This is a genomic window from Tolypothrix campylonemoides VB511288_2 (assembly GCF_045999855.1).
Lineage (GTDB): Bacteria > Cyanobacteriota > Cyanobacteriia > Cyanobacteriales > Nostocaceae > Scytonema > Scytonema bouteillei_A.
Window position 1 is genome coordinate 57,672 of the sequence record NZ_JBFPMW010000019.1, and the last position, 57,671, is coordinate 115,342.

Below are 57,671 nucleotides of genomic sequence, written 5' to 3' on the forward strand. Positions count from 1 at the left end.
AGAGCCTTCAGTTAAAGCATCTAGCAGTACTTGCAAAAGCTGATCGCGATCGCCTAAAAGACTTTTTTCCTCAATCAACCTAAATTTGAGATGTATTTCACACTCATAAACACCTACGTCGATGCTATTGACTTGGCGTGGTAATGCTTTGGAGTTCATAGATTTTAGGAGTCCTTCGCTAGATGGTTATTTGGTTGAAGAGTGCTTAAAAGCAAGCAAGTGTTCTTTATAATTTTTTCGACATCCAAAATGTTTGAATTAAGAGTTTTTGTGTTTCAACAAACTTGGTCTTGCATTTTTCTCTCCTGTGTATTTTCCGGCTTGACTTTTTTGTCTGGTTTTTTGGTTTCTGTCCTAGCTATGGTTCAAGGAGACCATAAACTATTATTCAGTTTTTATGATTCTATACAATAAAGTTTCTGTAAGAAGTAGTTCTATCTTTTTAAAGGTTTTTACATCAACTTTATCTAAACGTCAATAACAGTTTGAGTTTTTACTGAATCACTGGTGGTAATACGTAAGTAAATTCGCTGGTTATTTTCTATCTAAAGAAAGCCAGACATTGCTGTGACAGAATTCCGTAGAAATAACTAAACGTACATTTTTTCATTTGACAAAAACAAGAGACATAGAAGGAACAAAGCAGTTGGGGAAAAATTTTTTTCTAAGGAAAAATATTGACACAGATCGAATTATTCCAGTTAAATATTTAACCCCAGTTCTTTCCTAGCATATGGAGCAAGGTCATGCTTGGTAGCTAAACTTGAGAAAGTGACCAGTAAAAGAGTACTACTCCTTTTTATGAAATGACAACAAAACCGGAAAATTCTATTGGGCTGGGGGTTAGACGCTAGCGGATGCGAAAAGAATTATTCTCATATTGAGCGAGCGCAAATGTTTGCCGTGGAACTGCCTTCACCATAGCTAGCTGTCCTCTATTCTTCAAATGCCAGACCGCTACAACTCCTTTACGGTTCCAGTGGAGACGAAAACACTCAACCTTCAGAAGACAGCGTGGGAGCTAGTGTTGAGTTTTGCGTTCAGCAATTCTAGGTTCTCCTCAGATCCTAGTTTAAAATGAGTGAGAGCGAGATCACCCAATTCATCACTGAACAGATCCATGGACAATCCAATGTTAGTCAAGTCCACAACTCGGCATATCAGAATTTTTGCAGCTGAGATAGATCCGGATGGAGAACTGGTTCCTAGCAGTCAGGTTTTAACCCTAGATGTTGACCCAGACAATGAATTTAATTGGAATGAAGATGCTCTCCAAAGAGTGTATCGGAAATTTGATGAATTGGTGGAAACATATAGTGGTGCAGATCTGACAGATTATAACCTACGTCGCATTGGTTCGGATTTGGAACATTTTGTGCGAGGTCTCCTGCATAAAGGCGAAATCAGCTACAGTCTCACCGGACGTGTGGTTAACTACAGTATGGGGCTTCCTCAAGTCGCAGCAGACGACCAGAAAGAAGCATACGGGCTGTAGTCGCGCTCGGGGATTGGGGACTGGGGATTGGGGGTTATCGAAGAGACGAGGGGCGTAGAGACACAGGAAAGCCGAGAGTCTCTAGCCCTGCGTCCGGGGCGACAACCCCAAGGGGTCACGCTCACCCCGTCTTCTATAAGTCGCTCATCTTAGCTGGGGTTCAATCCCCATCTGAGATGTCCCCGCGTCCCACATTCTCCGCGTCTCTTCCTTGATTCTCCCTTGTCCCCCCTGTCTTCCCTGTCATCCTTATCCCCTCTCACCCGTCACCTGTCATCAGTTCCCAATCCCTATTCCAATGCTCAAATTTGTCAGTGTCCTGTTAGGATTGCAGCCTGCATGGATATTGGTTGTTTTGCTTAACTCCTCAGTGAATGCGGCTAAACTTATCGGACGTGCTATTTTAAATGCTGATACCTTTGCCCCAGGATTAACTACAGGTTTGTTTAAGAAAACCAATCGCACAACTCCTTTTGTCAATGCACAACCAGTACAGGGTTTTTCGGGTGCGATCGCTGCTTCTAGAAAAGGTACATATCTGGTCATTTCGGATAACGGTTTTGGAGCAAAAGCGAATTCCCCCGATTATGTGTTGCGGCTTTACGCAGTAGAACCCGATTTCACAACAGGTCGAGTTTTTCCTATAAATATACAAACTGGTGAAAGACTTCAAAGCTTTAATCGTCAGAGTTTTATAGAATTAAATGATAGAAACAGAAAAGTTAATTTCCCTATTGTTGCCGATTTAACTTTTTATCCAAATAGTACAAATTCAGTCAGCAAGGTTATTAAAGAGAATCGCTTGCTGACTGGGGGAGATTTTGATATTGAATCTTTCCGTCAAATCAACGATGGTACTTACTGGATGGGGGACGAATTCGGTCCGTTTTTGCTACATCTTGGAAAAGATGGGGAACTTTTAGATGCGCCAGTTCCTTTGCCCTTGTTCTTGAAAAATGATAAGTTAAATTTTATAAAATCTCCCGACCATCCCGATCTGGCTAATTTAGCAGATGATGAAGCACGAGTAACAGCTGCTATTCTTCCCGGTTCTAAAGGGTTTGAAGGGTTGGCACTCAATAGTAGCGGTACAAAACTTTATGCGATGCTAGAAGGGGCATTAGTGCAAGAGCCGCAAAAAAAGCGCCTGTTAATATATGAATTCGACTTAACTAGCAAACAGTATTCCGGAAAAACTTTTTCCTATCTTATGGAAGATTCCAGTCACGCCATAGGAGAACTGACAGCGATAAACGATCGAGAGTTTATTGTCATAGAACGGGATAACACCCAAGGAGATCCGAACAAACCAGCATTTAAAACCCCCGCTCAATTCAAACGCCTATACAAAATCAATATTACGAAGATGAACAAAGAAGGTTTTTTAGAAAAAGAATTATTGGTAGATTTATTAAAAATTCGAGACCCTAAAGGTATCGGAGGTCAAGACACTGTCAATGGTGTGTTTGCGTTTCCTTTTGTAACTATCGAGACTGTACTACCTGTAGATGACAGAACGTTACTAGTTGTGAACGACAATAATTACGCCGATACCAGAGGTCGGAATCCCAAACAGATTGATAATACAGAATTCATTTTAATCAAGCTTGACCGATGACTTGTTAATTTTTGATGAAGCTTGTTCAATCTGTATCATTTGCTGAAGAAAAGTTAGATAAACTTTCATTAAGATAACCTACCACAGAAATGCTAAGGTTTTAATAATCTGGTAACAATAGTTTAATATCTTTATGTTTTTCAACTTACAATCATTAATAGAGAGGTGTCGAAATTAACTTTATGCCTCAGACAATAGGGGTTATGCAAGTAAATTCAGTTCATATTGTTGCATACAGTCATGCAGACAGGGTACTTATTCCCTTAGTTGGGCAAATTTTTCAGAACACTTTGCACCCTAGTTTTGTCCGCAAGTTAAAATCGCGATCCAAAATTGGATATATCAAGAGTGGTAAAAAGTACCGCTAAGTATATGCTGTTGAGAAAATGCCAATAGAGCCGATCGGTGCGAAGACTATGGAAAATGACGCGGCAATGCTCTGCCCCAATGAATCCTGTCAGACTCCAAACTCCCTGACATCAAAGTTCTGCCAAAAATGCTGTACGCTACTGCCCAAGCGGTATCTTTGGGCAGTAGCAGATGGTATAAGCGTGGCTCAACCAAAAGAGTTATTAGCCGATCGCTATTTAGTCATCAGCAAATCTGTTCTTTTAGACACAAAACCTGGTTTACCGCCTCAAACACCAGATGTAGAAAGCGTACCAGCGGTTAGACCGTACTTAAGGTTATTTCCCTACCGATTGTATGTACCGCAAGTGTATGGAGTATTACAACTAGAAGGAACGACATCCAGAGAAATCTTACTGCTAGAAAAGCCACCGCTGTGTATCAAAGAGACAGCGGAGTTAGATGTGCAATTAGAAAGCGAGCTAACGACGGCTTGGCAAACAGCAACATCAATGCGCCAACTGAATTGGTTGTGGCAAATAGCTCATTTATGGCAGCCCTTAGCAGGTGAGGGGGTAGCTTCAAGTTTACTGACCCCAGAAGTCCTGAGGGCAGAAGGTCCGTTGGTACGCCTGCTAGAACTGCGTTATGACAAACAAACCCCCAATTTGGCAGAATTGGGGGAATTTTGGCAGCAGCAATTATGCCACAAGGTAAGACCAGCAATCGCGGAATTTGTCAAGGAAATATGCCGTTCTTTAATCAGCCAAGAGATGAGATCGGCAGAGCAACTCATAGCCGTTTTGGACAAAGGGCTAGCAGAAGTAGGCAAGTGGCAAAAACCCACAATCAAAATTTCTACGAAAAGCGACATTGGCCCCAATCGCCCGCGCAATGAAGATTCCTGCTACCCACCTAGTGGAACTGTGGTCAGCAAACCACCACACCAAACAGCAATAGCGATCGTTTGCGATGGAATTGGCGGACACGAGGGAGGAAGTGTAGCATCCAATTTGGCAATCGAGACCATCTACCAGCAGATGCACGATCTGGTAACCATTCCTCCCGACCATATCAGCCCTGCAAACCTGCTAGAAGATTTAGAACGAGCAGCTGCAGTTGCCAACGACAAAATTAGCCAACGTAACGACAGCGAACACCGACAGGGGCGTCAGCGCATGGGTACAACCCTAGTGATGGCATTGCCTGTTGCTCACGAAATGTACATCGCTCACGTTGGTGACAGCCGCGCTTATTGGATTACGCGAGCAGGTTGTTATCAGGTAACGCTAGACGATGATGTGGCTTCGCGAGAAGTGCGCCTGGGCTACGCTACATACCGAGATGCCGTGCAACAGGGAGCATCAGGCTCATTGGTACAAGCTTTAGGCATGAGTGCTAGCAGTTCGTTACACCCAACTTCCCAACGGTTTATCGTTGACGAAGATAGCGTTTTCTTATTATGTTCGGACGGGTTGAGTGATTTTGACCGTGTAGAACAGTACTGGGAAACAGAAATTTTACCAATTTTAGATAAGAATTTGGATATAGCCAGTGCTACGGATAAGTTGGTGGAAATTGCTAACAATCAAAACGGACATGATAATGTCACGATCGCTCTAGTCCACTGTCAAGTTCAATACTCAGAGCCGCAATCAGTCATCAAACCGCCGAGCGTAGATCTTTCCACCATAGCAGTCAACAGTCGCCCAACTGTATTGCCACAAGAGCACGCTCGCAATCAAAAAACTGAAGTCGTTACTGCCGAGCAGCATCCAACATTCAATATTTCACCACATCTGGTAGTTCTTCCAATCCTACTGTCAGTAGCTGCTTTATTGGGATTACTGGCATGGCAGCAAGATTGGTTTTCGCTTCTAGCGGGAAAAGTTAACATCCCCAATCTTGGTGGCGTTCCATCATCCCCTGATAATTCCAACAGCCCCATTGGTGAGGATGGAAGAATTATTGTGACCGATCGTCAAGAATCTTTTAAGACACATCCATCGCCAGAAAGTAATATTGATGTCCCAGCACGCAGTATTTTGCTAGAAATTCCACCGGCATCAGCAACAGCTAACAATCCCACAGATCGAGATTTGTCTTGGGTTTATTTTAAAGTTTGTTCTGTAGGCGGAATACAAAATCAGCCGACTTCTTTATCCACACCAGGAGATGGCGATTTAGTGTCGAATTCCCCCTCCCCACGTCCTAAAAGCCAACTTTTCAAAGGGCAAATAGTCAAAATTGCTCCTTCCCAACGCAAAAACTTAACCCTTAATCCAGCTACACAGACTCAAAGGAAACAATGTCAGTCTCACTCACGCCAACCAAATACCTCTAGTTCAGGAGATTTATCGGGTGAAACGGAACCTCCAGTACCTACGGCTTCCACTCAACCAAAACCAACTAAAGGTACTAAGAATTCATCAGAACAGTAGCGCTGAGTCAAAAAATCGATAAACTGGTAGAAGCCTGAAAAATAAGGGTAATAACTTTAGATAAAAAACTTGAAAGGCAAAGAAAGTTGCCATTTCAAATGGTTATTTGAAATTATTGGACTTGACCTGTTTAGATTAACGAAGATAAACGAATCCATGCCATCTTTAAACCTGGCGATCGCCCGCCTTAGTACCGGCACCGACAGTTTTGCCATTTGGGTGGTGAATGCTCCCAACCCCAGTGGCTATGTTTTGCGTGACTGTCTGTGGCCTCCTCTTCTCTCCCAAGCGTGGCAAGAGTGGCAGGCGATGTTTTCCGGTCATAGTCGCTTGGATATTTCCCCAGGAACAACACCTCCACCAAAAACTCCACTTCCCCTAGATGGAATGACACCATCTACCGGTCAAAGCACCAGTTACAGCAGTCGTTTGATGCAATTCTTGGGCATTAGCTTGTGGAGTTGGGTGTTTGATGGAGCTATTCTCAATAGCTTTGAACACAGCCGTGGTTTGGCAGCAGGTCAACATATGCGGTTGCACGTCCGGTTAGAAATTCGCGACCCGGATTTGATTGCCTTGCCTTGGGAAATTATGCAGCGCGAAGCAGGTCAATCAGCAATTTCACTTTCGCAACAGATACTCTTCAGTCGCACCACCAGTCAAGTTGAATCCCTACCATATTTACGCGCCGATCAAGCTCTAAACATACTTTTGGTATTAGGTCAAGATGAAAAGCTGGAATTGGAAAAAGAAGCAGCTATTCTAGAACAAACGCTTTCTAACGGTTCTCTTATAGGGAGTCATTACAGCGGCTACGCGCCTTGTATGGTGACAACACTCCTGCAACCCACTCCACAAGAGTTGATTCAACAACTAGAAACAAAAGCGTACAACATCTTGTTTTATGCAGGACACGGTTTACCCGGACCGGATGGGGGCTTGCTATTTTTACAACGACAACCAGATTTAACTCTTAATGGTATGGAGTTGGCACAGGTTCTCAACCGTACAGGTGTAAAATTAGCAGTATTTAATTCCTGCTGGGGAGCGCAACCCGCCCAAAGCAATCACCAAGCCATTCCTTACAGCAGTTTGTCAGAAGTCCTGATACGTCAAGGGGTACCTGCTGTATTGGCAATGCGCGATGAAATAGCAGATCGCGAAAGCCACACTTTTATTCAAGCCTTTGCCCACGCACTGCGATCGCGAAAACCCATTGATGAAGCAGTCGCAGAAGCAAGACAACAACTACTGACCATTTACAAATTCAATCAACCCGCTTGGACTTTGCCAGTCCTTTACTTGCATCCAGACTACAATGGCGAATTAATCAGAAGTTTTGACGAAAGTATTACAGAACTCCCAGAAACTTCTATCCCCGGTATAGCTTCCATGCTTCCCAATGCTTCGTTGCGATCGCTTTCTTCCGGAGGAAAAACTTGGTCGCTGCGACCGGGAGTCACTCGTATCGGTCGTACTACAGAAAATGATATTGTCATACCAGAACCTTCGGTTTCCAAACGGCATGCCGAAATTTTGTGTCGCAATACTTTTACAGGTGCTACCCCAGTGCGAAATTACTATCTGCAAGATTTATCCACTTACGGTACAACTTGGATTTTACGCGGTAACAGTTGGCAACAAATCCACCGTCAGGAAGTCCCTTTACAATCTGGAATGCAGTTAAAGTTTGGAAGTACAAAAAGTCAACCCTGGGAATTTACAATCGACAATACTTGAAAACTTGAAGTACGCATTCTCAGGCTGCATCTGTTGCTAGAAAAAAATTCATTTTTTCGGTAAATCTAATTTTTTTGCGGAAAACAGACTGAGGCAGCTGTAGCTCTCATTACCACAATAAAACAACAAGGAAGGCGACAAATGGTTAACAATATCAACGGTTCTAACACTTTTAAAACTTCTCAAGTAGAATTAGAACTCCTACATACACTCCTAGAAGACGAAGATGCTACATATCCTTGGAACCCCACGGAAGAACACTCTGATGACTACTATTTGCAAATAGAGCAGCAGTTCCAAATGGAGGATGTGCTTAATGAAGAACTCGCGATGCGTTCAAGCAGTTTCTACAACACATTAGACACACTCTGGTCTGGGTTATTTAATTCCGAACACTACAAGCATAATACAAAATCTGCTTTTCTGTCCGAGCTTCAACAAAATTTACAAGCAAGTTTTGCCAATCGCATACCTCAAGACTGGCTCAAGAGCATTGCTCAAAAAGCAACCGAGATGTTGAATTCCCAACAATCCGTCGGCGAACAACTCGTACAGTGCGTTCAAAGTGTATTACCCCAATGGGATGCAGATGACTTATTTGTGATGGCACGACCCCTAGCATTTGCTATGAGAAGCGGCGAAACTCAAACCGAAAATTCTGTAATTGATATGGTTGGGAACCGCGAATGGACAAATATTTCAGAAATTGAAAAAGCTAAAGTTAGTATGGCGATCGCTTATCACGCGCTCAAGCAACTTAAGAGCATTCAGGAGGAAGCTTAAAAAGTACAATTGTACTTTGGTCGGCGCTTTCTTTGACAGGGGGCAAGTTGCTCTATATTACAGGCGACACAAACAGGATTGTTCTTTCTCAACGCAGCAATTGCCTATTATCTGCAGACATAAAACCCCCTTTTAATTCAAAAACAGCGATCGGCGATGGGTAAATTAACAGAAGAGTATTACTTTCCGAGAAAACGTGTAGCAAAGTTTTGCGATCGAGTTGGTGAAAGTGCGCGAGCTTTAAGAATTGCTGCCATCAAGAATGCATAAGACAGCACCCCAACAACCACTAATAAAAAGCCATTAAGCACGCCCGTTGCGTTCCATAATGCGTGCAATCCAGATGCGGTCAAATAACCAACGAGTAGTATTTGCCAACTTTTAGAGGGTTTGAGAACTGCCAAACCAATAAAGTATCCAAAATAACCGCTATAAGCCATGTGTCCGGCGACAGAACCCAAGATTCGGGGAATCAGCAGTTGTAACCCTACGAGTTGACCTGCATCTTGTCCTGATTCTTCTAGGAAGGTTTGAGTAATTTGAGGCACGTATTGCCTGAGGGTTTCTGTCATTGTGAAACCGACGGCTGAAGCTGTTCCCAGTAAAATTCCATCAAGAGGTTCCGAAACACCTACACGTTCGCGCCATGGCGATGGTAAAAATTTGCCGATAAAATACGCTCCAAAAATAGGGATTGCTTTCAGCAATTCTTCCATCAAGCCAGCACCAAAAAACATTCGTACTAGCAATTCCGTAAAGGTGACAGATTCTTGTTCTGTTGGCAGATTACCGGGTAAAATATTGCGAAATACAAATATAAATAAATCTAATACGGGAGTTCCCAAACTCTTCAAGGGATACCCCAAAATTTGTGCGGTCGTTAATGCTGAAATCATCAGCACCCACCAAGGCTTTTGCTTACCACACAACTGGTAAATAAAGTAGTAGGCAACAAAAGCTATGTAAGTTGCCACAACTTTTTGGTTCATATTGTTTGGCTGACCTACAGTCGCAAACATCAATACCACAAATACCACCGTGATGATTCCCGGTATGAGGTAAGCTTTACGAGTGAGATCTTTACCAGTAGAAATAATGGGAAACAGTTGCGTGAAACTCAGATAATCTTGGCCCGGTGGGGGACCGGGATTGTAATGAGTTGTCGGTGATTGGTGCTGATTGGCAGGAGGAAGCGGGCTTGCACTTGTTTGAAAAACGACTGTAGTTTGGTAGTTAAGCTCGTACTCAAAAAAGAATTCTGGACCATCTGGACCCAGAGTGATGCGGTCTCCTGACATCAATTGCTGGCAACCTTGTAACCGTTGTCCGTTGAGATAAGTCCCATTAGCACTATTTAAATCACAGATTACCCAGCTAGATTCTGCGTCTGGCGATGAAGGGAGAGGACGAACAACTGCATGGCGACGAGATACCATGCGATACATCATGGCGTCTAGAACAAGCTGGCAACTTGGGTCTCGTCCAATGACTACTTCTTGGGTAGGAAGTAGCGCGTGTTGAACTTCTGACACAAAAGCAGCTCCTTTGCCAGTCACTTGCCGCAGAATTGCTTTCTGTCTTGCGTTTTTTCCTGTCATCGAGTTACAGGGTAGTTTAATCTATTATCTAAAATAATTTGGCAGTAATACGAAACCATAACCACCCGATAGCAAAATTTCTAAATAGAATTTGGCTTACTTCATACAAAGATACTTGCCATATTGTGCAAGCTTCATAATAGGGCCAGATCGATTGTGAATATAAAGTGGAAACCCTAATCGACAGATACCAGTTCTAGATGCTCTACTTTAGTGCCCAAAACCTTGAGAAATGCGGCTAACCAACGAGGATGAGCCGGCCAAGCTGGCGCTGTGACTAAATTACCATCAACAACCACTTCATCAACTGGAACATTTACATAAGTCCCACCAGCAAGACGTACATCCGGGCTACAAGCTGGGTAAGCAGTACAACTCTTACCTTGTAGAACATCAGCAGCAGCCAATAACTGCAGACCGTGACAGATGGCAGCAATCGGCTTATTTGCTTCAGCAAAGTGACGGGTGATGGCGATCGCTCTGGAATTCAGGCGAATATACTCTGGTGCTCGCCCTCCAGGAACGAGTAGGGCATCATAACTGTTGGGGTCTACTTCTGCAAAAGTGGCATTTAAGGTAAAGTTATGACCGGGCTTTTCACTGTATGTCTGGTCCCCTTCAAAATCGTGGACAGCTGTCCTGACTGTCTCACCAGCTTTTTTGTCAGGGCAAACCGCATGAACCGTATGTCCCACCATTTGCAACGCTTGGAAGGGAACCATTACCTCGTAGTCTTCTACATAGTCTCCCACTAGCATCAGAAGTTTTTTGGCTGCCATTGTCAGTTTCCCCTGTGTTATGTTATTTGACAATACTATGCTAAAGTCCATTTAAGTTGCAACTTGAGCAATTGCTCAATCTCTTATAGAGTGGGCATCCTGTCCGCTCAAATTCTGTGGTTTTAATTTTTCTGCTTGTTGCTAGAACGAATTATCAAATAACTGATAGATAAAGCTAGAACGGCAATTCCCAAACCTATAATATCGATACCCGTAACTTTTTCTAAATCGAGAATGATAATCTTACGAGAAACAGCAATTAAAGAAGTTACAATAACTAATTCAACCTGAAAAACGTGCTTCCGAAGATAAGCAGTGATATTTTCTAAGATTTCTAAAGCAATTAAAATATTTAAAAATAAACCAAATATTTTAAATAATGTAGTATTAAACTTTCCGTAAGGAGTATCAAATAGTTCTTTGACAAGAAAGACTACCAGGTCTCCAATTGCTACCAGAATAACTAACACCATCAAAAGAGATAGAACTTTGGAAACTAGCACTTCTATATCTTCAATGAAGTGCATAAAGCTCTCATCTCTTAAGGCTTCTTTGATTCGTTTAATCGCTCTCTTCATGTGCAGCACCTATTTCTACGTAGGGTGGGGGTTGCCAGCGGACCTTGTATGGACAGTATTGCCTACTCCACACTCAGGAAAATTTTTATGAAAAATTTAGGATTACTATAAGATTTTACGTTGCGTTTTGTCATCGCGATCGCAAGAATAATAACCAATAAGTAATGTTACTCATAGAAATCATTGATGGCAACACTGCCCTCGCACGTGAAATTTGCCCCTACACACATTGATTTTCAGAGGTTCCAAGATACCCGACTTCTCAAAGGCATTCCCAGACAGAGCAACCGGATTGAGGTGAGGGGTCAGACTTATGATTCGCCAGCAGCATCCCCAAGGAGGTTGGGGGATCTGAGCAAACTTACAAAACTATTTTTCGATCTGCTGTCGTAATTCTGGATTTGTTAAAGGAGCTAAATAATCAAAAATTTCTCGATCTCCAAAGTACGCGGCTATTGCCAAAGAGAAGTTTCCACCATCTCTGATTTCATTCACATCTGCACCCGCTTCTACCAGGAGTTTGACAGCGTCAAAATTTCGACTGCTAACAGCGCACATGAGTGGCGTCCAAGATTCAGGGTCTTTTAAGGGAATATTTACAACTGCACCTGCATTAAGAAGTAATTTAAGTATCTCCAAATTTCCTTGAGAAGCTGCTACGGCTAAAGGCGTCTCACAATCATAAATTACCCGATCTTCATCATTGACTTCAGCCCCTAACTCAATTAATAAGCGAACAATTTTTATATTATTCTCGCGGACAGCTTCACTTAAAAGTATTGTTCCGCTTGCTTCTTTGATGCTAGTTCTATCACTGGCTATGAGTTGACGTAATTTAGTGACATCACCGGATTTTATAGCTGCTACAAACTTACGCATAATTATGCCGACTCCGCCTTAATAATATCTATCCTATTCAGGACTCAAATTCCAGATTTTTGGAAGATTTGTATTGCAGACAGCACACAAGAATAGATTATTTTTGACTATATTTACCTGACGACATACAGGACAGCGGCGAAAAATGAACTCAGTACTAAAATGACCAGGATGAGGAATTGGAATTTGTTCCAGTGCTTTTTCAACTTGAGACCATGATTCTGGCTCCGGACAATATCCAGTAGATTGGTTTGTAATTTCAAGTACTTCAAAATTCTGCTTGTTGTAGGCAAAAAATATCTCTCCAGCTGATAGTACAGATTTGCCGCCTGCACAAGCTACATGCTCGGAGTGGCGGTCTGCAACACAAATGTAGCCTTCAGAGTCAACCATGAAAGTGGCTGCGATCGCTCCTCCAATGTTCGGCTTCTGCTGAGTTTGATTTATCCAACGTTTTAAATCATCTACTGATTTAATCCTGGTTCCAACAGGATAACCAGCAACAGAAAGTCTGATATTCTCGGGACCTCTATATTTATATAATTTTGCCATTTTCAGACATATCAAAATCTTTTAGTCATAAATACTGCGAAACTCTGTCTTCCAAGGCAAGTGATGGCAATGCGAGGGGATTTACTGTGTTTAGTGTAATTGCATTCATGCCACTTCCACAATGGAAACAACTTTATCATTGCCATTATCGGGTACATACTCCAACAGTTCTCCGGGCTGGCAGTTTAATACTCTACAAATTCCATTCAGCCTTTCAGGAGCCAATCTTGGCATTTCATCAACCTTACGCAATCTGTAAACAGAATTTTCAGTGATACCTAACGCTTCAGCTAAATCTTTGTTCCTGACACGCTTTCGCGCCATCACCTCATTTAATTTCCAACGAATCACTTTATTTGCGGACATACACTACATCCCCAGTTTAAAAGTTCTTAGGCGTAGATTTATCTACCTCTCAATATTATCATAAGAAGTTGTTTTATAATAATTAGAAATAGAATATACTACGTTTAATGTAGAATATTCATAGTGCGGATGAGATTAAAAAGACTAAAAAATCTGCCAAAAAACAAAGGCGATCGCTCTGACACCAGTCAAAATGCGCTCGCCCTCTAGAAAAACTAAATCAAACCCTATGATGCCACAACTTCAGGCTTTTACACCAAACGAACAAATTCTTGCTCAACGAGAATTCAATCAATACATCTTCGCCCAAGCCAATGCCATAGCACCAGAAACCCCTGGTGATTCCTTTGATACACTCGCTCAGGCAACCCAAAACATCCTGACTCACGCCATGATGCTTGCCCAACAAAAAGAGCATTTATCCAAAAGAGAGTATAAAAAGCGGCTTTTGCAATACGGTTGGAAAAATGAAGACCGTCCATACTTAAAAGTGGCTGAAGTATTTAAGCACTTCTCAAGTCAAGATTTAGCGCAAATCGAGCCAGCAACTCTCTTCCGCTTGGCAAATAATCCCAAAAAGTACCAAAGCGTTATTAACCAGCTGCTCTCTTCACCAGAAATTACCCAACAAACAGTTCGAGACCTCATTGCCCAGCAGCAACCACCCAAGGAATCAAAACAGGAATTACCCAGTATTTGGCGGCGGACGAAGAATGGACGGCGTTACTGCCAAATCCCACCGATTCATGAGAGTGACGAGCGAACTGGCACTACCTTGCAAAAGATGATAGATGAGGAAGGGTTAACGGCACAGCGCGTTGTGGCTGAGGCTATAGCATTGCGGCAGGCGTACATGGAAGGGCGGCTAGTGTTGGTGGAAAATTCTAAGCCATCTGGTGAAGAAGTTTGGGTTGAGGACTTTAACACGAATGCTAACACTGAGGTGTCTAAGGAAAACACGGTGGGTGAATGGACTTTCGAGCCAGAACTGGAAAAAGATAATTTTACGAAGGATTGTGATGCTATTGTTGAACTCCAACCAGATCGCTGCACCCAGTCTCCCGTTGAGTTGTTGATTGAGACGTTGCAGAATGCTAACACTTGGGAGCAAATAAGAGTTGCTGTGGCTGTTCTTAAGGATTACAAGCAAGAGGCATGGATGGCTCTGACACCCGTGGAGAAGAAGCGGGTGAGAGGGTTGATGCCAATTGAGGTGAAAAAATTGTCACGGGCGAAGAAAGCCGGCTTAATTGTTGACTTTCAAGAACTCAGAGAGGGTGTTTATCAGGTACGGCGAATGGGGAATGTATTGGCGGAAGTCGTGAGTTCCTCAAGGTTGGATACTTTTGTGGCACAGTTGAGAGGCAACGGGTAAAACTTTGCTTGAGGTGCCATTAGAAGTTTGCAGATTGACGCGATGGCTGCAGTTGATAATTAGCGACTGTTAGATCGACAGTTACAGGAACAATCTGTACTGCACAAGCTTTTAATTCTGGTTGTAAGGAGTCGGGACAGGATTCTGGGTGAGTTAGAGCATTGGCTTCAGCATTATCTGCCCACAAAGCCCCCCAGTGCATGGGAACAAACACTGTACCGGGTGCGATCGCACGAGTGACTTTGACTGGAAACTTCGCTTTGCCACGACGCGATCGCACTTCCACACATTGATTATCGTCCACGTTGAGAGTTGCTGCATCACGGGGATGGATTTCAATGAACGGTTCGGGATGCATTTGACGGGTTTTTTCAATCCGACCTGTACGCGTTTGGGTATGCCAGTGTCCGTAAAGCCTTCCAGTTGTCAGCACGAAAGGATAATTGGGATCTGGGGGTTCAGCCAATCCTCGCGAGTGGTATGCTGCAAATCGGGCACGTCCATCTGGGGTAGGAAAACGTAAATCGGTGTAGAGCCTTTTAGAGGGAGTAGGGTTAGTACTGGTACATGGCCATTGAAGTGGACCCTGTGCTCGAAGCCGTTCGTGACTGATAGCTGTCATATCACAAGGGCGATTGCGAGTCAATTTGACAAACTCAGAGTAAACTTCACTTGAGTTAGCAAAAGCAAACTCTTTCACATAGCCCAGCCTGCGTCCAACTTCGGCAAAAATTTCCCAATCTGCTTTGGCTTCTCCCGGTGGCTGACGAAATGCCGGACATAAAGTGACTCTTCTTTCGGAATTGGTCATGACACCAGTTTTCTCGCTCCACTGAGCAGCTGGTAACAAGACATGAGCATAAGCTGCTGTTTCTGTTGGATAATAAGCGTCCTGGTAAACAGTAAAAGGCGATCGCAACAACGCCGCTTTAGTACGCTCTAAATCTGGCATACTCACAGCAGGATTGGTAGCAGCAATCCACAAAAGCCCTACAACACCATTTTCCAGTCCGGTTATCATATCCCAAGCCGTTAAACCAGGTGTGGGAGAAATTCGTCCTGATGGGAGTCCCCACAGTTCCTCGACTTCTGCTCGGTGCTGGGGATTTTTCACCAATCGGTAACCAGGTAATAAGTGCGCTAAACCTCCCGCCTCGCGCCCCCCCATTGCATTGGGTTGACCTGTCAGAGAAAATGGTCCCGCTCCAGGCTTACCAATTTGCCCGGTCATCAAGTGGAGGTTAATAATTGTTCTAACCTTAGCCGTTCCTTCAGAGGATTGGTTTACACCCATTGACCACAAAGACAGAACTCGCTGAGAGTCACCCCAGTAACGCGCTGCTGTTTCTAAATCTTCAACACTAATCCCGCATTGATGAGCAACGATTTCTGGGGAATAATGGCGAATCACTTCTGCATATAAAGGAAAGTTACTGGTACAATCCTCAATAAATCCAGGATCGATATAGCCCCAACGCATCAACAAATGAGCAATCCCGTTTAACAAGTCAATATCTGTTCCGGGGCGAATCGCTAAATGTAAGTCTGCAGCTTCTGCGGTTGGTGTACGGCGCGGATCGACCACAATCATTTTGACTTTGCGATTCTTTTTACGGTACTTCTCCAGTCTATTGAAAATAATGGGGTGGCATTCAGCTGTGTTGGTGCCAATTAAAAACGCACAGTCAGTTAATTCTAAATCTTCATAACAACAGGGAGGACCATCCGAACCAAAGCTTTGAATGTAGCCAGCTACTGCACTCGACATACACAAGCGAGAGTTAGCATCAAAATTATTGCTTCCCAAACATCCTTTCAAAAGTTTCTGGGCGATGTAGTAGTCCTCAGTTTGAAACTGACCGGAACCATACATGCAAATAGCTTCCGGTCCTTGAGTGTAGCGTACTGTTTGAATGCGTTTAACGATGATATCAAAAGCTTCATCCCAAGTAGCACGACGAAACTTTTGATCTAAAGAGTCTCGTACCATGGGATAGTGGAGTCTATTCTTATCCAAAGATTCTGCTATAGTGGCACCTTTGACACAAACCATTCCCTGGCTTGATGGGTGTGCTTTATCTCCTCGCACTCGCCAAGTAGGATTTCCCTGACTATCTCTGTGAGTTGCTTTCCCAAGTTGTGCTGGGGGTGATACTTCCAATCCACAGCCAACACCACAATAAGGACAAAGAGTTTTGGTAAATTCAGTCATGATAAAAATTTATGATTGCCGAAGAATTGTAGAGAAATAATTGTATTTCTTTATACCTATTTATCGATCGACTGATAAGGTAACGTGAGTTCGATAAACTTTACCCTTACTCCCTCCCCTCTTCTACAAAAGGGAGAGAGCAACTTTACGATGGGGGTTTGGGATGAAGTCTGCTTTGACTTCGTCAAACTCACGTTAAGGTACGAGAACCCTTGTTCGTGAAGGGATTTTATTCTTCTGCTAAAATTCCGGAATTACGGGCAATATTTTGAGTTTCTTGTGCTGGAGATTCTCCTTCATAAGCACCAGCAAAAGAGCCTTTTGGTTCTTTTAAGAAGAAAGCACACAGACAAGCACAAATCATAGCTGCTATACCCATTGTGGCAAATAGTGTTGTTGGGTTGGTCAAGCTGTAAATTGTGAGATAAACTACGCCACCAAAATTACCGTATGCTCCTACATTGCCTGCAATTTGTCCCGTGGCTTCTTTTTTAATCAAAGGTACAATACCGTAAGTTGCACCGCAGCCAGCTTGGGCAAAATATGCAGCAAACATAGTAGCTGCGATCGCAAGTGGTAAAGGCCAACTGCTGTTGATAGAGTGCGCCATCAAATATCCTATAGCAATCCCAACACTGATAACAGTCATCGTCCATTTGCGAGAGCCTAACTTATCAGAAATTAATCCTCCACTAGGACGAGAAATTAGGTTTAAGAAGGGATAGCTAGCAGCTATCATTCCAGCAATCACATGCTCTAAACCAAAGGTTTTCTCAAAAAATGCAGGGAGCATGGAGACAGCAGCAAGTTCCGAACCAAAGTTAGTGACGTAAGTAAATTCCAGTAAAGCGACTTGACCAAAATGATACCTTTCTGAAGGAGCGTAAGTTTTCTTACCAGCAAGCAGTTCTTTATTCACTTGCCAAGCTTTGTATGTTTGGTACGCAAACAAGCCACCTAACAGTACCCAAATTAAGTACATTTGGCTTGGATTGAAAAAGTGAATATTTTTTTGTGTCAAACGCCAAGCAAGTAAACCTAGGGCAAAAATTAAACCAAAATTCGAGAGAATCATCGCCCAGAAGCTTTTAACACTAGTTACTTCTAGAGCACCATTTTTCTTAGGAGTCTTATAGACTTTACCGGGAGGCGTATCTTGGACGCTGTTGTAGTAGATTGCGCCATAAATAGCAGCGACGATACCTGTTAGGGCGATCGCAAACCGCCAGTTAGAAGCTCCACCAGTCATAAAGCTAGCAGCAACAGCAATCAGAGGTAAGCTAAACTCCGCTCCAAAAGCCCCAAAGTTACCCCAACCACCATAAATACCTTGAGCAATTCCAATCTCTTTAGGAGGGAACCATTCCGATACCATCCGAATACCAACCACAAAGCCCGCACCGACAATACCCATCAGCAGGCGGCTGATAACGAGATGGTGAAAATTCTGTGACAGTGCTGTTGCAAGACAAGGAACAGCCGCAAACATTAGCAGCAATGTGTAGGTAATTTTAGGACCAAAACGATCCAGAAGCATACCAATAATAATGCGTGCTGGAATCGTCAGAGCAAGGTTGCAAATACCCAACGTTTTAATTTGCTCTGGTGCAAGATGAAGTTCCTTCCCAATAGTTGTAGCAAAGGGAGCAAAGTTAAACCAGCAAACAAAAGTTAGAAAGAACGCAAACCAAGTTTGATGCAGAATGCGGTAGCGACCTTGAAACGAAAATAATCCTTTTAGCATGATAAAAAAATTGTTGTTAGTGGTTGGTTGTTAGTGGTTGGTTGTAAATAACCGCTAACTATTAGACCGTTACTGCTTCTCGCAAGCGTGCGTCAAAGTGTTCGATAATGAGTTCGCGTAAAACTGGTAACAAGTCTTCGCAGGGAATTCCTTTGGCTACACACGAGCCCAGGTGAGCATCTTTGCCAACTTTGCCACCCATATATATGTCAACACCTTCCACTGCTTTACCATTTTTACGAGCTTTGGTTCCCATCAAACCAATATCTGCCACTTGAGGCTGTCCGCAGGAGTTAGGACAACCTGTCCAATGAATTCGCACCGGATGAGTCACTTCTAACTCCTTTTCGAGTTCTTTAATCATGGCTAATGCACGATTTTTAGTTTCGATGAGAGCAAAGTTACAAAACTGTGCGCCGGTGCAAGAGACCAATGCTCTTGTTAGAGGAGCTGGGTTAACACTAAACTTCTCTAGAAGGGGCTCCGTTAGTAGAGTTTCCAACCGCGAATCAGAAACGTCTGGGATAATGAAGTTCTCTTCCACAGTCAGGCGAATTTCCCCACTGCCATAAACTTCTGCCAAACGGGCCATTTCAAACAGATCTTCGGCATATAATCGACCCACAGGAACGTGCAAGCCTACATAATTTAATCCCGGTTGTTTCTGCTTGTAGACTCCAATGTGGTCGCGTTTTTCCCAGTCAATTTCATCTTTTGCTGCTGCACCAAGCAATGGTTTGCCTAACTTACTTTCAACTTCATTACGGAATTTTTCTATACCCCACTCATCAATTAACCACATCAAGCGGGATTTCAGACGATTTGCACGCGAGCCATTATCACGAAAAACTTCCAAAACGGCTCTACAAACAGCGACAACATCCTCAGGCGGAACCCAAGCATTTAGCGGAATTGCTGCTTCACAACGTTTGGCAGAGAAAAAGCCGCCAACGAGGATGTTAAAGCCAAATTGTCGGGATTGGGAACCGGAAGTTGGAGACTGAGCGGTCTGTTGCTCTCCTTCTCCCTTATCCCCACTTCCCTTCTCTTCCCAGAAAGCGGGGACAAAAGCCAAATCGTTGATTTCAGCGTGAACTGAGTTATCACGTCCACCCGTAATGGCAATATTAAACTTGCGTGGAAGGTTGGTAAATTCAGGGTTTCCTTCGCCCTTGTTGGTGACCATATCTTGAATTTGTTGCACCAACTCTCGTGTATCGAACAATTCCTCTGCATCTAGCCCTGCAACGGGATCGCCAGTGATATTGCGAACGTTGTCCATCCCTGACTGTATGCTGGTTAAGCCGACTGCATGGAATTTCTCGAATATGTCTGGAAGGTCTTCAATACGAATACCCCGCAGTTGAATATTCTGTCTGGTTGTAATATCTGCGCTACCGTCGTCGCCGTAACGCTGTATGACTTCCGCTAAGACACGCATTTGGTCGGTGGTGATAATACCGTTAGGCATTCGCAACCGCATCATAAACTTCCCAGGAGTGACAGGGCGAAAAAATACGCCCATCCACTTAAGTCTGTGGTCGCGGTCGGTTTCATCCATTGCTTCCCAACCTAGAGATGCAAATTTCTCTATTTCTGCCTTAACAGCAAGTCCGTCTTTTTCAGCTTTGAATTTTTCAAACTTATTTAAGCTGGCTGTGGAGGTAGATACTTTGTCAGTCATAGTCTCACTTTAGATTATGGTTTGTTGGTTTTGGCTGACTTTTTGTGTGTTCGCAAAGCGCAAGCCTCATCCGGCTTATCGCAGTTCTCTTCAAATGAGATACAATTTCAGTTTGGGAAAATGCCTACAATAAATATCTGCTCTGAATTATCAATTGCTTTTTTCTTCAAAAATTTTGCAGATTGTACTACTTTACGAGCGGTCATTAAATCATGACAAATTTGTCATTATACGCACCTTATAAATTTCCTTATTGACTTCAACTATTTCTTTCGTTAACCATTTATACCCCCTAATTTAAGCGCGTCCAATCATACAAATCGTATATTTTGTTACGGAATTAGAAAATAGATGAACAAAGTGTATCAGCATGATGCAATATTTACATCATGCAATATTTGCATAATTAAAGCAGTAAGGAACAAAAATTATGCATCCCTATTAAAGTCATCGTGAGAAACCCGGTAGTTGCAAAATACCGGGTTCCTTTATCCACCAATAATTTAGGAATGCTATAGAACTGATAAGTTTTTTCTATTACAAATTATTTTCCAATGCGAAATCTAAAATGTACTGTTCATTCGGCTGCATTATCGCGAGCAAATTTGTTATACAAAAAGTCCAGAGCGTAGTTTCTCAGTTCGTAGAATTTAGGATTTTCCATGATTCGGGTACGATTTCGGGGTCGAGCAAAGGGAATATCTAAAATTTCACCAATTCTCGCTGATGGACCGTTTGTCATCATTACCAGACGATCTGCCATAAATAAAGCTTCATCAATGTCATGAGTAATCATCAAAATAGTGACCCGATGGTCGCGCCAAATTTTCAGCAGTTCTTCTTGCAGTTCTTCCCTGGTAATAGCATCCAATGCACCAAAAGGTTCATCCAAAATCAAAACTTTAGGACGGATCGAGAGAGCACGAGCGATCGCCACCCTTTGTTTCATTCCGCCTGAGATTTGACCGGGTTTCTTTTGTGCAGCTTCTGAAAGTCCCACCATTGCCAAATGTTCTTTGACAATTGCTCTTTTTTCTGCATCAGTTTTTTTAGGATAAACTGAATCAACCGCTAGATAGACGTTATCAAAAACATTCAACCAAGGTAGAAGACAGTAATTTTGGAAAACCATCATCCGATCCGGTCCTGGTTCTGTAATGGGCTGATTTTGTAGTAACACGACTCCATCAGTAGGTTGATTAAAACCAGAAATCATATTCAGCAGTGTTGATTTACCACAACCAGAATGACCGATAATACAGATAAATTCCCCTTCATTGACAGTGAAGTCAATTCCATCTAATACAGTGTAAGGACCATTGGCGGTGGGGTAAATTTTAGTGACACCCTCAATAACCAGAAAAGGTTCTGGTTTTTGTGTTTTGAGTGTATGACTTTCAGTTTGAATTCTGTTTAGAGATTGCATATGGCTAATGGCTAATGGCTAATTGCTAATGGCTAATGGCTAATGGTGAGACCAGCCCTGTAGGCGGGTTTCCCGCCGTAGGGAACTGGCGAACCCGAAGGGCTAATTGCTAATGGCTAATGGCTAATGGCTAATGGCTAATGGCTAATGGCTAATGGCTAATGGCTGATGGATCGTGGCTGATGGTTAGTGGCTGATGACTGATTGCTAATGCAAGACTGACAACTAACTATTAGCTATTAGCCATTAGCTATTAGCTAAATAAACACTTCTTCAATACGCAGTTGTCGTTTGATGTCGAGACTGTCAAGATACTCTATTGGTTCTGAAGAGTTGAAAACCCTACCGTCAAATAGCTCGAGTGGAGTATCTCGACCGATATCGAGGAAACCAAGTTCGCGTGCTGCTATACCAAATACATCTGTACGACAAACTCTTTCAACAATCTGCACCCAATTTTTAGGAAATGGAATTAAGTTCCAACGCGCTAACTGGGTCATAATCCATAGCATCTCGCTGCGTTCGGGATAATTGCTTTTATTAAACTTGAATTGGTTGTAAGTTGTAAGTTGTTGGGGTTGTTGACCATCACCACGAATGTAAGGATCGATGAAACCAAGACGGGTATATGCAGGATCTGTACCCAAATATTCAGAACGACAAAGTAGTTTCAATATTTCTTCGCGGTTGCGGAAGTCGTCGCAATAATCGCATGCTTCTAGAAGAGCCTTGACAAGCGCTATATGTGTTTGTGGATGGTTGTTTGCCCAATCTTCCCTGACTCCCAAAACCTTTTCTGCATGTCCCGACCAGATTTCTAGATCGGTGGCTATGACATAGCCAAGACCTTCGCTCACAGCACAAGCATTCCAGGGTTCTCCAACACAGAAACCATCAATTGTTCCATTTTTTAGATTAGAAACCATTTCTAATGGTGGTACGATCGCTAAGCTAACATCTTTGTCTGGATCGATACCATCAGCCGCCAGCCAATAACGCAGGATTAGGTTCTGCATTGATACTGGATGCACGACTCCTAAAGTGTAAGCCCGGTCTAGGTTGGCGTTGAATGCAGTTTTTAAATCGGCTAGCGTTTTCACGCCTTGCTGGTAAAATTCTTTACTTAGAGTAATTGAGTTTCCATTGCGAGAGAGGGTGAGAGCAGTGACTACAGGAACTGGAGTTTTGCCACCAGCACCTAAAGTCAGCCCAAGTGGCATACCAGCAACCATTTGAGCCGCATCAAGCCTACCAGTACCTACACCCCTAGCAATTTCTGTCCAGTTGAATTCGCGATTGAGATGAACTTCTTCCAATCCGTATTTTTGGAAGAAGCCTTTTTCCTTTGCAACTATTAAGGGTGCAGCATCGGTTAAAGGAAGAAAACCTATTTCCAAATTAGTTTTTTCTAAACCATTGTAAGAAACAATTGCAGGTGCTTCAACTTTTCCTTGGCGCTTCTTAGCCAGTTTTTGTTGGTTGAGGAAGTAAATGATTTCGTTGCGGAGGTTGTAATATGTGGGGTGATTGACGACTTCAAGACGTTGGCGGGGACGAGGAATGGGTACTTCCAGAATTTGTCCGATATGTGCTTCAGGACCGTTAGTAAGCATGACAATGCGATCGCTCAACAAAAGCGCTTCATCCACATCGTGGGTTACCATCACACAGGTTAAATTGTGTTCGTTGCAAATTTTCATCAATTGTTCTTGCAAACTACCCCGTGTGAGAGCATCCAAAGCGCCAAAAGGTTCATCTAGCAGTAACAATTTAGGACGAATAGCCAAAGCCCTAGCGATAGAGACTCTTTGTTTCATCCCACCAGACAACTCGCTTGGACGTTTGTGTGCTGCATGGCGCAACCCCACCATATCGATATGATGTTCGACAATCGCTTTGCGATCGCCCTTAGGCTTGTCTTGATAAACTTCATCCACTGCGAGTGCAATGTTTTCCCGCACTGTTAGCCAAGGTAGCAGAGAGTAATTTTGGAACACAACCATGCGATCGGGACCCGGTTCTCGGACTTCTTTGCCTTCCAATATCACACCGCCAATACTAGCTCTATCTAAGCCGGCGATAATATTTAGTAAAGTTGATTTACCACACCCGGAATGTCCGATTAAGGAAATGAATTCGCCTTGCTGAATTTTCAGTTCAATATTTTTCAGGGCAATATATTGGTTACCATTTGGTAAATCGAATACACGTTCAACGTGGTCAATTTCTACAAAATTCATTGGTTAAATGTTAGTAGTTAGTAGGGTTACTAGTCCGCCGCATTCGTACATATTTAGTAGTTTTGATAACTATTTATTGCTAATTCTTTTGTTCTTCTGGAACAACTTTTCTAGCAACAAAAGCAACCAATTTATCTAGTATTAAACCGACTAAACCAACATAAATCAGTGCCAAGATAATCTCGCTGAGATTAGTTTCAGTTGTCGTGTTATATGCATCCCAAATAAATGAACCAATACCCACACCACCAACCAACATTTCTGCTGCTACAATTGCCAACCAGGACAAGCCAATACCAATTCTCAACCCAGTAAAGATATAGGGAACGGTTGCGGGAAACAAGATTTTGAAAAAATACTTACTCCCTCTTAATTTCAAGACTCTCGCAACATTCCTATAATCTTGAGGAAGTTGCTGAACTCCTACTGTAGTATTGATAAGAATAGGCCAAATTGAGGTGATAAAAATCACAAAAATTGCAGAAGGATTGGCTTGCTGAAAAGCAGCTAGAGAAATAGGCAACCAAGCTAAAGGTGGAACAGTTCGCAGGACTTGGAAAAGAGGATCGACAGCATTATAAAAAAATTGGTTAGATCCTATGAACATACCCAGAAAAATACCGAAAAAAGCTGATAGAGAAAATCCCAAGCCAACTCGTCCCAAACTATTAAGAAGTTGCCAGCCCAATCCTTTATCATTTCCTCCATTATCAAAGAATGGTTGAATAATAAAAGGGTCCCAAGTTTCTGAAAAAGTTTCTATTGGACCGGGTAAATTCGAGTTTAAGGTAGAACACAGTAATTGCCAAACAGCCAAAAAAAGTACAAGCGCTACGATTGGCGGAACAACTTTTTTAGATATCAATTGAGCGAGCTCTTTCTGAGCCTTTCTTTTCCGGGTACGATTCCCAAGGGTTGCAGTCATTATTTTTTATCTCCAAAATTTATTTTAATGCTAATGGCTAATAGCTAATAGCTAATTGCTAATTGCTAATTGCTAATTGCTATAGCAGTCCTAAATGATTTACAAACACATCTTGTCTCGCTTGTCTGGCTTGTCCCCCTTGTTTAGATCTCAAATTAGGATTGCTATATTAGTCATTAGCTCTTGGGGTATCTCCAAAGGAGATGGAGACCTCTCGTTGGTGGCGCGACATGTTAAGTGCTAAGCACATACCTTCGCAATGTCGCAGGCTATGACTGCAAGAGCAAGACGCCACTCACCAGAGCGCCGGAAACCTGTCACAGAACTGGTCTCACCATTAGCCATTAGCCATTAGCCATTAGCCATTAGCCCTTCGGGTTCGCCAGTCCCCTACGGCGGGAAACCCGCCTACAGGGCTGGTCTCACCATTAGCCATTAGCCATTAGCTATAAACTCTTAACCTTTAAACTTTGCAAATACTCTTCTGGCTTCTCTGGGTCAAATTTGACACCATCAAAGAAAGTTTCCACTCCACGAGAAGAGCTAGTGGGGATTTCTGAGTCAGGGACGCCCAAAGCTTTTGCTGCTTTCTTCCACAAATCTTCTTTATTCACTTGGTCTACAATTTCCTTAATTTTGGTCTCTTTTGGCAAATAGCCCCAGCGAATATTTTCTGTAAGGAACCATAGATCGTGGCTCTTGTATGGATAAGAGGCGTTATCTTTCCAGAACTTCATTCTCAGTGGAGAATCGCTGACTTTACGTCCATCACCGTAATCAATATTGCCTTTAGACCGCTCTAAAATATCTGCTACAGCGACGTTAAAATACTTGCGCCCAGAGCAAATTTTGCACATTTCTTCTTTATTTTCGGGTTTATCGCACCATTGCTGGGCTTCCATAATTGCCATTAACAGTGCTTGTGCTGCATTGGGATTTTTGTCAACCCAGTCTTTTCGCATGGCAAAAGCTTTTTCTGGATGGTTTTTCCACAACTCACCCGTGACAAGTGCTGTATAGCCTAATTTTTGGCTGACCAATTGGGCGTTCCAAGGTTCTCCTACACAGAATGCATCGACTGTTCCAACTTTCATGTTTGCCACCATTTGTGGTGGTGGTACTGGTTCGAGTACTAAATCCTGATTGGGTTCAAGACCACCTGCGGCTAACCAATAACGCATCCACAAATCGTGCGTTCCACCGGGGAAGGTCATCGCAACCTTCATAGATTTTTGCTCTGATTTGGCTTGACTAACAGCTTGTTTGAGGGCTTTACTCTCCAAACCAACCTTGAAATCTTTTAATTTGTTAGCAACAGAAATAGCCTGACCGTTAATATTTAATCGTGCCAAAAGATACATTGGCACTTTATCATTGATAGTGAGCAAATAGGGCATTGGGCTGAGAATATGTGCTCCATCAATACCATCACCAGCTGAGCCTATTTTTAAATTATCACGGGTTACAGGCCATGATTTTTGCTTGATGACTTCTACATCTGTCATGCCATATTTGGCAAAAAAGCCTTTCTCTTTGGCAATAATTAGAGGCGCTGCATCAGTCAAAGGAATAAATCCCAGCTTTGCCTTGGTTGTTTCTACTTTCGGTAAATTGGCTGCTGTAGTTACATTGGCAACAGTGTTTACCGCATTATTAGGAGCATCAGAGGTATCTGAAGTTACTTTATTAGAGGAACAACCGTGCGCCAAGATCGATCCAACTGTGGTCGCACTTGCAGTCAAAATAAATTGTCTTCTGGAAAACTTTGTCATTGTCTTTTTGAAAAGAGAGTTCAGAGATTAGGGGTTAGGGCTTAGAGACTAGTAGAACGATTAACTACTCATCTCTAAATGATGAGAACAAATTTTAAAGTTTTTACCCACGTCAAAGATCGCGAGCGCATTGCCTTAAAAAGAAGGGTCGATCGCAAACTTTTTTGAGAAAAGTTTAATATCTAGTACTTGACCGCATGAATTCTGATGGGCGGCTAGGTACCCGACTTCATGTGAGAAATCGGGTATTCAAATATCTACTGAATTGCAGATTGTGTAATTGCGTAACAGTCTATAAATTAAACTTGAAAAATCATTAAAATCGTATACTTAGTTACCAAATTTGTTATATTTTGCAAAAAAAGTATAAAATTAATGCGTTTTTTACATAACAGGAATTCAAAAGCCAGGTAAAACAATTAATTTAAACAAAGCACGTTTATATTGATAGAGTTTCCAATCCGCCCGATTTCCTATAAGAAATCGGGTTTTGTGATTCTCAATACAAATGATTAGAATGAATTTGTTAAGTGTGTTTGGAAAGTATGGCAATTGTGAAGAACATCCATCAACTCTTGTTACAAGCAGAGGAGGCGTATGAAGCAGCCAATTGGTCTTTACTAATTCAAAGTTTGCAACAGTTGACTCTGATAGAAAATTCAGAATATCCTAAAGAAGAGAAAAATCAAGAATATTTGTTGGAACTTGCACTTTCAGCCCTAGAAAGTGGGGATTTTCAGCAGCGTTGGGAAATTGCTAAAGTGTTTCCCCGCTTGGGAAAAATTGTTCTTCCCGAACTCATTGCTATTTTAGAAGATGAAGGCGCGGAGGAAGAATTGCGCTGGTATGCAGCAAGAATTTTAGGTGATTTGAAAAGCCGGGATGCGATCGCGCCTTTGATGCACTTGCTGAAAAGGAGTGAAAATGAGGAAATAAAGGAAGTCGCAGCGACAGCTCTGGGACAAATGGGTACGATTGCGATCGCTACCCTAACAGAATTTTTATTGCAAGAGGACATTGGCGAGCACAGTCGTTACAACAATTCCATTCATAGTGAAGAAACGCGTCTTTTAGCGGTGAAAGCACTTGCTTGTATTCGACACAGGGAAATTATCACACCTTTGTTAGGTGTAGCACGAGATCCACAGATGACAATACGAGTAGCAGCAATTGAAGCGCTTAGCAGCTTTCACGATCCTCGCGTCCCTCCAGTGCTTTTAAATGCTTTGGATGATATAGCCGCCCCAGTGAGAAAAGAGGCTGTGCTGGGTTTGGGTTTTCTTCGCGATTTGCTTTCAGAATTGGACTTGGTAGCTAAACTCCAACAAAAGCTTTACGATTTTGACTTAGACGTGTGTTGTGCGGCGGCGATCGCTCTTTCTAAAATAGGGAGTGACACTGCAACACAGCCCTTATTTCAGGTATTAGTCTCGCCTCATACACCAACCCGGTTGCAATTAGAAGCCATCCGAGCTTTAAGTTGGATCGGAACACTATCAGGTATAGAGTATTTGCAGCAAGCATTCTATCAGTTAGAAGTACCAACTGTGTGGCAAGAAATCGTTACTGTTTTGGGGAGAGTCAGCCATTTAGTACTTCAGAATAAAGCCACAGAAGTTTTACTAGAGATTGTTCAAAAAAACCATCCATCACTTGAAATTTCGAGTATTAAAAGTGCGATCGCCTTATCTTTAGGTCAATTAGGGAACAAGCAAGCAGTCAGCACGTTAACACAGATGGCAGTAGATCGAGACGTACAAGTAAGATTGCATGCAGTTGCTGCACTGAAAAATTTATCTCCCGAGCGTTATGGAGAAGGTAAGGGATAATACTAAGCTGTGCTGCCTTTAATTTTCTCATATTGACCGAGAGAGAGATTGGGGGAGGGTTTGACTCATTTTTATCAACTCAGAATGTTGCAAATTATATACACGATAGCTTAAGTGTCGCGTGTAAATGAGAGGCTTCCTGCGAAATTACCCAAAAATTCCTTGTTAAAGAATTCTTGTAACACAGTCTACCAATTTGTACCGGAAAGTACGTTAATTTAATGAGAGCCATAAGTGTAATTCAGGCTACATAAAAATGCGACTAGAGCAGTTGCAAGCCTTTTTGGCAATCGCAGAAACTGGCAGTTTCCAAGCAGCAGCACGAAAATGTGGTGTGACCCAATCGACAATCAGCCGTCAAATCCAGGCGCTTGAAGAAGATGTGGGATTGGAACTGTTCCACAGAACAAGTCAAGCAAAGTTGACACTCGCAGGTGAGTGCTTACTTCCCCGCGCTCGTAAAATTTGTCAGGAGTGGCAAAGTGCTACACAAGAGATAGGTGATTTGCTGGCTGGAAAACAGCCAGAACTTTGTATTGCAGCAATTCACTCCTTGTGTGCCTATTACCTACCACCAGTTTTGCAAAAATTCTGTCATGATTATCCAGAAGTGCAATTGCGGGTAACCTCGCTAGGTAGTGACCGAGCATTAAAAGTCCTGAAAGATGGATTGGTGGATTTAGCAATTGTAATGAACAATCGCTTTTTGACCGCCGGGAAAGAAATGGTGGTTGAAGTCCTTTATGATGAACCCATAGAAGTTTTAACAGCAACAAATCATCCCCTAGCACAATATGACAGCATACCCTGGTCGGAACTAGTTCGTTACCCGCAAGTCGTCTTTAAGGACGGTTATGGGATGCAACGTTTAGTACAAGATCGATTTGAGCGATTGGATGCTCGGCTACAAGCAGCTTTAGAAGTCAACACCCTCGATGCTTTTAGAGGAGTGGTGCGTCAAGGAGAACTTGTCGCTTTGCTTCCTTATTCAGCACTTGTAGAAGCTCGCAACGATCCAACTCTTGCTGTGCGGGCTCTAGCCTCTAATACCAATAGTTCTGCATCTGATGGTTCTAGTTTAACTCGCCAGGTGGTGATGGTAACAACTCACGATCGCCTGCAAATACCGCCAATCAAGCATTTTTGGCAATTAGTTAAAGAAAACATTCCGCCACAAGCAGAATCTGTCTTGCGTTCTGCTTCTTAAGTGTGAGTGGTTAGTTGTTAGTAGATAGTGGTTAGTAGATAGTAGTTAGTGGCATAACTAACTACTAACAACAAACAACAACAACCAACAACTAACAACCAACGACTAACTACTAACCCTCTTGACACATGAGTATAGTATTCAGGGAATTACTAAAAAAGGTAGGCAGTGGCGAACACACTTCTGAGAGTTTAACTCGTGCTGAAGCAGCCACAGCAACTAGGATGATGCTACTAGGAGAAGCAACTCCAGCCCAAATAGGAGCGTTCCTGATTGCTCACCGGATTAAACGTCCTACAGCAGAAGAGATAGCGGGTATGTTGGATACATACCATGAATTGGGACCAAAATTACAACCCATTAGCAGCGAACGCAAAGCGATTGTTTTGGGCATACCTTATGATGGTAGAACTCGCACTGCTCCTATTAGCCCTGTAACAGCTTTGCTGCTAGCAGTATCCGGACAGCCCGTAGTCATGCATGGCGGGAATCGCAAACCTACTAAGTATGGGTTACCGTTAATAGATATTTGGCAAGGATTGGGTGTCGATTGGACTGGGTTGTCATTAGAAAAAACCCAATACGTCTTTGAGCAAACGGGAATAGGATTTATTTATACTCCCCTGCATTTTCCCTTAACTGAACGTCTTTGGGAGTATCGCGATCAGCTGGGTAAGCGTCCGCCATTTGCAACAATGGAATTGATTTGGTGTCCTTATGCGGGGGATGCTCACATTATCACCGGATTCGTTCACCCACCTACAGAAGGTTTATTCCAAACGGCACTGGCACTACAAGGTGTCTCTTATTTTACAACAGTCAAGGGTTTGGAAGGGAGTTGTGACTTACCACGCGATCGCACAGCAATTATTGGTTTGGGAGGAGCAACACCCACCGAAGCGGGTATAGCACCCATAGAACGATTGCATCTAGCCGCTCGCGATTTTGGCTTTGCTACAAAAAATGTACCTTTAGGTTCTTTGGAAGAACTGATTGCGAGTATAAAGGGAGTCTTGGATGGACAATCTTCAGAACTTACGGACACGGCTTTATGGAACGGGGGATTTTACCTCTGGCGTGCTGGAATTTGTTCGGATATGCAAGACGGTATAGCCAAGGCCAAAAAATTAATTACGAATGGTACAGTTGCTGAAAAACTGCAAGAACTTTTAACAGTGACGGCTCACTGTTAAAACCAAGCCCTCACGGGCTAATACTGCTTTGGGAAAGACAGATTGAACCTCAGTTTGCACCTCATCAAGAAAATCATCACAGTCATCTGGATGATGGTGAGAAATAGCCAGCAATTTAGCATCGAGATGTTGAGCTAAATCAACTGATGTCTTCCAGTAAATTTCTGCGTGCTGGTGAATTCGTATAGATGGGGGGGTGTAGGTTGCATTGGCAATCAATAAATCTACACCTTTCGTTAGTTGTGCAATGTGTTCCTTATCTGTATCGCTTAAGCTTTGAGGTAAATCTGTAATGTAAGCAACACTGTACTCTTGCCAAGTGACTCGGTAGCCTACTGATTTTTGGTGGCGGTTGATCAATGCCGTTGCGATCGTAATATCATCTACCTTAAAGACCTTACCTGGGGCAAAATTATGAAAGTGCAGGTCTGATTGCATAATTTGTAATGGGTAGGGAAAGTGCGGTTGGAGCATTTGATCGCAAAGGCATTGTTTGATAGACGCTCCATTCAACGCTGCTGTCCCATAAATATGGAAACAATTTTCTGCAAGAAATGCAGGCGCAAAAAAGGGAAATCCCTGAATGCGGTTTGATTGGGAGTTGGTGAAGAATAAGTGAGCTTCTATCTTCTCTGAAAGCCAACTTCTCCCGAGCAAACGCAAACCAGTACCCCCATCAAAAATTAAGTGTTTTTTTCCAACCTGCATCTCTACACAAGCAGTATTACCACCATATCGACTGGTGTTGTTACCTGGGCTGGGAATCAAACCCCGCACGCCCCAAAATTGCACTAAAAAATCCGATGCTGGTTTTTCAACTTCAGTGAGTTGCTCTTGAGTTGAGTAGTTTTGGAAAGGCGACAGTTCAGAGTTTGGCATGTTTGTCAAAATTAAGTCCTACTGAGCAGATCGTCATAACGCCGCACTTCCATTAGTCGGTTGTTTTCATCCACAAGGACTACGGTGGGAGAGTGATTTTTTAACTCTTCCAAACTGAACTGCCCGTAAGACATTATAATCAAGCGATCGCCCATAATGCCTAGACGTGCTGCTGCTCCATTCAACTCAATTGCCCCTGAATTGGCTGGTGCTGGAATCGCATAAGTCGTAAAACGCTCGCCGTTGTTAATGTTCACTATATGCACGTACTCGTATGGTAAGATACCAGCTTTATCCATGAGAAGGCTATCGATACTAATACTTCCCACATAGTTAATGTTTGCTGCTGTGAGAGTGCAATTGTGAATTTTTGCTAAGAGGAGCGTGCGCTGCATTGCAAAACAGTTATGAGGTATCAGTTATAACTCTAGATTATAACCTAGGGATTGGGGATTGGGGGTTGGAGATTGGGAATGAGCTAACCCCCAACCTCCAACCCCTACTGAGCTTAAGACTCTGAATCCCGAGCTTTTTCGCTACCTGCTTTGACACACTTTTCTACCAATGGCGAGACTGTATCAACATCTTGCCATCCGAGGATTTCTGTAACCTTTTTTTCCAAATTTTTGTAAGTGCGGAAAAACTCTTCTATTTCAGCCAGTCTGTGTGGCGCAATGTCTTTTAAGGATTTGACATGAGCGTATCGGGGGTCTTTATCGGGAACGCAAAGAATTTTTTCATCGCGATCGCCACCATCTATCATCTCTAACATACCAATTGGTCTTGCGGCTATCAAACATCCTGGAAAAGTTGGCTCATCCATGATGACAATGCCATCAAGCGGATCGCCATCATCAGCTAGAGTGTTAGGTACAAAACCATAGTCATAGGGGTACCTTACCGACGAATAAAGAACTCTGTCCAGAGCAAAAGCCTGTAGGTCCTTATCATATTCGTATTTGTTTTTGCTTCCGCCTGCAATTTCAATTAAAACGTTGAGCAGACCTGGTTTGGGCTGAGCTGGAATCCGAGATAAGTCCACGACAACACTCCGTTTGCTTACTGTAAACTGTGAGAGCTATATGCATAGCTCCCAGTGTAAGATTCTATCCCTAGTCGGTCACAAGAAGAAAGGCGCAGGACCGAGGTCATAGGTTAGGAGGAATTGCACCACTCATCACTAACTAGTAACCACTACCTTTCCACTCTTATCATTACGGGTTGGGAGTAAGTCTGAATGTTGTTTGAAGAATAGTGAGCGATAATAAATAGAGGTAATGTCAAAGTCATTAAACCAATCCCGGTTCCCACTATATCTGCCAATCGATGGGAATATGTGTCGCTTTGGTTGACAGATTGAGAATTTGAATTCATAAAAGTTGAGGCTAGATACACCACTTGTAGTTTCCCTCTTATCTAGAGAGGTTTACTGTTATTTTAGCTATTTTTTTACATCAATCTCTGTACTAATAAAGAATATCAATGATGTTTCAAAATAGGCAGATACATTTTTTTGATACAGAAAATACTTGATGAGCAGCTAAAAACTAACATTTTCTTTTTGACCTTGTATTTAATAGCGCTAAGCAATAACGCGTTTTTATTGTAATCTTTGCTCTACGGGACGTCCAGTTCTTTAGCATTATAATTTACAACTTTTAATCCGACCTGTACTGGTATCGCGCCCGAGTCGAGCTATTTTGTGTTTAGCGATCGCAACTCAAACCTTTATTTATAAGTGTTTTCGCTTTTCTTCTCGGTTGTTTTTTGCCCGATCGGATTTCAAATGCTAGCTCATCTATTTGTATCTTTTAGTTTTTAAGTAAAAATGCTTATTATTATTTGGACACTTAAGACTCCCAGTCAGACTGGTAGGAACAATATAAGTTTTTTAACAATAAATGAATACCGAATAATTACAGAGAAAATAGAAGTATTGAGATTTTTTATCAGTAATTCCACTCATAAAAAATTTTTCAGGTTAAGTGAGAAAATCTAATGAATATGTCTTCTTACATAGTCCTTAAGGAAATGTAATAGATTAAACAAATCAACGACGGTTCCCTTCCCGTCAGAAGATTACCTATGCGCTTAGGTTGGCATTTTAGATCCCAAAGGGAGTAACATATCTTCTCCTCCCCGTGTTGCAATACGGGGAGGAGAAGACTTTATTCCCCCTAGCCCCCGAGCGATTGGGGGAATCTTCAAAGATTAGATATTGTTAACCGAACCGTATTGTTCCGTGTTGATTTAAGGGAAATAAGCATGGAAAAAAACCGCCACTAGATTAGGGCGGTCTGGTTAAGCAATCGGAGGGTACTTTCAGCTTACTCTGCCAATTTTTGAATTGTTGTAACAGAGTTTGCACTTATTATGGGCATAAGGCATGGGGTCATGCCTTATAAGCGCTCATGGGTTCTTTGATAAATTTAATGTAAAGATGTTTGAAGGTAGACTTGATAACGCGAGGCATACCAAAGTCAATGGGTACGAACTTATCGGGTAAACGCCAATCCTCTATCTTTAACAAACCGGGATGCAGATTGGGAAAGTACATCTCATCAAGTGTACCAACTAACCCCAACCGCTTGGACGCAGCAATAGTTGGTACTTGTTCTGGTTGAACGTTCAAAATTTCCACTATTGCTCTATCTAAAGCAAAAATATCTGATGATGCTCCTAAAATTCCCAACGCACGAGGTTCTCCTCCACTCGGACCGTTGCCTTCATGACCGATAATGCCGTCTACAATGGTTAAGTCGGGATTGATAACCCTAGCTGTTTCCACCAACATTTCAGCAAATCGGTTTGCATCTTTTCCTGCTTCCATATGCCACCAGGCTTTCATTTTACCCGGAACGCAGCCAAACAAGTTTTTGACTCCTAAGGTAAGTACCAACTGAACGTGTGACTTTACCTTGGGTAAGTTGATCGTAACATCTGCTTCCATTGCTTCTTTAGACAGCAGCAGGTGGTTAAACTCTTCGCTGACTGTTTGATAGCGATGTCCGTGAAATTCAACTACTGGCAATTTGAGTTCTTCTAAAACTGGCAGATATCCGCTTGCTACTGCTACTCCTCTAGCACTACCAAAAGCAGGGCTATCACCTAAAAAGGGTTTGCCACCAGCTTCTATCACCATTTGGGCTACGGCATAAACCAGTTCGGGACGAGTGGTACACTCTTTCCCAGGACGTGCGCCTGTCAGCAAGTTGGGTTTGAGTAAGACTCGGTTCCCCGGTTTCACAAACGCCGTTATTCCTCCCAAGGGTTCTAGCAGTGTTTCCAATGACTCTCGGAGCGTGTTGCGTTCGTATGAAGTGGCGCGAATTAAGCTAACGGATGGTGTTTGAGTTGGCATGGTTAGATAAAGAACAACAAGGAAAAAGTAAAGAAGGAAGACAACATAACTTTAATCTTCCTCCTTTCCTCATTATTCCGACTTGCCGTCCTGTATAGTTAGAGGCACAATCGCACTCATTTGTTCCAGGTTTAAAACTTTAGCTAATTCTTCTTCACTCATTAACCCCCGTTCTAAAACTATCTGGCGTAAAGACTGTCCTGTTTCTAAGGATTCTTTAGCCACAGCCGCCGCATTTAGGTAACCTATGTGGGTATTGAGTGCTGTGACTAAGGCTAAACTCCCTTCAGCATATGCCAAACAACGTTCTTGATAGGCGGTAATTCCTTTGATACAACGTTCGGTTAAAGCAGCAATGGTGTTGCCAAGAATTTCTATGCTGTGAATGAGGTTATAGGCGATAAGGGGCATCATAACGTTCAGTTCTAGTTGTCCTGCTTGTGCAGCTAGAGCGATCGCATGATCGTAACCCATGACCTGAAAGCAGACCATTGATGTCATTTCTGCCATGACAGGGTTGTACTTACCTGGCATGATTGAGGAACCTGGTTGAACTGGTGGTAACTGAATTTCTTTTAAACCAGTTTTTGGTCCGGAGTCCATCAACCGGAGGTCATGAGATATTTTGACTAAATCTTGAGCTAAATTGCGTAAAGCACCAGAAACATTGACAAATGGTGCCATACTTTGCATTGCTGCCATTAAGTGCGGTGCTGGTTCTAAGGGAAAGTTAATGATTTCCGCAATCGCTTGAACAACAGATGCTCGATATTGAGGGTGAGTATTTAACCCCGTACCTGCTGCACTGCCTCCCAAACCCAGTATCATTAAGTCTGAAGACGCTGTATATATTCGATTTTGATGTTCTGTAAGGATGTGCGCCCATGCACGGAAGTTTTCTCCCAAGCGCACGGGTACAGCATCTTGCATGTGGGTTCTGCCAGATCTGACAACGTTTTGGAATTCTTGGGCTTTTTCTTCAAGTGCTGCGATGGCGTTTTCTAATGCTGGGTGTAGTGTTTTTGACAATGCCAGCAAGCCACCAATCCGAATTGCCGTGGGAATCACATCATTGGTAGATTGCCCGTAATTTACATGATCGTTTGGGCTAACACGTTTGTAATTGCCCTTTTGTTCTCCAAGAATTTCTAGCGCTCGATTCGCTAAAACTTCGTTAACATTCATGTGATGGGAAGTCCCCGCACCTGCTTGGTAGACATCTACCACAAATTGGTCGCGCAATTTCCCTGCTAACACTTCATCTGCAGCTTGTACGATCGCCTGACCGATCTCTTGGGGAATACACCCTAGTTTGCCGTTGACAATAGCTGTCGCTTTTTTGATGATAATACACGCATCTACGTAAGTGGGTAAAGGCTTAATGCCACTTATAGGGAAGTTTTCTGTTGCCCGCAGTGTTTGAATACCGTAGTACGCGCTACATGGTATGGAGCGATCGCCCATTGAATCGCGTTCTATTCTTACATCTAAATCCATTGGTTGAGTCATAATGAAGTATCTGTGGCAAGATATTCAGTAGTCACATTCCAAATTTCCAATTTGCCTAAGAAAATTCGGGAACTGAAAGCAATGCTCTTGAAAACCGGATTTACCTACTGACCCGGTAAAGGCACTCATACTGTGTGGAGTCATCCAAACCTACCTTACAGTCTCACTCTTTCTGGTAAAGATGGAGATAATGCAGGGCGATATCAAGAAAAAGATGTGAGAAACGCACTGAGAGATTTGCAAGGGTTGGAGGAACCAGAGAACGAGGGAGAGTAAAAAAATGAAACTTCATTACAGCATTATTATTCAATGGTCAACAGAGGATTGTAAATACATTGTCAGCTTACCAGAGTTCGGTCCCTACGCACACACTCACGGCAATACCTATGCTGAAGCACTCAAAAATGGTGAAGAAGTTCTAGAACTTTTGATAGAAGAATACCAAGCACAAGGAAAAGCACTACCAGAACCATTGACTGCAAACACTGCTTTTCAGTTTGCTTGACATTTTAATCTTGAATATAGATCGAATTAAGATCTAAAATTTTATGACTTTACCAAACTGGATTACCTTCTCTCGCTTAATAGGGATACCATTTCTGCTGTATCTTTTGTACAGCCCAGAACCTAAATTGCAATGGATTTGTGTCGCAATTTTTCTGGTTGCTTCTCTAACAGATTGGTTGGATGGTTATTTAGCCCGAAAACTCAATCAAATTAGCGATTTGGGTAAGTTTCTCGATCCGTTGGTAGATAAGTTTTTGGTACTCGCACCTTTACTCGTGTTGATTGAGCTAGGAAGAGTTCCTGCTTGGGGTGTGTTTCTTATCTTGGCACGAGAGTTGGCGATCGCTGGTTGGCGCGTGAGTCAACCCAAAGTCACGGGAGCCAATATTTGGGGAAAACTCAAAACTGTCAGTCAAATTATAGCGATCGCACTTTTAATTGCTCCTTTACCTGAATGGCGTTTGATTGCTCTTGTCGCTTTTTGGATTTCCGTTACTCTGACGTTAATTTCTGGGATTATTTATCTTTTACCGACAAATAATAGTGACACGACAGACAGCCAGAAAACTGAGATTGAGAAAAATTGAGGTGTTTCTAACGGGAATATTACTTTTGACTGAGACAAGCGTCTTAAGAATGGAACATACTTTAAGTTATTCCTCCGCAGGCACGGAGTTCTTTCTTCTTCAAAATCGGGTGTATTCTCTGCTCAAACTTTGTCTGACCTTGTGTTCACTCGGGTGTATCTACCATTTTCATTAAATCGAAGATTGAAAATGATAGGAAGGCAACCCAACAATATCGGTTTGAACTTCAAACAAGTCACCAGAAGAAACACTCTTGTCGATTTCTGCTTGGCTGAGCCCGACGGAGGCAGTCGTGATGTAAAGTAATTTCAAATCCTCGCCAGCGAAGGTGCAGTTGGTTGGAGACTTGACAGGTAATCTTATCCGCAAAACTTCTTTCCCTGTAGAATCAAAGCGAATCACACATCCTCCTTCCCACATTGCCGACCAAATATTCCCTTCACTATCTACGGTCAATCCATCGGGAAAAAATGACTCGTGAGTTAGATCGACAAATATACGACGGTTGCTTATTTTACCAGATTGTGAATCGAAGTCGTAGGCAAAGATTTTTTGTTGGTCGGAATCTGTCAGGTAAAAGGTTTTTCCGTTGGAACTCCAGCCCATACCGTTAGTCACTGTCAATCCTGTTTCCATTAAATGCAGCGAGTTGTCGGGATCGTAGCGATATAGAGAAGCTTGAGATTTTTCCTGGCTCATGGAACCAAACCAAAAGCGACCTTGAGGATCGCATTTGCCATCATTAAAGCGGTTATTTGGCTTATCTGCCTCAACCTGAATGATGGGTGTGATGTCTCCTGTTTGAGTGTTAAGAAATGCTAAGCGATCGCGTTGGGCCATAATTAACCGATTTGCACCCGCAAGGCCAATACAACCAACAACATCTCCCACATCAAAAAAGGAGTTGTGTCCGGTGGCTCGGTTGAATTGATGGACTCGGTAGTTATAAATATCGACCCAGTAAAGTAGCTTTTGGGTTGCATCCCAAACAGGGCTTTCTCCCAAACGGGCGCGGGAGGCTAAAACGTTATTGAGTTGGTATTGAGGTTTATTCATAATTGCTAGGAAAAGCATCTCACGCAAAGACGCAAAATGACTCCGAGCGTCTTTGCGTAAATTTTATAAAGATTTTAAAATCTCTTCATCAACAGAAAAATCTATTTCCGAGCGATCGCGACCCGAAGCCAGATAATCATTGTGGTAAGAGTCTTTGAGCCCGGAAATCAGGTCATATTCGGGCTGCCAGTTCAATTGTGTTTTGGCTTTATCCACGGAAGCAAAAAAGTGCTGTACGCGCAGGGGAAAGGCTTTACGCTTGCCGAAATCAAATTTTTTGGGATCGTAATGTAGGATTTTGATGTCATCAGCAGATTTGCCAGCAGCCACAGCACAAGCGCGGGCTAAGCCATCAAATGTCACATAGCGATCGCCTGATACGTTGTAAATTTGTTTGACAGCGTTTGGATTGCCCAAAACTTTGGACATAGCTGTGGCAAGGTCTTTAACGTGTCCGAATTGGGTAATGTGTAAGCCATTACCGGGGATAGGGATGGGACGATTGCGAGCGATTCTGTCAAAAAACCAAGCTTCGAGATCGTTGTAATTTAGAGCACCGTAAATGTATGTGGGGCGAATGGAGGTAAAAGGTAAGCCAAGTTGTGTTAAATACGCTTCTGTTTCGTGCTTACCGAGATGGCGACTTTTTGGATCGACTGTATCCCCTTCTACATGAGGCATTTGGTCGGATTTCAGATACACCCCAGCAGAACTCATGTATACAAAATGTTGTATACGGTCTTGAAAAATCTCCGCAAGTGGTTGAGTATCAGAAAGTTCTCTTCCGTTATTGTCGAAAATGGCATCAAAATTTTCGTGGGATAATTTTTCCTTGAGTTGAGTAGCATCAGTGCGATCGCCCGTAATTTGTCCCACTCCTTCTACGGGGATCGGACGATTACCACGATTGAAAAGAACAACTTCATGCCCCTGTTCCACTAGTAGTTTAGTTAGGTAAACACCAATGAACCGAGTGCCACCCACAATAAGAATTCGCATAAATTGTTATTTCCTTCGTCAGTTAATTTATGGAGTGACCCAATTTGAGGGTATCAGGTTGTGGTGTGTCTCTGGAACCTCTATTGAGAGGATTACGTCTTTTGGTAACAACGGGAAATATGAAGGATAAAGGATGAAAGGGTTAAAGTGTAAAGGAACAAAGATGAAATACTTTATACTTCACTTCATACTTCATCCTTCATCCTTTAGGTGACTGACTGAAGCGTGTTCTCTACCAAATACTCATAGTTAGCTGTGTCTTTGAAGTATGCCTTGGTTCATGAATGGCTGACACCGAAAGCCACTGGTGGTTCGGAACTTGTTGTGCAAGAGGTTCTCAACCACGTTGATGCTGATTTATACGCTCTAATCGACTTTGAATCCATCAATCCCAAAAGCTATTTATACAAGCGGAAAATTGGCACAACATTTCTTCAGCATCTTCCATTTGCCCGAAAAGGCGTACAAAAATACTTACCTTTGTTGCCACTAGCCATAGAACAGCTAGATTTGCGGGAATATGACGTTATTCTGTCTTCATCTCATGCTGTTGCGAAAGGAGTCTTGACTACACCCGATCAAGTACACGTTTGTTATTGTCACAGTCCCATGCGTTATGCATGGGACCTCACCTTCGATTATCTAAATCACAGTAAGCTAGGTAGTGGTATCCCTGGTTGGTTAACACGCTATTTGCTGCATGGTTTACGCCAATGGGATGTATCGACAGCGAATCGCGTGGATTACTTCATCGCTAACTCCAAGCATACAGCTCGCCGCATCTGGCGCTGCTACCGACGAGAAGCGGAAGTTATTTACCCACCAGTTAATGTTGACAGTTGTCCATTTATCCCTCAGAAGGAGGATTTCTACCTAATTGTTTCCCGGTTGGTAACTTATAAACAAGTATCGTTAATAGTTAGGGCATTTAATAAACTGCAACTACCGTTAGTCATAATTGGAACAGGACCAGAGATGAAAACCATCCGCAGGATAGCAAATAGCAATATACAAGTGCTGGGCTGGCAACCCGATGACGTTGTAAAAAAGTATATGGCAAATGCCAAAGGATTTGTATATGCAGCCTGTGAAGATTTTGGGATTGCTTTAGTAGAGGCGCAAGCTTGCGGCACTCCAGTTATCGCCTACGGTGCAGGAGGAGCGCTCGAAACAGTGCGAGATTTTCGTGACTCAGGTGATACTGGAACTGGTATATTTTTCAAGGAGCAAACCGAAGCCGCACTAGTAGACGCAGTAGAAACCTTTGAAGCGTATCGAGGGAAATTCAACCCAGAGTATACCCGAGTTCACGCTACCCAGTTTTCCCCGCAAATCTTTGCCAAGCGCTACTTAGGCTTCTTAAATACCTGTACAGAAAAGAGACCATTACCCAATTGATGGTCTTGTTTTGCTAAGGATTGGCAAATTGCCAATCCTTAGGAACTCCTTTTAGCTTTAAGATTGGGACTATGTGTGGTGTGGATTGTTAAGGAGTATGATGACTGCCCAGAGCTCACTCCTCTCCGGGAAGCGCTCGCGTACCTTCTTTAAACGCGGTCAACCAAAAAAGACGCCTCGAATAAAACCCAAAGGTTTGTCTTTCCAGGCTTTAAACGGAGAGTTTGCCAAGCGACTATTCGACATTGTGTTTTCGCTATTGGTACTTATTTTGTTTTCCCCTGTGTATTTACTCTTGGGCTTGTTGATTGCTTTAAGCTCGAACGGTCCAATTTTTTATATTCAGGAACGGGTCGGTAAAAATTACAAACCTTTTAATTGTATTAAATTCCGAACAATGGTAACCAATGCCGATGAAGTTCTAGTTCAAATAATGGAAACATCGCCTCATTTGCGAGACGAGTTTGAGACCAACTTTAAGCTCAAACACGATCCGCGTATTACCAAGATTGGTCGTTTCTTGCGAATTACTAGCTTGGATGAATTTCCCCAGTTCTGGAATGTATTAAAAGGAGACATGAGTGTTGTAGGACCGCGACCTTTAGTAAAAGAAGAGTTACCGAAATACGGTTGTTACATCGACCAGATTCTCACAATTAGACCGGGAATTACTGGATTGTGGCAAGTTTCCGGACGTAATGATATTCCTTATCCGCGACGGATTCAAATAGATCTGCATTATGTCAAATTCCGTAACTTGTGGTTGGATTTGTGGATAATTGTTAAAACTATCGGCGTTGTCGTTATTCCTAAAAATAATGGAGCGTATTGATATTGCGTCGATCTAGCTAATATCCTAAATAAATTACAGAGTCAAAAGTCAAAACGGGATGAGAACCTTTTGTTGACTTTTGACTTTTTGCTTTGCAATTTTTTGCAGATCCCCGATCTTTAGAAGACGAGGGGAGACCATCATATCAAGTTCGATTAAAGACCGATCGTAAAAACAGCAGCTTTGCAGGGAGCAGGGAGAAAGAGGCTTTCAGACTTTTGCACAGATTTTCTTTTTTATAACTAATTAAGCGAACATAATATCACTCAAATTTTTATACAATCTTAACAGAAGACAATTATATATGAAATTTGGATAAAGATTCTAAAAAAATTACAAAAACAACAAAAATTTGCTCGTTAAGTTAGATACGCCTGACAGCAAGCATTCCATTCAGCAAATTTACTTATGTCAGCAAGCTGAGGCGATAGTGGGATTGGTAGGTTTCCCATTGGGCAATTAAACAAATACCTGTTAAGTTATACCAGGGTTTTCTGTAACCATTTCAGCAGTAAAAACAAGGAAAAATTAAGCATGACGCAACGGAAGCGAGCATTAATCACTGGTATTACCGGGCAAGATGGTTCCTACCTAAGTGAATTTTTGCTAGAGCAAGGTTACGAGGTTCACGGTATCATCCGTCGAACTTCAACTTTCAATACAGATCGTATCGATCACCTGTATGAAGACCCTCACAAAGAGGGTGTGAAGCTACTTCTCCACTACGGCGACTTAACAGACGGTACCACTCTGCGGCGGATTTTAGAAGAAGTTCAGCCACTCGAAATTTATAATTTAGGTGCTCAATCCCACGTTCGAGTCAGCTTTGATTCGCCAGAATACACGGTGGATTCAGTGGGAATGGGAACATTGCGTCTGTTAGAAGCAATTCGCGACTATCAGCACCGCACTGGCATTCAAGTGAGATTTTACCAAGCAGGTTCTTCGGAAATGTATGGTTTGGTACAAGAAATCCCACAGAAAGAGACTACACGGTTTTACCCCCGCAGCCCTTACGCCTGTGCTAAGGTTTACGCTCACTGGCAAACAGTAAATTACCGCGAATCATTCGGGATGTTTGCTTGTAACGGTATTTTGTTCAACCACGAATCTCCCAGAAGGGGAGAAACTTTTGTGACGCGCAAAATTACAATGGCAGTGGCCAGAATTTTCGCAGGTAAGCAGAAAAAGCTGTACATGGGGAATCTGGATGCCAAGCGTGACTGGGGATACGCCAAAGATTACGTCAGAGCCATGTGGCTGATGTTGCAGCAAGACCAGGCTGATGATTACGTGATTGCAACTGGCGAAACTCACTCAGTACGAGAGTTTTTAGAACTGGCATTTGGTTATGTCAATCTGAACTGGCAAGACTACGTGGAGTTTGATGAGCGCTATCTTCGTCCGGCGGAAGTGGATTTGTTGATTGGGGATTCTACAAAAGCGCGGCAAAAGTTAAACTGGACCCCATCGGTCACATTTGAGCAATTGGTCGCCATTATGGTGGAAGCCGACCTGCAAGCATTGGGTCTCAAGTCGCCTAACGGTAAAGTCTCAAAGGTGTTGCAAGACAATGCCATGATTCGGCAAGAACTGGGTGTGCTCCACTTCTAATAAGCGATGAGCGATGAGCTATCAGCTTTTTCTACTATGAGGACAAAAAATGAGCACCTTAGAACTTAAAAACAAACGTATTCTCGTAACTGGTGGAGCTGGTTTTTTGGGACGTCAAGTCATTGACCAACTCTGTAAGGCTGGCGCTGAGCAAAACAAAATTACAGTCACGCGATCGCGTGAGTGCGACCTGCGTCTGTGGGAAAATTGCCAAAGAGCAGTCGATCAACAAGACATTATCATTCACCTAGCAGCCCATGTCGGTGGAATTGGTCTGAACCGTGAAAAACCAGCTGAATTGTTCTACGACAACTTAATGATGGGTACGCAGTTGATTCATGCTGCTTATCAAGCTGGAGTAGAAAAGTTTATCTGTGTTGGGACTATCTGTGCCTATCCCAAATTTACTCCCGTCCCATTCAAAGAAGACGACCTGTGGAATGGCTACCCAGAGGAAACAAACGCCCCCTATGGAATCGCCAAAAAAGCCCTTCTCGTTCAACTGCAAGCCTACCGCCAACAGTACAATTTTAACGGCATTTACCTATTGCCAGTGAACTTATACGGCCCGGAAGACAATTTTGACCCCAGAAGCTCTCATGTCATTCCAGCGTTAATTCGTAAAGTTTATGAAGCGCAGCTTAAAGGAGAAAAGAAACTTCCGGTTTGGGGTGATGGTAGCCCAACTCGCGAGTTTTTATATTCAGAAGACGCTGCACGAGGTATCGTTATGGGTACCCAATACTACAACGATCCCGAACCTGTCAACTTGGGAACGGGTTATGAAATTTCTATTCGCGACTTAATTCATCTCATTTGTGAGTTAATGGAATTTGAAGGCGAAATTATTTGGGAAACAGATAAACCTAACGGACAACCTCGCCGTTGTTTAGATACAGAAAGAGCCAAGCAAGCTTTTGACTTTACTGCCCAAGTAGACTTTAAGCAAGGGCTGAAGAATACAATTGACTGGTGGCGTAAAAACGCTGCTTAATAATAAAGTTAGATCCCCAATCTCCCAATACGGTTCAGTTAACAATATTTAATCCTTGAAGATCCCCCAACTCCCCTGAAAAAGCTACGGTGGTGTACAGATCTCTAAAAAAGAGATGAAACAGCGTGAAAAGGGAGAATTGGAATTCAGTTCCCCCCTTTTTTAAGGGGGGTTAGGGGGGATCGAAACCGCTTTGAATGCACTATATAAGACTTGTGTACACCACCGTAGCCTTAAAAAGAGGGAGCTTTGTTCTCCCCCAATTCATCGGGGAGCTAAGGAGGATCGAGTCTTATCTAAACGATATTTGCCCGATCTCCCCGACTTTTTCAAGAAGTCGGGGTTCTGTAGTTGAGAATTTTGACAATAGTAAATTAAAATCAACTTTCGTTTCCACGCTCCGCCTGGGAATGATTTTCTTGTGAAGCTCCGCCTCTGTTATTCAGCTACAAGAGGTATCAAAAGATAAATCTACAGAAACGCCAAAGTGGTCGGTAACTGGATGACCATTACTTTTATAAGCTTGCCATTTGTTCGCATTTTGTACTCTTTTTGCCCATTCCAAACTCAGGCAAATATGGTCAATATTATAGCCAAGTTCACTATTAGCAGTCACGCAAACTAAGTTGCTTTGCTCCAACCCCTGATTGAGCATTTCTCGTCCTTTAGGAGTTCCATAACTAAAAGGCTGGCTCAAAGCTTCATTAAAGTCACCAGCTACGCACAAAGGCAAAAGTTTTTTCAATTTTTTCCAATCTCGGCTGTGACTTTGAATAGATTCATAGTGGCGTTCCCAAATTTTTGCCTCTTTATTTAGAACACCATCACGGGCATAAGTAATAATTGTTCCATAAACTAATAAGTTCTCTATAGGGGTGAAAATTTCTGCACAAACACCAATCCAAGGGTCATAGGTTTGCCAATGTCGCATAATAGGCAAACGAGACCAAATCGTTGTCCATTTAAAACCATTCCATTCTGGTTCGGAATAACTCGCAGCTTGAGAATATTGCTCTCCTGGATTAATAACGTCGTTAGTTTCAGTCAAAATCCAGATATCGGCATTAATTTCGTGTATTTTCTCAAGAATAGCTGGGTTTTTACTCCATCCATTGGGTTTGGGTTTTGCAAGATTCCAAGTAGCGATTCGTAGTGAAGTTAGCATAAATGAGTTGGTAACTGCGATACTTGGTGATAGGTTACCCACTTTGCTTAAAGATCTGCGATGTCATTGCAATTTTTATCAAATATTCTTATTTATTTGCAACTCGCACTGTTGAAAAACATAATTAACAGCAGCAAATAATTTATCTAACTCCTGAATTACATAGATATTTTTATTTCTAGTAAAAACATCAGCAGTTAACTTACCAAACTGCCATATTTTGCCATTAGAAACAATTCCAAAAATATTCATTTCAAAATCATTATTAATTCGCTGTACTGCTATCATTTCAGCTAAGCATTGACCCCAGCCTTCTTCAAATTTGTCTTGCTTGGCTTCAACAGTACGGCTATGAACTGTGGGGTTGTTTGATGAGGCTGAAGTTTCCGATTGTAAAACTGCTAGATTATGAAACACAATTGACAACAAGCGAACAAAATACTAACCCCTTTGCTGTGATAGTGATGGCACACTTACGAACTCAAACTACCATTCAAGATCCAGAAGGGCGATTGCGGTGGAAACTGAGTTTAATTAGGCAGTTGTATGAGTCGGGATACAATAAAGACAAAATTCTTCAGCTTTTTCGAGTGATTGACTGGATGATGGCTTTGCCGAAGGAGCAAGAGCGAATGTTTGATACTGAAATAAATTGTTACGAGGAGCAGAAGAAAATGCCATATATCACGAGTGTTGAGCGCGTAGGAATGTTAAAAGTACAGCGAGAGTGTGTCATTGATAACTTAGCAACCAGGTTTGGAGAAGTGCCACCAGAGATAATTGCAAAAATTGAGAATTTGTACGATATACCTGTTCTCAAGCAACTCCACAGGCAAGCAATTACTGTTGGTTCAATAGAGGAATTTCAGCACATCTTGGAACAAAATTGATAGGGCTGCTAGATCCCCGACTTTTTAAAGAAATTGGGGATGGAATTGTTGTGGTGTGAGATTTTGAATGAAAAAAACGGAATTAAGGCGATCGCTACTCAAAAAACGTCAGTCAATGTCTGTAGCACAGTGGAAACAAAAGAGCGATCGCATTTGCCAAAACCTTATACAGTCGTCTATTTTTGCTCGCTCAAAAACAATACTGGCTTATTTCAGCTTTCGCCAAGAACCAGATCTCAGCTTTCTATTCACAGACACATCTCGCTGTTGGGGATTCCCTCGGTGCATCGATAATAGACTTATCTGGCATTATTGGATGCCTGACGATCCTGTAAAAACTGGTAATTATGGAATTATCGAACCATCACCCAATGCTTCTACCATAAACCCCGTGGAAGTGGACTTAATTCTTGTACCCTGTGTCGCTTGTGACTACCAAGGTTACCGCTTGGGTTATGGCGGTGGATATTATGACCGATTGTTGAGTTCTGCTGAGTGGGAAAACAAACCAACTATAGGTATTGTATTTGAATTTGCTTACATCTTCCAATTACCAGTAGACCCTTGGGATAAACCTTTACAGGGAATTTGTACAGAAACTGAGATGAAGATGTTTTTGTAGAATTTAGATTGTCTTTGCATGCGGATGTTTTGCCAGATGAGGACTCATACCAACTCCGAGTTGTATACCCCCTTACTACTCATATCATTTCACTTTTTTGGTAATACAAATACTTTGGTAAGGGCGCGGCAACGTTGCGCCCCTACAATCAATCTACAGGTATCATATATTTCGTGAATTGGTATCAGTCCGCGCAGGCGGACTTTGTTTGTATAGCCACGATTACGAACATCGTTAGGGCGATTTAGTATTATACAAGCTCAACGGTATTTTGGTATTTCGTGAATTGGTATCAGTCCGCGCAGGCGGACTTTGTTTGTATAGCCACGATTTCTAATCGTTAGGGCGATTTAGTATCATACTTGCCCTGGTGTAAAAATTCAAACTAATTTTATGAGTGTTGAAATGAGCTGTTCTGGTTCTATAGGTTTGGAAAGATGGTGTTGAAATCCGGCGGCTAAGGCGAATTGATGATTTATTTCTCCAGCATAAGCACTCAGAGCGATCGCCGGGATTTCTCCCCCTTGTTCGGATGACATCGCTCGCACCTTCCGGATCAACCCATAACCATCCATTTCTGGCATTCCAATATCACTCAGCAAAATATCTGGAGTGAATTGCACCAGTATTTGCAGTGCTCGATCTGCTGATTCAGCCGAAATCACATTCGCCCCAGCTTGCTCCAACACAAAGCTGATATAGTCGCGAGTATCTACCTCATCATCCACAACTAATATTTGCAGCCCTGCAAGCGGTGAAGTTGCAAACTCTTGGGTTGTACAATTGGCACTCGGTTCGTTTTCTAATTCGGCACCTTTCTTTATCAGTGGTAGCCTGAGTGTGAAAGTGGCTCCTTTCCCTTCTCCCAAACTGTGTGCTGTCACCACGCCCCCGTGTAATTCTGTCAGATGGCGGACAATTGCCAGCCCCAGTCCCAATCCACCAAATTTTCGGGTTGTGGCACTATCTGCCTGACGGAAAGAGTCAAAGACATAAGGTAAAAAGTCAGGACTGATACCCTTACCTGTATCGCTGACGGTGATTTGGGTTTGAGTTCCAACACGCTCTAAGCGAATCTCTACCCGTCCTCCCTCGGGCGTGAACTTGACTGAATTTGCTAACAAATTCCAGATAATTTGCTGAATCCGACCGGAATCTCCTGCAACTTTTCCTATGGTAATGTTAATTGCTGTTTCAATTTGAATTGACTTGGCTTCTGCAGCTAGGCGCACTGTTTCCATGGCGGCTTTAATGGTATCAGCTAAATCAACCGGAGCAATGTTAAGGCTGAGTTTACCCCGCAGAATGCGCGAGACATCTAGCAAATCCCCAATCAGTTGCGTTTGCAATTGAGCATTGCGCTCGATAGTGGCTAGGGCGTGTTTTGTCTTTTGCTCGTCGAGGGTACGGGATTGTAACAGTTTCGCCCAACCTAAAATCGGATTGAGAGGCGATCGCAACTCGTGGGACAATACTGCTAAAAACTCATCTTTGATGCGGTTTGCTGCTTCTGCTTGCTCGCGGGCAGCTTGCTCCCGCACCAGCAGTTGTTCGCGTTCGGCTTCAGCCCGGTGTCGCTCGTCAATTTCTTGTTGTAATTGCTGGTTCACCTTCACCAGTTCAGCAGTTCGTATCCGTACACGCTGCTCGAGTTCGTCTTGAAGTCGTCTGAGTTGATTCTCAACTAGCAAGCGTTCCTGAATTTGTGCGTGTAATGCCTCGTTTGCCTGTGCTAATTGAATCGGGCTGGGTAGCGCTAAAGCTTGAGGAACCAGTGGTACAAGTTCTACCGCTGTAAAAAATGAAATGACGGCAGTTCCAGCTTTGAGGATGCCAGATAGCCAATAGGTAGGATGCCAAAGTGTCCAGATTTCGGCAATGTGGGTTGTGCCACAGGAAATAATAAAAGCTGCAAATAACAAAAATATCCAGGAGAAAGGTAAGTCTTGTCGCTTGCGAACAAAGTAAAATAAGGTCAGGGGAATAGAGTAGTAAGCCAGTGCAATGATGGCATCAGAAATTAAATGCAACCAAACTAACCCTGGTTTCCACAGGTAGCAGTGACCGTGAGGAATAAATAAGCCCGAGCTAAACAAATTAACTAAAACGTCATGCATTGCACAAAAGTAGGCTGAGAGGAAAAGACAAAACTTTGAGAACAGTACGGGGTTAGCCAGTGAGTTCTGAGATTGCATTGACTAACGCTTCTGGTTCAACAGGCTTGGGAAGATGTTTCTGGAAGCCGACTTTGAGGGCTTGGCGTTGGTCGTATTCTCCTGCATAGGCAGTTAGCGCAATCGCACGAATCAGCCCGCCCTGCTGTGGCGATCGCCTGCGAATTTGCTCCATCAGCATATAGCCATCCATATCTGGCATTCCAATGTCACTAATTAAAAGATCGGGCGGTTGGCGATCGAACAGCATCAGCACCTCAGCAGCCGTTGCGGCAACCGTAACTTGCGCTCCCTGTTGTTCTAGAATAACCTGTACTACATCCCGCATATCCTCATCGTCATCCACCACCAAAATCCGCAATTGACTTAAGTCAACCGATGGAGCCGCCGTTGAAATTTCTGGCTCTGACTCTTCCTCATGAGCCATCAAGGGCAGCCTGACGGTGAATGTGGCTCCAAGCCCTTCCCCAGAGCTAGCTGCATGAACTGTTCCTCCATGCAGTTCGGTCAAATGACGAACGATCGCTAAACCTAAGCCCAGCCCGCCAAACTTGCGGATAGTTGTGCTATTCTCTTGTCGAAAGTAGTCAAAGACATAGGGTAGAAAATCAGGGCTGATACCAATACCTGTATCCCTAACCTGAATTTGGGCATAGGTGTCGATTTGGTCTAAACAAATTTCTACCTTTCCGCCATCCGGTGTGAACTTAATCGCATTGGATAGCAAATTCCAAACAATTTGTTGCAGTCGTGCCGAATCCCCGGAAACTCGCCCGTTATCAAGGGTGACAACAGTTTGAATTTGAATGTGTTTCGCCTCTGCTGCCAAGCGCACTGTCTCCATGGCAGATTCAATAATTGTAACCAAATTGATGGGGCAAATGGTCAATGCCATCTTACCGCGTAAAATTCGGGAGACATCGAGCAGATCCTCAATAAGTTGGGTCTGCAGCTTGGCATTGCGTTCGATTGTCTCTAGAGCGCGTTGGCTTGCCCGTGCATCTAACTTACCTGTCTGAAGTAGTTTCGTCCAACCTAAAATCGGATTGAGGGGGGAGCGCAACTCATGGGACAGCACTGCCAAAAACTCATCTTTAATGCGGTTTGCTGCTTCTGCTTGCTCGCGGGCAGCTTGTTCGCGTGCTAACAGTTGTTCCCGTTCAGCTTCAGCAAGTTTGCGTGCGGTGATGTCAACTAACAAGCCATCCCAAGCCTCTCCGTATTCGGTTTGCTCCGGACGGGAACGCCCCTGAATCCATTTAAGTTGTCCCGATAGTGTCATCAATCGTCCTTCCCATTGCCATGGGAGTGATTTCTCAAAGGCAATTGCGACGGAATCTTGAAAAGATGAGAAATCGTCGGGATGAATCAAACTTAAAAAGGAATTTGCATCCTGGAGAATCGTCTCCGGTTCCAATTCAACCAGTTCGCGGGAACCAGAACTGACATAGGTAAAGGTATCTGCACCATCGGCACGGGGACTATAGCGATAGACCATTCCTGGCATATTGCTGACTAGCACTTGGTACCTACTTTCACTTTGGCGAAGGGCAACTTCTGCTTGCTTGCGAGCGTGTATGTCCGTATCCATGCCAATCCACTCCCGCACGGAACCGTCTGCATTTAATAAAGGAACTGCACGGGATATAATGTGACGATACTGACCGCTCGGAGCGTGCCAAAGTCTCCCTTCTGCTTCATAAAATGACCGCTCTGCCAGGGCATATTCCCACCGTGCTTTTAATTGCTCGCGGTCTTCTGGATGAAACATCTCTACCCAACCCCATCCCGCGTATTCTTCCCAACACTGTCCCGTGTAATCCTCCCAGGAAGGCTGAGCGCAAATAAAGCGACCATCCGCGTTTGTTGTCCACACAACTGCCGTCGTTGTTGCCACTAGTAAACGATACCGTTCCTCACTGATTCGCAGTGCTGCTTCTGCTTGCTTGCGTTGGGTAATATCCAAGGCAATACCGAGACAACCGGGATTTCCTTCCGCATCGTAAGTTAAATTAGCCCAAATCTCCAAATCGACCATTTGCCCATCTTTACACTGATGCTGGGCTTCAAATCCAGAGAGCGATCGCCCACTCAATACCGTTTGAATGCTTGCAAGAAATTCTTGACGGCGATGGGGAACCGTTGGCATAAACTGCCCAAGAACTTCCCCTGCACTCCACCCAAATACCGCTTCTGCTGAGCGATTCCACAACCTTACAATCCCTTGTGGATCGAAGAAAGCAATGGCAACCGGACAGGCATCAATTAGAGTTTGTAACGTTTGATTGGTCCGCCGAAGAGTCTCCTCTGCCCGTTTGCGAGCGGTGATTTCGGTAACAAGGACAGATACTCCCGTTTCTGAGGGATAGATGTGATTCTCAAACCACCGATGCCAGGGTAAGTAGAAGTACTCGAAATGAATAATTCTCTGTTCTGCGACTGCACGATGCACTTCAACGTAGAATTGAGAGCCGACTGTGTCTGGAAAAACCTCCCAAATGCACTTACCTAAGAGGTTTTCTCTGGATATGCCCGCGATTTCCTCAACACGAGGGTTAGCGTAAATGTAGCGCCACTCGCGATCGAGGACTAAAAACTGGTCGTTGATACTTGCTAAGACGGTTTCTAGTTGTTCTTTTGCTGCTTGCACCTTAGAGTGTAACTCTCGCTCTCGACGGGCTGCTTCTTGCTGTGCGCCTTCCGAGCGTTTGCGATCGCTCAAATCCAGCACAAAACCAATAACCGTTGTGTCTCCTGTCATGGCAGCACCATGTAGAACCGGAACACGAGAACCATCCTTACGAATGTACTCCTTCTCAAAAGGGTTACAGGCTCCAGTCGTTTTAAGTTCTTGTACCGCTCGCTCGCTTACCTCAAGGGATTCTGGTGTTGTTATCTCGCGCCAATGCACTCGCCCGGAGCGTAACTCCTCCTGCGTGTAGCCAAGCATTTGCAAAAAAATATCGTTCGCTTCCAGGATCGGACCACTCAAATCCGCCACAATTATCCCAATAATATTAGACTCTACCAAACAACCAAACCGCGCTTCACTTTCGCGGAGGGACTGGAGGTTTGCTTCGGCTCTTCGTTGCGCGATTCGTTGTGCTTCGTTGAGCGAATTTATCAGGATGGCTGCCATCACGAACACGCTCAGTCGGGCCAAGTTTGCCAGATTGGGACTACTGAGCGAGTGAATTGGCTCTACCAAGAAGTAGTCAATTGCCAGTACTGACAAGGCAGTTGCCAGCAACCCCGAAGTTAAACCTCCATACCAGGAACTCACCATAACTGCAGCGAAAAATAGTGGAGTCCGTGTTGAGTCAAGATAGGGGCTGCACAGGAGGTTGAACCCTAGCGCTAAGGCAACTGATAACAACGCAACGCCATACTTTAACACTTCTGTTCGCAAAATTTTCCACCTGCCTTGACCACCCATACGAAATTCTGAATTTGCCTTCGTCATCGAACAGTTGACTCCGTTTCTGGGAAGTACTGTTCTAGCAGTGTCTGGCTCAACTCCTGATGGGTGACTTCAGGAGAATTTTTCAACTCCTTGAGCATGGTTCTGATTTGCTTGAGTGCCAATGCAGAAGGCTGGATGTGACCGTTTTCCCAGCGATTCACCGTGCAGTAAGCAACCCCCAATGTTGCAGCAAATCGCGCCTGACTGAGTGCCGTTAACTGCCGGAGCTGACGAACAAGATGGCTAACTTCTGGTTGCTTAAGCACAATTGCCCCTTTCAGTACAAGAGTTCGAGTAAGAACTGCACAAATTCCGTTAACTATAACAGATGCTATGTCTGATTATCTGTCAGTCAGAGGATGTCTCTATCTATCTTGGGATAGAGGCTAAAAACTGCTAGAGTTTATACTTTTTCATCAATGGCACAGCCATTCTATTAACCAATACTCCCAAAAATCGCCACACCAATTGTCGCCACCAAGGCAAATGCTGATAAAAAACAGCACTGTACTCAATATTGCTAATAAATCCTCTAAATCTTTTAAAAGAAGCAGCACCAGAACTTTGATGCAATATAATGCCTTTTTCTATGGCTTCTACTGTTAATTGAGCCGATAACATTCGATATAGCCCAACTTCTTGGGGTAAGGTGGTGTCATATCCTAAAATTGGTGTAGTCATCACACCATTGAGTTCGTAGAATCCAATGACTCCATCAATTTTTCCTGCTTTTCTTAAGGCTTTAATCTGTAAAGCTTTATTCTCAAGAGCCAGTGCTAAAAAGCGCTCGTTAAACTGAGGGTTGTGATAAGAGTATTTTTCTAAATACAAAGCATTATACAATTCTACTAATCGGGGAATATCTTTTGAAGAAAGTTGACTGCTATCGATCGCTTCATAACCTTGCTGCTGAATGAGGTTTAAATCTTGCTTCAATCGCCACCTCATTTTTGTCCGCATTGCCGATTGGTCTTTAGGATTAAAAAGGTAGATTTGCCTGCTACCTATCATGTGATAGCCGTTATTTTTAAAGGTAGTGAACAACTCATCACTGACAAAAGTATTAATCGAACGAAATATTATAGTATAATTGGGTAAATGAGTTTTTAAATATTTGGTAATTTCAGTCACTTGTTCTGAAGATAGATTGGGATATAAATTTGTTGAAAGTAGGAAATTATGCACGATCGCAACTTGATTGATTTGACCCCAATTTAAAAACAAACCAAATATGTTGATGATAATTTCTAAGATTTTTTCTAAAAAAGCATTTTCTAACGTTTTCAGTTCTTCCTTAGAATAAGTGACATAATGATTGTAAGGAGAACACACATAGCAATTTTCTAATTCTTTGGAATTCACGGTAACTGGTAAAACTAGGTCATCGATCGCTAGTGCGAAAAGCTGGCTGTTGACATTGTTGATAAAGTAGGATGAACCACCTTTCATCATAGGTAACCAGTAGTTCTTTACCAGAATAGCTACCTCTGATTTTGGCTCGGGTAAGTTATCTATTGTATCTTTATCATAAAGATGAATTTCAGCATTCATATTTTGGTATCTATAGAAAATTCTCGTTGAACGCGCCTTAGTTTCTTATAATGTACTGTTCTTGTTTCGTATTCTTTATAGCAAATTTCTGGGATTTGACACTGTTGTTGTTCAAATAACTCTAGTAAATTTTTATAAACTATGGCTTGGCTCTCTTCGAGAAATGCTGAAGCCACTTTTAAAGAAATTTCTATAAGATTGGGTCTTTTCTGAACGACTGCGTATTCTTGAATTTTTTCTGAAGAGAGAATAATTGCCCTGCGAATAAAATCTGGAAAGAGTGGCACTAATTTTTCTTCATTTTTATGAGGTAAATAAAAAATATCATCCCGACGTCCATCAACACTATGGATAGCTGTTAAAACCGAACCACAAGGGCAAGGTTTTTGACATTCAGTTAAGATATCATCAAGTCGATAGCGAATAATGGGTTGAGTTTTGCGGTTAAAGTCAGTAATAATTGGCATGAATTTACCCGCATTGCGATCGATATATTCTTTTTGAATCGCTAAAATATCTTCATTAAGATGTAAAGTGCCATATTCGCAAGTTCTCCCTAAAAACCCTTCAGTGCATTGGTAGAGTTGATGAACTGTTTGCTGAAAACAACGACGAATATAAGCTTCATCTAAAGGATCTAAAACTTCTGCAACCGAGACAATTCTCAAGGGCGCTATCTTTAAATCTCCTTGAGTTTGAGCATCGGCTAATAAACGTAGCATAGATGGTGGCGCTACTAGAATACTTGATGCATACTGATTTAAGCGTTCAATATGACTTTCTACAGAATTGAATAAATCAAAATACTCAAACTGGATGTGTTTTCGGTTAACAGTTTCATAAAGATTGCTATTTGCTCGGAGAAAAAAAGCAATCCGTTGGGGAGTCAAAATTGATTGGGGTAGTGCTTTTGCTAAAATCGTACCAGCCCAAGCTTGCTGTTCTTTTTGGCTGACTATAAATAAGCCGCGATTGCCACTCGTTCCGGAAGAAAGACCAACAGTGAAGCCTCGCAGTGTTGAGTTAAAGTTTCTTGTTTTTTCTGCTTCTAATGCTAGTGTTAGAGCTTCTGATTTTTTGACACCGACTGTATTCAATTGGTCAAAATTAGCCATCATGATTGATTTATCAATGATGGGGAATTCTTGCCAGTTCTCAATGTCTAGCTTTTGGTAGAGATTGCGGTAAAAGGGCGATTTTGTCAAGATTTCTTGGAGGAATTTCTGGACTTTTTTGTTTTGCCATGCTGTTAGTGATTCGCGATCGCGGAAGGGTTGTCTGTATTTTGTTTGTAGGTAGTACCAAAGAATTCTAAGAAGACCATTCATTGTATTTGAATTGTGAAAATTTTATTGAACCGCAAAGACAAGCCAGTGCATTGCTCAGAGCAGCGCCGTGCGGTGAATCCAGCCCTGGAGGCGGGTTTCCCACGCCCTGGGGACTGGCGAACAAGGGAGGGGGGTTTCCCCCGTTGAGGCGACTGCTCTGGGTTCCCCCCGTTGAAGCATCTGGCGTCGCAAAGAGCACAAAGAGAAGAAAAGGAGTTTTAAGATTACCTGTCTTCTTTTCCTCTTTCTTCGCGAGCTTCGCGTCTTTGCGGTTCATTCAAATAAATACTCTTGGGAGGTGAAAGGAGTAACATCAGCCAAGTATCAGAACAATGGGTAGGAATAATCTTGAGAGTTGGATTTAATTGATGCAATTGATGAATCCTTCGCAATGTATCTGCATACTGGCGCTTATTAGAAAAAATAAGATTAGCAATAGGATGGGGTTGAACAAACTCTTGATAAGCACGGCTTAACCAACAAGCATCAGCAATGAGAAAATAATCTTGACGGTCAAGATCGGTAAAAAACAATCCAAGTTGACCGATCGCATGTCCGGGTAATTCAACGCCTGCGAGGCTACCATCTCCGAATAAATCAAAACCAGTGTTGAAACTGCCATACTCGCTGGGTAATGATATTGTTGTTTTATCCTCGACAAATAAGACTCGTTGCTCAAAATCAGGAGGGAGCAACCCAGGTAGAAAACCTGCTTTGAGGGCTGCTGTATTGCGGAGAGATTTGACAGCTTCATAAGCCGATCTAAAACAGATAAATTGAGCGTTTGGAAAGTCTTGCAAGCCGCCGATATGATCTGGGTGAAAGTGAGAGATAATGATATACCGAACAGTTTCTGGAGAAACGCCATATTTGGTAAGTTGATGAACGGCGCTATCTTCTGACTGTAAATAGACTGGTGTTATTAGGGGGTAAAGACTAAAGGGAAAAGAGCGAGTTTCTTGAAAGAAGCGGTCTGAGTAGCCAGTATCAAACAAAATAGCACCAAATTTTGGGTGTGATATGAGGGCAAATATTGATGGAAAATTGGCAGTTTTCCAACGTCCATTCCTAATAACAACGGCTTCAGGATGGGTACAATATCCTGCTTGAAAAAACTTAACTTTAATAGACATTGTCTGAATTATGAATTATGAATTATGAATTATGAATTTTTATCTTTTGTCCCCTTCCACCATTGGGCAAAAATCTTTAACCCCTCCTCAAGACTGACTCTTGGTTGATAGCCTAACTCGGTTCTTGCTGCTGTAATATCTAAAGTTTGGCTAAAAGCTAAGACTCCAACTTTATAGCGAGTGAGTACGGGTTCTTTCCCAAATAAAATGCTTTTTGAGAAAAATTCCATTGCTGTAGCCGCTAGGTTAGCAATTTTATAGGGGTAGGGTGTGAATTTCAGGGGATAACCAAGTTGCTGAGATAGCATTTCTAGTAAATTTCTCAACTCTATTGGTTGTCCGTTGGTAATGTTAAATTTTTTACCTAATGATGTGTCTGGCGCATTTTGACAAAGCAACAAAGCATCAACCACATTGTCAACATAGGTCACATCAATGCAAGCTTTACCTTGATTAATGAGAGGAATACCGATACGCGAACTTGCTTGAAGTAATCTTGGAAAAATTGCTGTATCGCCGGGACCAACAATGCTGCGAGGTCGGATGGTGATGACGGGGAAACCTTGCTGGTGTGCGCGGTCAATTTCCTGTTCTGCTAAAAGTTTTGTTTCAGCATAGGCGTTAGCGGGTATCTTTGGTAATGGATCGTTTTCGCGAATGTTAAAGCGATGGCAAAAATTAAAATAAATACTGGGAGTTGAAACGTGAATCAGTCTTTTGACTCCCCACTCCTGACAGCCTTGGATGATATGTCGAGTTGCTACAACATTAGAATCATAAAAATCCCGGTATTTTCCCCAGGGAGAAGATAGGGCTGCACAATGG

The 57,671-nt window shown here is 42.8% G+C and carries 48 protein-coding genes and 2 pseudogenes (2 of these 50 cut by a window edge); 18 read left to right on the forward strand and 32 right to left on the reverse strand.

Annotation, left to right across the window (positions count from 1 at the left end):
- Positions 1 to 159, reverse strand: partial view of an Npun_R1517 family heterocyst differentiation transcriptional regulator gene (locus tag AB0756_RS36865; RefSeq protein WP_038087569.1) — the 5' portion only. It extends 123 nt beyond the left edge of the window; the window shows 159 of its 282 coding nt (coding positions 1-159); the start codon lies at positions 157 to 159; its stop codon lies beyond the left edge, outside the window.
- A 961-nt stretch (positions 160 to 1,120) separates the two neighbouring features.
- On the opposite strand from AB0756_RS36865, the gene ndhM reads away from it, so the two are divergent.
- From ndhM to AB0756_RS36890, 5 genes are all read left to right on the forward strand, one after another.
- Positions 1,121 to 1,495 carry an NAD(P)H-quinone oxidoreductase subunit M gene (ndhM, locus tag AB0756_RS36870; RefSeq protein WP_038087566.1) on the forward strand — a complete coding sequence of 125 codons (375 nt, stop codon included), beginning with the start codon at positions 1,121 to 1,123 and terminating at the stop codon, positions 1,493 to 1,495.
- A 298-nt stretch (positions 1,496 to 1,793) separates the two neighbouring features.
- Positions 1,794 to 3,113, forward strand: coding sequence for an esterase-like activity of phytase family protein (locus tag AB0756_RS36875; protein WP_038087562.1), 1,320 nt, complete (start codon positions 1,794 to 1,796; stop codon positions 3,111 to 3,113).
- A gap of 416 nt (positions 3,114 to 3,529) precedes the next feature.
- A complete protein-coding gene (locus AB0756_RS36880) occupies positions 3,530 to 5,902 on the forward strand; it encodes a PP2C family protein-serine/threonine phosphatase (protein ID WP_082051679.1) in 2,373 nt (790 codons plus the stop codon).
- Between the two features lie 156 nt (positions 5,903 to 6,058).
- A complete protein-coding gene (locus AB0756_RS36885; RefSeq protein WP_038087601.1) occupies positions 6,059 to 7,642 on the forward strand; it encodes a CHAT domain-containing protein in 1,584 nt (527 codons plus the stop codon).
- Positions 7,643 to 7,783: 141 nt separating this feature from the next.
- Positions 7,784 to 8,425 carry a hypothetical protein gene (locus tag AB0756_RS36890; protein WP_038087559.1) on the forward strand — a complete coding sequence of 214 codons (642 nt, stop codon included), beginning with the start codon at positions 7,784 to 7,786 and terminating at the stop codon, positions 8,423 to 8,425.
- 179 nt (positions 8,426 to 8,604) lie between these two features.
- On the opposite strand, the gene AB0756_RS36895 is transcribed toward AB0756_RS36890, so the two are convergent.
- The 6 genes from AB0756_RS36895 to AB0756_RS36920 form a co-directional block, all read right to left on the reverse strand.
- Positions 8,605 to 10,023: a PrsW family glutamic-type intramembrane protease gene (locus AB0756_RS36895; RefSeq protein ID WP_038087554.1), complete on the reverse strand. Its 1,419-nt coding sequence runs from the start codon at positions 10,021 to 10,023 to the stop codon at positions 8,605 to 8,607.
- 176 nt (positions 10,024 to 10,199) lie between these two features.
- Positions 10,200 to 10,802, reverse strand: coding sequence for a DJ-1/PfpI family protein (locus AB0756_RS36900; protein WP_038087550.1), 603 nt, complete (start codon positions 10,800 to 10,802; stop codon positions 10,200 to 10,202).
- Positions 10,803 to 10,924: 122 nt separating this feature from the next.
- Positions 10,925 to 11,380 carry a phosphate-starvation-inducible PsiE family protein gene (locus AB0756_RS36905; RefSeq protein WP_038087547.1) on the reverse strand — a complete coding sequence of 152 codons (456 nt, stop codon included), beginning with the start codon at positions 11,378 to 11,380 and terminating at the stop codon, positions 10,925 to 10,927.
- 369 nt (positions 11,381 to 11,749) lie between these two features.
- Complete coding sequence (locus AB0756_RS36910) at positions 11,750 to 12,259, reverse strand: ankyrin repeat domain-containing protein (RefSeq protein WP_050045618.1); 510 nt, start codon at positions 12,257 to 12,259, stop codon at positions 11,750 to 11,752.
- 33 nt (positions 12,260 to 12,292) lie between these two features.
- Positions 12,293 to 12,811: a hypothetical protein gene (locus AB0756_RS36915; RefSeq protein ID WP_038087544.1), complete on the reverse strand. Its 519-nt coding sequence runs from the start codon at positions 12,809 to 12,811 to the stop codon at positions 12,293 to 12,295.
- A 105-nt stretch (positions 12,812 to 12,916) separates the two neighbouring features.
- Positions 12,917 to 13,177, reverse strand: coding sequence for a helix-turn-helix domain-containing protein (locus tag AB0756_RS36920; RefSeq protein WP_038087541.1), 261 nt, complete (start codon positions 13,175 to 13,177; stop codon positions 12,917 to 12,919).
- Positions 13,178 to 13,406: 229 nt separating this feature from the next.
- Between AB0756_RS36920 and AB0756_RS36925 the strand changes: the two genes are divergently transcribed.
- The gene (locus AB0756_RS36925) at positions 13,407 to 14,552 is read left to right on the forward strand and encodes a hypothetical protein (protein ID WP_237265911.1); all 1,146 of its coding nucleotides are present in this window, start codon (positions 13,407 to 13,409) and stop codon (positions 14,550 to 14,552) included.
- Between the two features lie 19 nt (positions 14,553 to 14,571).
- Here AB0756_RS36925 and AB0756_RS36930 read toward each other — a convergent pair whose 3' ends face one another.
- The 7 genes from AB0756_RS36930 to AB0756_RS36960 all read right to left on the reverse strand — a co-directional run bounded on the left by AB0756_RS36930 (position 14,572) and on the right by AB0756_RS36960 (position 26,555).
- Entirely contained in the window at positions 14,572 to 16,764 is a 2,193-nt protein-coding gene (locus AB0756_RS36930; RefSeq protein WP_038087538.1) for a molybdopterin oxidoreductase family protein, read from the reverse strand.
- 229 nt (positions 16,765 to 16,993) lie between these two features.
- Positions 16,994 to 18,508, reverse strand: a complete 1,515-nt coding sequence (locus AB0756_RS36935) for a NarK family nitrate/nitrite MFS transporter (RefSeq protein ID WP_038087535.1) — start codon at positions 18,506 to 18,508, stop codon at positions 16,994 to 16,996.
- Positions 18,509 to 18,569: 61 nt separating this feature from the next.
- Entirely contained in the window at positions 18,570 to 20,192 is a 1,623-nt protein-coding gene (locus AB0756_RS36940) for a ferredoxin--nitrite reductase (protein WP_038087531.1), read from the reverse strand.
- A gap of 577 nt (positions 20,193 to 20,769) precedes the next feature.
- Positions 20,770 to 21,618 (reverse strand): nitrate ABC transporter ATP-binding protein, encoded by an 849-nt coding sequence (locus AB0756_RS36945; protein WP_038087528.1) that lies wholly within the window; start codon positions 21,616 to 21,618, stop codon positions 20,770 to 20,772.
- Between the two features lie 257 nt (positions 21,619 to 21,875).
- Positions 21,876 to 23,858, reverse strand: coding sequence for a nitrate ABC transporter ATP-binding protein (locus AB0756_RS36950; RefSeq protein WP_038081182.1), 1,983 nt, complete (start codon positions 23,856 to 23,858; stop codon positions 21,876 to 21,878).
- Between the two features lie 79 nt (positions 23,859 to 23,937).
- A complete protein-coding gene (ntrB, locus tag AB0756_RS36955; RefSeq protein ID WP_038081183.1) occupies positions 23,938 to 24,783 on the reverse strand; it encodes a nitrate ABC transporter permease in 846 nt (281 codons plus the stop codon).
- Positions 24,784 to 25,229: 446 nt separating this feature from the next.
- On the reverse strand, positions 25,230 to 26,555 hold the full coding sequence (locus AB0756_RS36960; RefSeq protein WP_038078558.1) for a CmpA/NrtA family ABC transporter substrate-binding protein: 1,326 nt from the start codon (positions 26,553 to 26,555) through the stop codon (positions 25,230 to 25,232).
- A gap of 545 nt (positions 26,556 to 27,100) precedes the next feature.
- On the opposite strand from AB0756_RS36960, the gene AB0756_RS36965 reads away from it, so the two are divergent.
- From AB0756_RS36965 to AB0756_RS36975, 3 genes are all read left to right on the forward strand, one after another.
- On the forward strand, positions 27,101 to 28,384 hold the full coding sequence (locus AB0756_RS36965; RefSeq protein ID WP_038078561.1) for a HEAT repeat domain-containing protein: 1,284 nt from the start codon (positions 27,101 to 27,103) through the stop codon (positions 28,382 to 28,384).
- Positions 28,385 to 28,640: 256 nt separating this feature from the next.
- Positions 28,641 to 29,591, forward strand: coding sequence for a LysR family transcriptional regulator (locus AB0756_RS36970; RefSeq protein WP_038078564.1), 951 nt, complete (start codon positions 28,641 to 28,643; stop codon positions 29,589 to 29,591).
- Positions 29,592 to 29,719: 128 nt separating this feature from the next.
- Entirely contained in the window at positions 29,720 to 30,784 is a 1,065-nt protein-coding gene (locus AB0756_RS36975; RefSeq protein ID WP_038078566.1) for an anthranilate phosphoribosyltransferase family protein, read from the forward strand.
- On the opposite strand, the gene AB0756_RS36980 is transcribed toward AB0756_RS36975, so the two are convergent.
- From AB0756_RS36980 to AB0756_RS37005, 6 genes are all read right to left on the reverse strand, one after another.
- Positions 30,761 to 31,663: an MBL fold metallo-hydrolase gene (locus AB0756_RS36980; RefSeq protein WP_050045617.1), complete on the reverse strand. Its 903-nt coding sequence runs from the start codon at positions 31,661 to 31,663 to the stop codon at positions 30,761 to 30,763. The genes AB0756_RS36975 and AB0756_RS36980 overlap by 24 nt on opposite strands.
- Positions 31,664 to 31,674: 11 nt before the next feature.
- Positions 31,675 to 32,058 (reverse strand): aspartate 1-decarboxylase, encoded by a 384-nt coding sequence (gene panD, locus AB0756_RS36985; RefSeq protein WP_038078569.1) that lies wholly within the window; start codon positions 32,056 to 32,058, stop codon positions 31,675 to 31,677.
- A 113-nt stretch (positions 32,059 to 32,171) separates the two neighbouring features.
- Positions 32,172 to 32,705, reverse strand: coding sequence for an inorganic diphosphatase (locus tag AB0756_RS36990; RefSeq protein ID WP_038078572.1), 534 nt, complete (start codon positions 32,703 to 32,705; stop codon positions 32,172 to 32,174).
- 152 nt (positions 32,706 to 32,857) lie between these two features.
- Positions 32,858 to 33,037, reverse strand: a complete 180-nt coding sequence (locus tag AB0756_RS36995) for a hypothetical protein (RefSeq protein WP_072040733.1) — start codon at positions 33,035 to 33,037, stop codon at positions 32,858 to 32,860.
- A 1,018-nt stretch (positions 33,038 to 34,055) separates the two neighbouring features.
- The gene (locus AB0756_RS37000) at positions 34,056 to 35,024 is read right to left on the reverse strand and encodes a DUF362 domain-containing protein (protein ID WP_038078575.1); all 969 of its coding nucleotides are present in this window, start codon (positions 35,022 to 35,024) and stop codon (positions 34,056 to 34,058) included.
- Between the two features lie 72 nt (positions 35,025 to 35,096).
- Complete coding sequence (locus AB0756_RS37005) at positions 35,097 to 36,533, reverse strand: aspartate ammonia-lyase (RefSeq protein WP_038078578.1); 1,437 nt, start codon at positions 36,531 to 36,533, stop codon at positions 35,097 to 35,099.
- 132 nt (positions 36,534 to 36,665) lie between these two features.
- Here AB0756_RS37005 and AB0756_RS37010 point away from each other — a divergent pair, with 132 nt between their 5' ends.
- The 3 genes from AB0756_RS37010 to pgsA are packed head-to-tail and all read left to right on the forward strand — an operon-like array spanning position 36,666 to position 37,627.
- A complete protein-coding gene (locus tag AB0756_RS37010; RefSeq protein WP_336604377.1) occupies positions 36,666 to 36,809 on the forward strand; it encodes a hypothetical protein in 144 nt (47 codons plus the stop codon).
- Between the two features lie 4 nt (positions 36,810 to 36,813).
- Positions 36,814 to 37,038: a type II toxin-antitoxin system HicB family antitoxin gene (locus tag AB0756_RS37015; protein WP_038078581.1), complete on the forward strand. Its 225-nt coding sequence runs from the start codon at positions 36,814 to 36,816 to the stop codon at positions 37,036 to 37,038.
- Positions 37,039 to 37,081: 43 nt separating this feature from the next.
- Positions 37,082 to 37,627, forward strand: coding sequence for a CDP-diacylglycerol--glycerol-3-phosphate 3-phosphatidyltransferase (gene pgsA, locus AB0756_RS37020; RefSeq protein WP_038078584.1), 546 nt, complete (start codon positions 37,082 to 37,084; stop codon positions 37,625 to 37,627).
- Between the two features lie 171 nt (positions 37,628 to 37,798).
- Here the strand turns inward: pgsA and AB0756_RS37025 are convergent, their stop codons facing one another.
- Together AB0756_RS37025 and AB0756_RS37030 are read right to left on the reverse strand one after the other, a co-directional pair.
- A complete protein-coding gene (locus AB0756_RS37025; protein WP_038078623.1) occupies positions 37,799 to 38,683 on the reverse strand; it encodes an SMP-30/gluconolactonase/LRE family protein in 885 nt (294 codons plus the stop codon).
- A gap of 63 nt (positions 38,684 to 38,746) precedes the next feature.
- Positions 38,747 to 39,682: an NAD-dependent epimerase/dehydratase family protein gene (locus AB0756_RS37030; protein ID WP_038078587.1), complete on the reverse strand. Its 936-nt coding sequence runs from the start codon at positions 39,680 to 39,682 to the stop codon at positions 38,747 to 38,749.
- Positions 39,683 to 39,937: 255 nt separating this feature from the next.
- Here AB0756_RS37030 and AB0756_RS37035 point away from each other — a divergent pair, with 255 nt between their 5' ends.
- From AB0756_RS37035 to AB0756_RS37050, 4 genes are all read left to right on the forward strand, one after another.
- The gene (locus AB0756_RS37035) at positions 39,938 to 41,080 is read left to right on the forward strand and encodes a glycosyltransferase (protein WP_038078590.1); all 1,143 of its coding nucleotides are present in this window, start codon (positions 39,938 to 39,940) and stop codon (positions 41,078 to 41,080) included.
- A 100-nt stretch (positions 41,081 to 41,180) separates the two neighbouring features.
- Entirely contained in the window at positions 41,181 to 41,912 is a 732-nt protein-coding gene (locus AB0756_RS37040) for a sugar transferase (protein ID WP_038078625.1), read from the forward strand.
- Positions 41,913 to 42,446: 534 nt separating this feature from the next.
- On the forward strand, positions 42,447 to 43,526 hold the full coding sequence (gmd, locus tag AB0756_RS37045) for a GDP-mannose 4,6-dehydratase (protein ID WP_038078593.1): 1,080 nt from the start codon (positions 42,447 to 42,449) through the stop codon (positions 43,524 to 43,526).
- A 49-nt stretch (positions 43,527 to 43,575) separates the two neighbouring features.
- Positions 43,576 to 44,520 (forward strand): GDP-L-fucose synthase family protein, encoded by a 945-nt coding sequence (locus tag AB0756_RS37050; protein WP_038078596.1) that lies wholly within the window; start codon positions 43,576 to 43,578, stop codon positions 44,518 to 44,520.
- Between the two features lie 442 nt (positions 44,521 to 44,962).
- Here AB0756_RS37050 and AB0756_RS37055 read toward each other — a convergent pair whose 3' ends face one another.
- Positions 44,963 to 45,685, reverse strand: coding sequence for an endonuclease/exonuclease/phosphatase family protein (locus AB0756_RS37055; RefSeq protein ID WP_038078598.1), 723 nt, complete (start codon positions 45,683 to 45,685; stop codon positions 44,963 to 44,965).
- A gap of 78 nt (positions 45,686 to 45,763) precedes the next feature.
- Positions 45,764 to 46,027 (reverse strand): annotated as a pseudogene (locus tag AB0756_RS37060) (hypothetical protein); the annotation flags it as partial.
- 77 nt (positions 46,028 to 46,104) lie between these two features.
- On the opposite strand from AB0756_RS37060, the gene AB0756_RS37065 reads away from it, so the two are divergent.
- Together AB0756_RS37065 and AB0756_RS37070 are read left to right on the forward strand one after the other, a co-directional pair.
- Positions 46,105 to 46,575, forward strand: coding sequence for a hypothetical protein (locus tag AB0756_RS37065; protein WP_237265910.1), 471 nt, complete (start codon positions 46,105 to 46,107; stop codon positions 46,573 to 46,575).
- Positions 46,576 to 46,642: 67 nt separating this feature from the next.
- A complete protein-coding gene (locus AB0756_RS37070) occupies positions 46,643 to 47,197 on the forward strand; it encodes a 5-formyltetrahydrofolate cyclo-ligase (RefSeq protein ID WP_038078602.1) in 555 nt (184 codons plus the stop codon).
- Between the two features lie 380 nt (positions 47,198 to 47,577).
- Here AB0756_RS37070 and AB0756_RS37075 read toward each other — a convergent pair whose 3' ends face one another.
- From AB0756_RS37075 to AB0756_RS37105, 8 genes and pseudogenes are all read right to left on the reverse strand, one after another.
- On the reverse strand, positions 47,578 to 49,392 hold the full coding sequence (locus AB0756_RS37075) for an ATP-binding response regulator (protein ID WP_408104044.1): 1,815 nt from the start codon (positions 49,390 to 49,392) through the stop codon (positions 47,578 to 47,580).
- On the reverse strand, positions 49,367 to 50,878 hold the full coding sequence (locus AB0756_RS40080) for an ATP-binding protein (protein WP_456341416.1): 1,512 nt from the start codon (positions 50,876 to 50,878) through the stop codon (positions 49,367 to 49,369). The genes AB0756_RS37075 and AB0756_RS40080 overlap by 26 nt, the downstream gene beginning before the upstream one ends.
- Before the next feature lie 51 nt (positions 50,879 to 50,929).
- Positions 50,930 to 52,834 (reverse strand): annotated as a pseudogene (locus AB0756_RS40085) (PAS domain S-box protein); the annotation flags it as partial.
- Positions 52,831 to 53,100, reverse strand: coding sequence for a helix-turn-helix domain-containing protein (locus tag AB0756_RS37085; protein WP_237265909.1), 270 nt, complete (start codon positions 53,098 to 53,100; stop codon positions 52,831 to 52,833). The pseudogene AB0756_RS40085 and the gene AB0756_RS37085, both read right to left, overlap by 4 nt.
- A gap of 130 nt (positions 53,101 to 53,230) precedes the next feature.
- Positions 53,231 to 54,385 carry a hypothetical protein gene (locus AB0756_RS37090; RefSeq protein WP_038080986.1) on the reverse strand — a complete coding sequence of 385 codons (1,155 nt, stop codon included), beginning with the start codon at positions 54,383 to 54,385 and terminating at the stop codon, positions 53,231 to 53,233.
- Positions 54,382 to 55,713, reverse strand: coding sequence for a F390 synthetase-related protein (locus AB0756_RS37095; protein ID WP_038080987.1), 1,332 nt, complete (start codon positions 55,711 to 55,713; stop codon positions 54,382 to 54,384). Before AB0756_RS37095 ends, AB0756_RS37090 begins: the two co-directional genes overlap by 4 nt.
- A gap of 224 nt (positions 55,714 to 55,937) precedes the next feature.
- Positions 55,938 to 56,846: an MBL fold metallo-hydrolase gene (locus AB0756_RS37100; protein ID WP_082051678.1), complete on the reverse strand. Its 909-nt coding sequence runs from the start codon at positions 56,844 to 56,846 to the stop codon at positions 55,938 to 55,940.
- Positions 56,847 to 56,875: 29 nt separating this feature from the next.
- Positions 56,876 to 57,671, reverse strand: the 3' portion of a protein-coding gene (locus tag AB0756_RS37105; RefSeq protein WP_038080990.1) for an NAD-dependent epimerase/dehydratase family protein. It continues 206 nt past the right edge of the window; only the last 796 of its 1,002 coding nucleotides appear in the window; its start codon lies off the right edge, out of view; the stop codon is at positions 56,876 to 56,878.

Bases quoted from the DNA above. Each gene is read 5' to 3' on its own strand.
- AB0756_RS36965 (WP_038078561.1), top strand. From the start codon at position 27,101: ATGGCAATTGTGAAGAACATCCATCAACTCTTGTTACAAGCAGAGGAG.
- AB0756_RS37050 (WP_038078596.1), top strand. From the start codon at position 43,576: ATGAGCACCTTAGAACTTAAAAACAAACGTATTCTCGTAACTGGTGGA.
- AB0756_RS37000 (WP_038078575.1), bottom strand. From the start codon at position 35,024: ATGCCAACTCAAACACCATCCGTTAGCTTAATTCGCGCCACTTCATAC.
- AB0756_RS37090 (WP_038080986.1), bottom strand. From the start codon at position 54,385: ATGAATGCTGAAATTCATCTTTATGATAAAGATACAATAGATAACTTA.
- AB0756_RS36900 (WP_038087550.1), bottom strand. From the start codon at position 10,802: ATGGCAGCCAAAAAACTTCTGATGCTAGTGGGAGACTATGTAGAAGAC.
- AB0756_RS36905 (WP_038087547.1), bottom strand. From the start codon at position 11,380: ATGAAGAGAGCGATTAAACGAATCAAAGAAGCCTTAAGAGATGAGAGC.
- AB0756_RS36960 (WP_038078558.1), bottom strand. From the start codon at position 26,555: ATGACAAAGTTTTCCAGAAGACAATTTATTTTGACTGCAAGTGCGACC.
- AB0756_RS37040 (WP_038078625.1), top strand. From the start codon at position 41,181: ATGACTGCCCAGAGCTCACTCCTCTCCGGGAAGCGCTCGCGTACCTTC.
- AB0756_RS40080 (WP_456341416.1), bottom strand. From the start codon at position 50,878: ATGCCAGGAATGGTCTATCGCTATAGTCCCCGTGCCGATGGTGCAGAT.
- AB0756_RS36995 (WP_072040733.1), bottom strand. From the start codon at position 33,037: ATGAATTCAAATTCTCAATCTGTCAACCAAAGCGACACATATTCCCAT.
- AB0756_RS37070 (WP_038078602.1), top strand. From the start codon at position 46,643: ATGAAAAAAACGGAATTAAGGCGATCGCTACTCAAAAAACGTCAGTCA.
- AB0756_RS36875 (WP_038087562.1), top strand. From the start codon at position 1,794: ATGCTCAAATTTGTCAGTGTCCTGTTAGGATTGCAGCCTGCATGGATA.
- AB0756_RS36925 (WP_237265911.1), top strand. From the start codon at position 13,407: ATGATGCCACAACTTCAGGCTTTTACACCAAACGAACAAATTCTTGCT.
- AB0756_RS37055 (WP_038078598.1), bottom strand. From the start codon at position 45,685: ATGCTAACTTCACTACGAATCGCTACTTGGAATCTTGCAAAACCCAAA.
- AB0756_RS37075 (WP_408104044.1), bottom strand. From the start codon at position 49,392: ATGCAATCTCAGAACTCACTGGCTAACCCCGTACTGTTCTCAAAGTTT.
- AB0756_RS36980 (WP_050045617.1), bottom strand. From the start codon at position 31,663: ATGCCAAACTCTGAACTGTCGCCTTTCCAAAACTACTCAACTCAAGAG.
- AB0756_RS37095 (WP_038080987.1), bottom strand. From the start codon at position 55,713: ATGAATGGTCTTCTTAGAATTCTTTGGTACTACCTACAAACAAAATAC.
- AB0756_RS36895 (WP_038087554.1), bottom strand. From the start codon at position 10,023: ATGACAGGAAAAAACGCAAGACAGAAAGCAATTCTGCGGCAAGTGACT.
- AB0756_RS37100 (WP_082051678.1), bottom strand. From the start codon at position 56,846: ATGTCTATTAAAGTTAAGTTTTTTCAAGCAGGATATTGTACCCATCCT.
- gmd (WP_038078593.1), top strand. From the start codon at position 42,447: ATGACGCAACGGAAGCGAGCATTAATCACTGGTATTACCGGGCAAGAT.
- AB0756_RS36950 (WP_038081182.1), bottom strand. From the start codon at position 23,858: ATGAATTTTGTAGAAATTGACCACGTTGAACGTGTATTCGATTTACCA.
- AB0756_RS37025 (WP_038078623.1), bottom strand. From the start codon at position 38,683: ATGAATAAACCTCAATACCAACTCAATAACGTTTTAGCCTCCCGCGCC.
- AB0756_RS37005 (WP_038078578.1), bottom strand. From the start codon at position 36,533: ATGACTCAACCAATGGATTTAGATGTAAGAATAGAACGCGATTCAATG.
- AB0756_RS36910 (WP_050045618.1), bottom strand. From the start codon at position 12,259: ATGCGTAAGTTTGTAGCAGCTATAAAATCCGGTGATGTCACTAAATTA.
- AB0756_RS36915 (WP_038087544.1), bottom strand. From the start codon at position 12,811: ATGGCAAAATTATATAAATATAGAGGTCCCGAGAATATCAGACTTTCT.
- AB0756_RS37015 (WP_038078581.1), top strand. From the start codon at position 36,814: ATGAAACTTCATTACAGCATTATTATTCAATGGTCAACAGAGGATTGT.
- AB0756_RS36920 (WP_038087541.1), bottom strand. From the start codon at position 13,177: ATGTCCGCAAATAAAGTGATTCGTTGGAAATTAAATGAGGTGATGGCG.
- AB0756_RS36880 (WP_082051679.1), top strand. From the start codon at position 3,530: ATGGAAAATGACGCGGCAATGCTCTGCCCCAATGAATCCTGTCAGACT.
- ndhM (WP_038087566.1), top strand. From the start codon at position 1,121: ATGGACAATCCAATGTTAGTCAAGTCCACAACTCGGCATATCAGAATT.
- AB0756_RS36945 (WP_038087528.1), bottom strand. From the start codon at position 21,618: ATGCAATCTCTAAACAGAATTCAAACTGAAAGTCATACACTCAAAACA.
- ntrB (WP_038081183.1), bottom strand. From the start codon at position 24,783: ATGACTGCAACCCTTGGGAATCGTACCCGGAAAAGAAAGGCTCAGAAA.
- AB0756_RS36890 (WP_038087559.1), top strand. From the start codon at position 7,784: ATGGTTAACAATATCAACGGTTCTAACACTTTTAAAACTTCTCAAGTA.
- AB0756_RS36940 (WP_038087531.1), bottom strand. From the start codon at position 20,192: ATGACTGACAAAGTATCTACCTCCACAGCCAGCTTAAATAAGTTTGAA.
- AB0756_RS36935 (WP_038087535.1), bottom strand. From the start codon at position 18,508: ATGCTAAAAGGATTATTTTCGTTTCAAGGTCGCTACCGCATTCTGCAT.
- AB0756_RS37030 (WP_038078587.1), bottom strand. From the start codon at position 39,682: ATGCGAATTCTTATTGTGGGTGGCACTCGGTTCATTGGTGTTTACCTA.
- pgsA (WP_038078584.1), top strand. From the start codon at position 37,082: ATGACTTTACCAAACTGGATTACCTTCTCTCGCTTAATAGGGATACCA.
- AB0756_RS36970 (WP_038078564.1), top strand. From the start codon at position 28,641: ATGCGACTAGAGCAGTTGCAAGCCTTTTTGGCAATCGCAGAAACTGGC.
- AB0756_RS36885 (WP_038087601.1), top strand. From the start codon at position 6,059: ATGCCATCTTTAAACCTGGCGATCGCCCGCCTTAGTACCGGCACCGAC.
- AB0756_RS36930 (WP_038087538.1), bottom strand. From the start codon at position 16,764: ATGACTGAATTTACCAAAACTCTTTGTCCTTATTGTGGTGTTGGCTGT.
- AB0756_RS36975 (WP_038078566.1), top strand. From the start codon at position 29,720: ATGAGTATAGTATTCAGGGAATTACTAAAAAAGGTAGGCAGTGGCGAA.
- panD (WP_038078569.1), bottom strand. From the start codon at position 32,058: ATGCAGCGCACGCTCCTCTTAGCAAAAATTCACAATTGCACTCTCACA.